The 56,355-nt window shown below is 65.6% G+C and carries 55 protein-coding genes and 1 pseudogene (1 of these 56 only partly in view); 40 read left to right on the forward strand and 16 right to left on the reverse strand.

Translation table 11 applies throughout. The features are described from left to right. The first annotated feature begins 446 nt into the window (after nt 1-446). From ACQR13_RS31430 to ACQR13_RS31445, 4 genes are all read left to right on the forward strand, one after another. Entirely contained in the window at nt 447-1,055 is a 609-nt protein-coding gene (locus tag ACQR13_RS31430) for a nuclear transport factor 2 family protein (RefSeq protein ID WP_315750349.1), read from the forward strand. 306 nt (nt 1,056-1,361) lie between these two features. Further along, nucleotides 1,362-2,405, forward strand: a complete 1,044-nt coding sequence (locus ACQR13_RS31435) for an aromatic ring-hydroxylating dioxygenase subunit alpha (protein WP_315750350.1) — start codon at nt 1,362-1,364, stop codon at nt 2,403-2,405. 6 nt (nt 2,406-2,411) lie between these two features. Next, nucleotides 2,412-3,167: a GntR family transcriptional regulator gene (locus ACQR13_RS31440; protein ID WP_315718241.1), complete on the forward strand. Its 756-nt coding sequence runs from the start codon at nt 2,412-2,414 to the stop codon at nt 3,165-3,167. Nucleotides 3,168-3,177: 10 nt separating this feature from the next. Then, nucleotides 3,178-4,158, forward strand: coding sequence for a PDR/VanB family oxidoreductase (locus ACQR13_RS31445; RefSeq protein ID WP_315718243.1), 981 nt, complete (start codon nt 3,178-3,180; stop codon nt 4,156-4,158). A gap of 12 nt (nt 4,159-4,170) precedes the next feature. Here the strand turns inward: ACQR13_RS31445 and ACQR13_RS31450 are convergent, their stop codons facing one another. Then, a complete protein-coding gene (locus ACQR13_RS31450) occupies nt 4,171-4,818 on the reverse strand; it encodes a hypothetical protein (protein ID WP_315750352.1) in 648 nt (215 codons plus the stop codon). A 139-nt stretch (nt 4,819-4,957) separates the two neighbouring features. Continuing rightward, entirely contained in the window at nt 4,958-5,992 is a 1,035-nt protein-coding gene (locus tag ACQR13_RS31455) for a cobalamin-independent methionine synthase II family protein (protein WP_316193225.1), read from the reverse strand. Nucleotides 5,993-6,140: 148 nt separating this feature from the next. On the opposite strand from ACQR13_RS31455, the gene ACQR13_RS31460 reads away from it, so the two are divergent. The 3 genes from ACQR13_RS31460 to hemC all read left to right on the forward strand — a co-directional run bounded on the left by ACQR13_RS31460 (nt 6,141) and on the right by hemC (nt 10,035). Beyond that, nucleotides 6,141-7,319 carry an acetate/propionate family kinase gene (locus ACQR13_RS31460; protein ID WP_434863556.1) on the forward strand — a complete coding sequence of 393 codons (1,179 nt, stop codon included), beginning with the start codon at nt 6,141-6,143 and terminating at the stop codon, nt 7,317-7,319. A 97-nt stretch (nt 7,320-7,416) separates the two neighbouring features. Then, complete coding sequence (locus ACQR13_RS31465) at nt 7,417-9,042, forward strand: GMC family oxidoreductase (RefSeq protein ID WP_434863557.1); 1,626 nt, start codon at nt 7,417-7,419, stop codon at nt 9,040-9,042. 15 nt (nt 9,043-9,057) lie between these two features. Beyond that, entirely contained in the window at nt 9,058-10,035 is a 978-nt protein-coding gene (gene hemC / locus ACQR13_RS31470; protein WP_315718248.1) for a hydroxymethylbilane synthase, read from the forward strand. Between the two features lie 4 nt (nt 10,036-10,039). On the opposite strand, the gene hemE is transcribed toward hemC, so the two are convergent. After that, nucleotides 10,040-11,071 carry a uroporphyrinogen decarboxylase gene (gene hemE, locus ACQR13_RS31475; RefSeq protein ID WP_434863563.1) on the reverse strand — a complete coding sequence of 344 codons (1,032 nt, stop codon included), beginning with the start codon at nt 11,069-11,071 and terminating at the stop codon, nt 10,040-10,042. Between the two features lie 197 nt (nt 11,072-11,268). Between hemE and ACQR13_RS31480 the strand changes: the two genes are divergently transcribed. Then, nucleotides 11,269-11,505, forward strand: coding sequence for a hypothetical protein (locus tag ACQR13_RS31480; protein ID WP_315718250.1), 237 nt, complete (start codon nt 11,269-11,271; stop codon nt 11,503-11,505). A 170-nt stretch (nt 11,506-11,675) separates the two neighbouring features. Continuing rightward, entirely contained in the window at nt 11,676-13,586 is a 1,911-nt protein-coding gene (locus tag ACQR13_RS31485; RefSeq protein WP_434863558.1) for a diguanylate cyclase, read from the forward strand. Nucleotides 13,587-13,599: 13 nt separating this feature from the next. Here the strand turns inward: ACQR13_RS31485 and ACQR13_RS31490 are convergent, their stop codons facing one another. Further along, nucleotides 13,600-13,827: a SlyX family protein gene (locus tag ACQR13_RS31490; protein WP_315718252.1), complete on the reverse strand. Its 228-nt coding sequence runs from the start codon at nt 13,825-13,827 to the stop codon at nt 13,600-13,602. Beyond that, entirely contained in the window at nt 13,814-14,593 is a 780-nt protein-coding gene (locus tag ACQR13_RS31495; protein WP_316194372.1) for a rhodanese-related sulfurtransferase, read from the reverse strand. Before ACQR13_RS31495 ends, ACQR13_RS31490 begins: the two co-directional genes overlap by 14 nt. Before the next feature lie 132 nt (nt 14,594-14,725). Here ACQR13_RS31495 and ggt point away from each other — a divergent pair, with 132 nt between their 5' ends. Continuing rightward, entirely contained in the window at nt 14,726-16,312 is a 1,587-nt protein-coding gene (gene ggt, locus ACQR13_RS31500) for a gamma-glutamyltransferase (RefSeq protein ID WP_315718254.1), read from the forward strand. Between the two features lie 888 nt (nt 16,313-17,200). Then, entirely contained in the window at nt 17,201-17,659 is a 459-nt protein-coding gene (locus tag ACQR13_RS31505) for an FKBP-type peptidyl-prolyl cis-trans isomerase (protein WP_409998083.1), read from the forward strand. 264 nt (nt 17,660-17,923) lie between these two features. Here ACQR13_RS31505 and ACQR13_RS31510 read toward each other — a convergent pair whose 3' ends face one another. Then, a complete protein-coding gene (locus tag ACQR13_RS31510; protein ID WP_315750360.1) occupies nt 17,924-18,139 on the reverse strand; it encodes a CsbD family protein in 216 nt (71 codons plus the stop codon). A 148-nt stretch (nt 18,140-18,287) separates the two neighbouring features. Between ACQR13_RS31510 and ACQR13_RS31515 the strand changes: the two genes are divergently transcribed. Further along, on the forward strand, nt 18,288-18,806 hold the full coding sequence (locus ACQR13_RS31515; protein WP_315717363.1) for a cupin domain-containing protein: 519 nt from the start codon (nt 18,288-18,290) through the stop codon (nt 18,804-18,806). A gap of 173 nt (nt 18,807-18,979) precedes the next feature. Here the strand turns inward: ACQR13_RS31515 and ACQR13_RS31520 are convergent. From ACQR13_RS31520 to ACQR13_RS31540, 5 genes and pseudogenes are all read right to left on the reverse strand, one after another. Further along, a pseudogene (locus ACQR13_RS31520) lies at nt 18,980-19,081 on the reverse strand (GTP-binding protein); the annotation flags it as partial. A 434-nt stretch (nt 19,082-19,515) separates the two neighbouring features. Continuing rightward, nucleotides 19,516-20,745, reverse strand: a complete 1,230-nt coding sequence (locus ACQR13_RS31525) for a TadE/TadG family type IV pilus assembly protein (RefSeq protein WP_315827018.1) — start codon at nt 20,743-20,745, stop codon at nt 19,516-19,518. A 285-nt stretch (nt 20,746-21,030) separates the two neighbouring features. After that, nucleotides 21,031-21,189, reverse strand: coding sequence for a hypothetical protein (locus ACQR13_RS31530; RefSeq protein WP_315750456.1), 159 nt, complete (start codon nt 21,187-21,189; stop codon nt 21,031-21,033). Nucleotides 21,190-21,212: 23 nt separating this feature from the next. After that, nucleotides 21,213-22,379 (reverse strand): hypothetical protein, encoded by a 1,167-nt coding sequence (locus tag ACQR13_RS31535; protein ID WP_316187210.1) that lies wholly within the window; start codon nt 22,377-22,379, stop codon nt 21,213-21,215. Next, on the reverse strand, nt 22,376-23,077 hold the full coding sequence (locus ACQR13_RS31540; RefSeq protein WP_434863559.1) for a FecR family protein: 702 nt from the start codon (nt 23,075-23,077) through the stop codon (nt 22,376-22,378). The genes ACQR13_RS31535 and ACQR13_RS31540 overlap by 4 nt, the downstream gene beginning before the upstream one ends. A 139-nt stretch (nt 23,078-23,216) precedes the next feature. Here ACQR13_RS31540 and ACQR13_RS31545 point away from each other — a divergent pair, with 139 nt between their 5' ends. Then, entirely contained in the window at nt 23,217-24,545 is a 1,329-nt protein-coding gene (locus tag ACQR13_RS31545) for a phospholipid carrier-dependent glycosyltransferase (RefSeq protein WP_315827015.1), read from the forward strand. Nucleotides 24,546-24,611: 66 nt separating this feature from the next. On the opposite strand, the gene ACQR13_RS31550 is transcribed toward ACQR13_RS31545, so the two are convergent. Then, nucleotides 24,612-25,262, reverse strand: coding sequence for an OmpA family protein (locus tag ACQR13_RS31550; protein ID WP_315717358.1), 651 nt, complete (start codon nt 25,260-25,262; stop codon nt 24,612-24,614). 75 nt (nt 25,263-25,337) lie between these two features. Between ACQR13_RS31550 and ACQR13_RS31555 the strand changes: the two genes are divergently transcribed. The 5 genes from ACQR13_RS31555 (at nt 25,338) to ACQR13_RS31575 (ending at nt 28,817) form a co-directional block, all read left to right on the forward strand. Further along, nucleotides 25,338-25,511: a hypothetical protein gene (locus ACQR13_RS31555; protein ID WP_315717356.1), complete on the forward strand. Its 174-nt coding sequence runs from the start codon at nt 25,338-25,340 to the stop codon at nt 25,509-25,511. 136 nt (nt 25,512-25,647) lie between these two features. Then, nucleotides 25,648-25,878, forward strand: a complete 231-nt coding sequence (locus ACQR13_RS31560) for a hypothetical protein (protein WP_315717355.1) — start codon at nt 25,648-25,650, stop codon at nt 25,876-25,878. Nucleotides 25,879-25,952: 74 nt separating this feature from the next. Next, nucleotides 25,953-27,125: a winged helix-turn-helix domain-containing protein gene (locus ACQR13_RS31565; RefSeq protein ID WP_434841249.1), complete on the forward strand. Its 1,173-nt coding sequence runs from the start codon at nt 25,953-25,955 to the stop codon at nt 27,123-27,125. Nucleotides 27,126-27,250: 125 nt separating this feature from the next. Beyond that, the gene (locus ACQR13_RS31570) at nt 27,251-27,808 is read left to right on the forward strand and encodes a TetR/AcrR family transcriptional regulator (RefSeq protein WP_315750366.1); all 558 of its coding nucleotides are present in this window, start codon (nt 27,251-27,253) and stop codon (nt 27,806-27,808) included. A gap of 46 nt (nt 27,809-27,854) precedes the next feature. Further along, nucleotides 27,855-28,817, forward strand: coding sequence for an alpha/beta fold hydrolase (locus ACQR13_RS31575; RefSeq protein WP_315750367.1), 963 nt, complete (start codon nt 27,855-27,857; stop codon nt 28,815-28,817). Between the two features lie 66 nt (nt 28,818-28,883). Here the strand turns inward: ACQR13_RS31575 and ACQR13_RS31580 are convergent, their stop codons facing one another. After that, nucleotides 28,884-29,318 carry a DUF2809 domain-containing protein gene (locus ACQR13_RS31580; RefSeq protein ID WP_315750368.1) on the reverse strand — a complete coding sequence of 145 codons (435 nt, stop codon included), beginning with the start codon at nt 29,316-29,318 and terminating at the stop codon, nt 28,884-28,886. 128 nt (nt 29,319-29,446) lie between these two features. On the opposite strand from ACQR13_RS31580, the gene ACQR13_RS31585 reads away from it, so the two are divergent. The 19 genes from ACQR13_RS31585 (at nt 29,447) to ACQR13_RS31675 (ending at nt 49,745) form a co-directional block, all read left to right on the forward strand. Continuing rightward, the gene (locus tag ACQR13_RS31585; RefSeq protein WP_434863560.1) at nt 29,447-30,778 is read left to right on the forward strand and encodes an MFS transporter; all 1,332 of its coding nucleotides are present in this window, start codon (nt 29,447-29,449) and stop codon (nt 30,776-30,778) included. Nucleotides 30,779-31,003: 225 nt separating this feature from the next. Next, the gene (locus tag ACQR13_RS31590; protein WP_315750370.1) at nt 31,004-32,110 is read left to right on the forward strand and encodes an efflux RND transporter periplasmic adaptor subunit; all 1,107 of its coding nucleotides are present in this window, start codon (nt 31,004-31,006) and stop codon (nt 32,108-32,110) included. Between the two features lie 266 nt (nt 32,111-32,376). Beyond that, a complete protein-coding gene (locus tag ACQR13_RS31595) occupies nt 32,377-35,517 on the forward strand; it encodes an efflux RND transporter permease subunit (RefSeq protein ID WP_315750371.1) in 3,141 nt (1,046 codons plus the stop codon). A gap of 21 nt (nt 35,518-35,538) precedes the next feature. Continuing rightward, nucleotides 35,539-36,150 (forward strand): TetR/AcrR family transcriptional regulator, encoded by a 612-nt coding sequence (locus ACQR13_RS31600; RefSeq protein ID WP_315717347.1) that lies wholly within the window; start codon nt 35,539-35,541, stop codon nt 36,148-36,150. Nucleotides 36,151-36,215: 65 nt separating this feature from the next. Continuing rightward, a complete protein-coding gene (locus ACQR13_RS31605) occupies nt 36,216-36,839 on the forward strand; it encodes a flavin reductase family protein (RefSeq protein WP_315717346.1) in 624 nt (207 codons plus the stop codon). Nucleotides 36,840-36,885: 46 nt separating this feature from the next. Continuing rightward, on the forward strand, nt 36,886-37,314 hold the full coding sequence (locus tag ACQR13_RS31610; protein WP_315717345.1) for an acyl-CoA thioesterase: 429 nt from the start codon (nt 36,886-36,888) through the stop codon (nt 37,312-37,314). A 373-nt stretch (nt 37,315-37,687) separates the two neighbouring features. Further along, nucleotides 37,688-37,960 (forward strand): hypothetical protein, encoded by a 273-nt coding sequence (locus ACQR13_RS31615; RefSeq protein ID WP_315750373.1) that lies wholly within the window; start codon nt 37,688-37,690, stop codon nt 37,958-37,960. 160 nt (nt 37,961-38,120) lie between these two features. After that, complete coding sequence (locus tag ACQR13_RS31620) at nt 38,121-38,312, forward strand: hypothetical protein (RefSeq protein WP_315717343.1); 192 nt, start codon at nt 38,121-38,123, stop codon at nt 38,310-38,312. 144 nt (nt 38,313-38,456) lie between these two features. Further along, entirely contained in the window at nt 38,457-39,290 is an 834-nt protein-coding gene (locus ACQR13_RS31625; protein ID WP_316201133.1) for a DeoR/GlpR family DNA-binding transcription regulator, read from the forward strand. Between the two features lie 153 nt (nt 39,291-39,443). After that, nucleotides 39,444-40,997 (forward strand): glycerol-3-phosphate dehydrogenase, encoded by a 1,554-nt coding sequence (gene glpD, locus ACQR13_RS31630; protein ID WP_315750375.1) that lies wholly within the window; start codon nt 39,444-39,446, stop codon nt 40,995-40,997. Then, entirely contained in the window at nt 40,994-42,076 is a 1,083-nt protein-coding gene (locus ACQR13_RS31635) for an ABC transporter ATP-binding protein (RefSeq protein WP_315717340.1), read from the forward strand. Before glpD ends, ACQR13_RS31635 begins: the two co-directional genes overlap by 4 nt. Nucleotides 42,077-42,088: 12 nt before the next feature. Next, nucleotides 42,089-43,171, forward strand: coding sequence for an ABC transporter ATP-binding protein (locus ACQR13_RS31640; RefSeq protein WP_315717339.1), 1,083 nt, complete (start codon nt 42,089-42,091; stop codon nt 43,169-43,171). A 3-nt stretch (nt 43,172-43,174) separates the two neighbouring features. Then, nucleotides 43,175-44,077 carry a carbohydrate ABC transporter permease gene (locus ACQR13_RS31645; RefSeq protein ID WP_315717338.1) on the forward strand — a complete coding sequence of 301 codons (903 nt, stop codon included), beginning with the start codon at nt 43,175-43,177 and terminating at the stop codon, nt 44,075-44,077. Next, nucleotides 44,077-44,883 carry a carbohydrate ABC transporter permease gene (locus ACQR13_RS31650; RefSeq protein WP_315717337.1) on the forward strand — a complete coding sequence of 269 codons (807 nt, stop codon included), beginning with the start codon at nt 44,077-44,079 and terminating at the stop codon, nt 44,881-44,883. The genes ACQR13_RS31645 and ACQR13_RS31650 overlap by 1 nt, the downstream gene beginning before the upstream one ends. Before the next feature lie 187 nt (nt 44,884-45,070). Next, nucleotides 45,071-45,400: a DUF2160 domain-containing protein gene (locus tag ACQR13_RS31655; RefSeq protein ID WP_315717336.1), complete on the forward strand. Its 330-nt coding sequence runs from the start codon at nt 45,071-45,073 to the stop codon at nt 45,398-45,400. Between the two features lie 123 nt (nt 45,401-45,523). Then, nucleotides 45,524-47,266, forward strand: coding sequence for an ABC transporter substrate-binding protein (locus ACQR13_RS31660; RefSeq protein ID WP_315717375.1), 1,743 nt, complete (start codon nt 45,524-45,526; stop codon nt 47,264-47,266). Nucleotides 47,267-47,601: 335 nt separating this feature from the next. Next, on the forward strand, nt 47,602-48,378 hold the full coding sequence (gene exbB / locus ACQR13_RS31665) for a tonB-system energizer ExbB (protein ID WP_316187208.1): 777 nt from the start codon (nt 47,602-47,604) through the stop codon (nt 48,376-48,378). A gap of 3 nt (nt 48,379-48,381) precedes the next feature. Next, the gene (gene exbD / locus ACQR13_RS31670; RefSeq protein ID WP_316187207.1) at nt 48,382-48,807 is read left to right on the forward strand and encodes a TonB system transport protein ExbD; all 426 of its coding nucleotides are present in this window, start codon (nt 48,382-48,384) and stop codon (nt 48,805-48,807) included. Then, on the forward strand, nt 48,804-49,745 hold the full coding sequence (locus ACQR13_RS31675; protein ID WP_316201132.1) for a TonB family protein: 942 nt from the start codon (nt 48,804-48,806) through the stop codon (nt 49,743-49,745). Before exbD ends, ACQR13_RS31675 begins: the two co-directional genes overlap by 4 nt. A 23-nt stretch (nt 49,746-49,768) precedes the next feature. Here ACQR13_RS31675 and ACQR13_RS31680 read toward each other — a convergent pair whose 3' ends face one another. Further along, the gene (locus tag ACQR13_RS31680) at nt 49,769-50,110 is read right to left on the reverse strand and encodes a hypothetical protein (protein ID WP_316187205.1); all 342 of its coding nucleotides are present in this window, start codon (nt 50,108-50,110) and stop codon (nt 49,769-49,771) included. 50 nt (nt 50,111-50,160) lie between these two features. After that, nucleotides 50,161-51,003 (reverse strand): hypothetical protein, encoded by an 843-nt coding sequence (locus tag ACQR13_RS31685; RefSeq protein WP_315827005.1) that lies wholly within the window; start codon nt 51,001-51,003, stop codon nt 50,161-50,163. Nucleotides 51,004-51,960: 957 nt separating this feature from the next. On the opposite strand from ACQR13_RS31685, the gene ACQR13_RS31690 reads away from it, so the two are divergent. Further along, nucleotides 51,961-52,317 carry an EF-hand domain-containing protein gene (locus ACQR13_RS31690; RefSeq protein WP_315827135.1) on the forward strand — a complete coding sequence of 119 codons (357 nt, stop codon included), beginning with the start codon at nt 51,961-51,963 and terminating at the stop codon, nt 52,315-52,317. A gap of 126 nt (nt 52,318-52,443) precedes the next feature. On the opposite strand, the gene ACQR13_RS31695 is transcribed toward ACQR13_RS31690, so the two are convergent. Continuing rightward, a complete protein-coding gene (locus ACQR13_RS31695) occupies nt 52,444-53,079 on the reverse strand; it encodes a response regulator transcription factor (protein ID WP_434863561.1) in 636 nt (211 codons plus the stop codon). 312 nt (nt 53,080-53,391) lie between these two features. Between ACQR13_RS31695 and ACQR13_RS31700 the strand changes: the two genes are divergently transcribed. Together ACQR13_RS31700 and ACQR13_RS31705 are read left to right on the forward strand one after the other, a co-directional pair. Further along, nucleotides 53,392-55,785, forward strand: a complete 2,394-nt coding sequence (locus tag ACQR13_RS31700; protein ID WP_316175829.1) for a TonB-dependent receptor — start codon at nt 53,392-53,394, stop codon at nt 55,783-55,785. 516 nt (nt 55,786-56,301) lie between these two features. After that, a protein-coding gene (locus ACQR13_RS31705) for a hypothetical protein (RefSeq protein WP_316171622.1) crosses the window boundary here: on the forward strand, nt 56,302-56,355 show its 5' end (the start). The gene runs 363 nt beyond the window's last position; the window shows 54 of its 417 coding nt (coding positions 1-54); the start codon lies at nt 56,302-56,304; its stop codon lies off the right edge, out of view.

Consider the following 56,355-nt stretch of genomic DNA (forward strand, 5'->3'; position numbering starts at 1 on the left):
CTTTTGAGCAGGCGGGCCACGGGCCTCAGCCGAGGTCCGGCCTTCCTCGCGCCCTCTCGTTGTTCAGAGGGACACGAATGCTGCATCACCCGGGCACGACGTGCCGCGGGATGAAAGATGCTTATCAGTTCGCCTCCGTGATGAGGTCGAAGGTGTCGACATCTACTCAACTGTCGTCCCGGACAAGCGCGCGACGCGCGCGCCGATCCGGGATCCATAACCCCAGGGAGATGTGCGAGGCACGATGGTCGACCATTCTCGCCCAGCCACATCCGCCGCGGCGTATGGATCCCGGGTCGGCGTCCGCCAACGCTCCGCGTTGTCGGACTTGCCCGGGACGACATCGAATGCTTGGCGCGTTTTGGACTTCATCACCAGCAATGTGAGTTTTGCAGCGCTGCTCCGATCCATGTATTCAGCAGCCGCGCAACACGGAGGAAATGCACATGACCAAGACCGCCACCGAGATCGAGGACGACCGTCAGATCCGCGAACTGTTGCAGAACTGGGCGATCTGGCGCGATGCCGGTGATTGGGAGCGTTTCCGCACGGTGTGGCATCCGGATGGGCGGATGATGGCGACGTGGACGCAGGGCACCGGTGACGAGTTCATCGAGATCAGCAAGGCGGCCTGGGCCAAGGGTGTCAACATCCTGCACTTTCTCGGCGGCATCTCGGTCGATCTCGCCGGCCATCGCGCGATCTCCCAGACCAAGATGACGATCTCACAGCGGGCCGAGGTCGAAGGCGTCGTGTGCGACGTGCTCTGCACCGGCCGCTTCTACGACTTCCTCGAGAAGCGCGCGGGCAAATGGGGCATCGTGCTGCGCCAGCCGATCTACGAGAAGGATCGCATGGACCCGGTGACGCCGGGCGCGGTGCCGGCGCTGGATCGCGCGCTGCTGGAGCAATTTCCCGTGGGGTATCGGCATCTCGCCTATCTGCAGACGCGCATCGGCTACACGGTGAAGCGCGACATGCCCGGGCTGAAGGGGCCGGAGGTCGAAGCGCTCTATGCGCGCGGCGCCGCGTGGCTGCGGGGCGAGGGGCTGTGATCATCGGCCCCTGCGTCGCCGGTGCCGCGCTCCGAACGGAACAGCTCTCGCCGAGGGGGCTGATCCGGCGGATCTCTGGGGCCGTTACCGAGCGGGTGAGTCTTTTCGGAGTGCCTAGCGGAATCAGCGCAAGTGCTTGAATCAGAAGGGATTGTCTGTCAGCCTTGTTCCTTGGAGCGGAACCGTCGTGCGGCTATTGTATACAGGATTGGCGGTTTTCCGCCGGGAGAAGGCGGAACTTGCGCCTCCTCCCTCGTTTGATGTATACAATGACCAGCTAGAAGTATACCGCCACGAGGACACGCCATGGCCGCTTCTTTTCCGATGAATGCCTGGTACGCCGCGGCCTGGGACGCCGAGGTCAAGCAGGCCCTGCTGCCGCGGACGATCTGCGGCAAGCACGTCGTGATGTTCCGCAAGGCCGACGGCACCATCGCCGCGCTCGAAGATGCCTGCTGGCACCGGCTGGTGCCGCTGTCCAAGGGCCGGCTGGAAGGCGACACCGTCGTTTGCGGCTATCACGGCTTGAAATTCAGCCCGCAGGGCCGCTGCACCTTCATGCCGTCGCAGGAGACCATCAACCCCTCGGCCTGCGTACGTGCCTATCCGGCGGTCGAGCGGCATCGGTTCATCTGGCTGTGGATGGGCGATCCGGCGCTGGCCGATCCGGCTGCCATTCCCGACATGCACTGGAATCACGATCCGGCCTGGGCCGGCGATGGCAAGACCATCCACGTCAAATGCGACTACCGGCTGGTGGTCGACAATCTGATGGACCTCACGCACGAGACCTTCGTGCACGGCTCGTCGATCGGCAACGACGCGGTGGCGGAAGCGCCGTTCGACGTCACCCATGGCGAGCGCACCGCGACCGTGACGCGCTGGATGCGCGGCATCGAGCCGCCGCCGTTCTGGGCGAAGCAGCTCGGCAAGCCCGGTCTGGTGGACCGCTGGCAGATCATCCGCTTCGAAGCGCCGTGCACGGTGACGATCGACGTCGGCGTCGCACCGGCCGGCACGGGCGCGCCGGAGGGCGACCGCTCGCAGGGCGTCAACGGCATGGTGCTCAACACCATCACGCCGGAGACCGACAAGACCTGCCACTATTTCTGGGCGTTCGCCCGCAACTACCAGCTCCCCGAGCAGCGGCTGACGACGGAGATCCGCGAGGGCGTGTCGGGCATCTTCCGCGAAGACGAGCTGATCCTGGAAGCGCAGCAGCGCGCGATGGACGAGAATCCGGGACGCGTGTTCTACAACCTCAACATCGATGCAGGCGCAATGTGGGCACGGCGGATCATCGATCGGATGATCGCGCGCGAAACGCCGCTGCGTGAAGCCGCGGAGTAGAATGGAATGGCCGAGCGTGACAGCGAGCGTTCGATCTCGCAGACCGTACGTGCGCAGCTCACCTTGCGCGACCTGATCCTCACCGGCGGCTTGCGCCCCGGCGAGCGCATCTCCGAGCTGCAGGCGGTGGAGGCCGCCGGCGTCTCGCGCACGCCGGTGCGCATGGCGTTGGTGCGGCTCGAGGAGGAGGGGCTGCTGGAGGCCATTCCGTCCGGCGGCTTCATGGTGAAATCGTTCTCCGAGCGCGACGTGCTCGACTCCATCGAGGTGCGCGGCACGATGGAAGGACTGGCGGCGCGGCTCGCCGCCGAGCGCGGCGTGTCCGTGCGCGACACCGAGCCGATGCGCGAGTGCCTCGCCCAGATCGACGAGCTGATCGCGCCGGCCGAGCTCTCGTTCGACGCGTTCTCGGCCTATGTGGCGCTGAACGCGCGCTTTCATGCCCTGCTGGCCGAACTGTCGCGCAGCCCGCCGGTGATCCGCCAGGTCGACCGCGCCAGCGCGCTGCCGTTCGCCTCGCCGAGCGGCTTCGTGATGGCGCAATCGGCGCTGCCGGAGGCGCGTCACATCCTGGTGGTCGCGCAGGAGCATCACCGCATCGTCATCGATGCGATCGAGAACCGCGAGGGCGCCCGCGCCGAGAGCATCATGCGCGAGCATGCCCGGCTGGCGGCCCGCAACCTGCGGCTCGCCGTGAAGGCGCGTGGTCCGATGGACCTGGTGCCTGCGGCGGTGCTGATCAAGACGCAGATCAACGGCTGAGGAGGCGATCATGCGTTTCCAGGACAATTGGTCGCCTGCGACCCTGGTCTCGACACGCGACCTTGCGCCGGGCATCCGCGAATTCATCCTGCGGCCCGACGGCTATGTCTGCGCGCCCTATCCGGTCGGCAGCCACATCAAGGTCGGCGTCCTCGCCGCCGGCCAGCCCGATGTCCGCTCCTATTCGCTGGTCGGCGAGGCGGACCCGCGTGGCTACCGGATCGCCGTGCGCTTCGCCGAGGATTCCCGCGGCGGGTCGCGCTATCTGTGGTCGCTGCAGCCCGGCGCCCGGCTGGATGTGGCGAGCCCGACCTCGCTGCTGCAGGTCGATTGGCAGCGTCCGCATTATTGTCTGGTCGCCGGCGGCATCGGCATCACGCCGCTGGTCGGAGCAGCGCACGCGTTGCTGCGCAAGACGCCGAACGTCTCGCTGCACTATGCGGTGCGATCGCGCGGTGATGCGGCCTATGTCGATGAGCTCGCGGCGCTGCTCGGCGACCGTCTCACGGTGTATGCCGCGGACCAGTCGCAGCGGCTGGACCTGTCCGATCTTTTTTCGAGTCTGCCGTCCGGAGCAGCCGTGCTGTTCTGCGGACCGATGCGGATGCTGGATGCCGCGCGCAGCGCGTGGGCGGCGTGCGGCCGCGTGCCGGCCGATCTCAGCTATGAAACGTTCGGATCGAGCGGCCGGCTGTCGACCGAGCCGTTCAAGGTCCGGCTGCGCGACAGCGGCGAGGAGATCGTTGTGCCGCGCGACCGCTCGATGCTCGACGTGCTGAATGCCGCCGGCCACGAGGTCATGGCGGATTGCCGGCGCGGCGAGTGCGGCGTCTGCGCGGTCGACGTGGTCGAAGTCGAGGGCGAGATCGATCATCGCGACGTGTTCTTCAGCGCCGAGCAGAAGCACGACAGCCGCAAGCTCTGCGCCTGCGTTTCCCGCGCCCACGGCGTGGTCACGATCGACACGCTGGAACGGGCCGACGCGCTGTGAGTGCGCTGCCGGCTACTTGTCGGCGAGGCTGACCGGCGTCGCCGACGGCGGCTTGCCTGAGGACTTCCGGCCGCTCTGCTGCGCTGCGACGGCGGCGCGTGCGGCCTTCAGACGTGCATCGGTCTCCTTGTCGGCCAACAGCGCGTCGGTGAGGTTCGCTTCGGCGGTGTACGCCGCCTCGGCCGCGGCCTTGGCCGCCGCGATGTTGGCTGCGGTGGGATTGGCCTTCGCCAGCGCCTCCGCCACGTCGCGGTCGGAAATGGCCTTCTCGTTGGCCGCCAGCGCCGCATCGAGATTGGCGTCGGCGACCGTCTCGGCAGCATCGGCAGCCGCCAACGTCGCCGCGGCGGGACTGAGCGGCGGTCGGGGGCGCAATGGTTTCGCTACCGCCTGCGGCTTGACGGCCTGAGCCTGGGGCGGGAGCGCGGGCCGAGAGGATGGTGGCAGTGCCGTTGGCTGCTGGATGGGAGGCGGCTGGAGCGATGGCATGGTCGGTACGAGCCCGATCGGCACCATCCGCGCAAACGAGCTGCGCGCGTCGCGCATCAGGCCGCCCATGATGTCGTCGAGCGGGTCGGCCATCGCGGTCCCGCTCGCCGCTGCGCCAGCAAGCATGCCGATCGCGGCGGCGACGTTCCTCGACGTGATGCAGACGGCCATCGGAGCCTCCCTCGCGACGAAATCGGGCCAGCCGACCCCCGGCGCTCACCGCCTGCCTTATTCCGGAAATGGGTTTGCAGGGTGGCGCCATCGTGGAGCGGTCGCGCCTGACATGCGCCGCATCTGCCACATTGGGCTTTCAGGCGAGCTCCTCGCGCACCCGCGCCGCCGCCGCGCACATCGCCTTCAATTTCCCGAAAGCGGTCGCACGCGGCAGATATTTCATGCCACAGTCCGGCGCCACGACCAGCCGCTCCGGCGCCACCACTTTGAGGCCGTTGCGGATGCGCTCGGCGACGACCGCGACCGGCTCGACCTCGGGATTGCCGAGATCGAGGACGCCTAGCACGATGGTCTTGGTCGAGAGATCCCTGAGAACGCCGAGGTCGAGCCGCGGCTGCGCCGCCTCGATAGCGATCTGCGCGGCGTGGCAATCGGCAAGCTCGGCCAGGAACGCATATCCGCTCGGTTTGCTGGAGCCCGGCACGATGGCGGCATAACCGAAGCAGACGTGAACGATGGTGGGCACCGTAATATGATCCAGAGCCCGGTTGATCGCTTTGACGGCATAGCGCCGCGCCGCCTGCGGATTGTTGCGGACCCAGGGCTCGTCGAGCTGGATGACGTCGGCGCCGGCGCGTTGCAGGTCGCGGGCCTCGGCATTGACGACCTCGGCGAAAGCCATGGCGAGTGCCTCGTCGTCGCCGTAGAAATCGTCCTGGGCCTGCTGGCTCAATGTGAACGGCCCGGGCAGCGTGATCTTGGCGGCACGCTTGGTGTTACGGCGGAGGAACTCCATGTCGCGCAGCTCGACCGGGTGCGTCCGCGTGATCGGACCGGCGACGCGCGGCACTGGCGTCTTGATCCCGGACGGCGAGATGATGATGGCGGGATTGTCGGCATCGACGCCGTCGAGCGCGGTCGCGAACCGATTGGAGTAGCTTTCGCGCCGGATCTCGCCATCCGATACGATGTCGATCCCCGCCTGTTCCATGTCGTGGATCGCGACGATGGTCGCATCGTCCTGAGCGTCGTCGAGCAGCGGCCGGGGAATGCGCCACATGCCCTGCATGCGAATGCGGGGAACGGACTTCGAGAGCATTGCGCGATCAACCAGCCAATCCGGCTGCGGGTAGCTTCCGACCACGGTGGTCGGCAGGAGATGTCGAGGCATATTCACGCAGTGGCCCTCCCGCGGGTCCGACGGTCATCTCGGCGCCAGAATACAACCTAGCGTTTTGTTCGTCTTCGGATCGTCATGGAAATAATTCGTATTTTCTGCAGTTTATCAGTTCATCATTCGTCACGAGGCGGCATCACCGATGCAACACATCCTGATCCTCAACTCCGGCTCATCCTCGATCAAGTTCGCCTTGTTCGAGGAAGATGCCGACCTTGTGGAGACCGTGTATGGCCAGATCGAAGGGCTTGGCAGTGCCGCGCCGCATCTCGAAGCGAAGCTGAGGGGCGCTCCGCTGGCCGATGAACGCCTCGATGCAGCGAGCGCCACCGATCACGAGGCGGCTCTCGGCGTCGTGCTCGAGGTACTGCAGCGCGCCATCGGGCGCACCGAAGTCGACGCCGTCGGTCATCGCGTCGTTCATGGCGGGCTCGCTTTCACGCAGCCGATCGTCGTCAATGACGATGTTCTGAATGACCTGCAGAAGCTCATTCCGCTGGCGCCGTTGCACCAGCCTCACAATCTCTCCGGTGTCCGCGCCGCCCATCGCGCCTTTCCTGGCGCCGTGCAGGTCGCATGTTTCGACACGGCGTTCCATCGTTCGCACCCCTGGGTCAATGATACCTATGCCTTGCCGCGTGAGTTCTACGACCAAGGCATCCGCCGCTACGGCTTTCACGGCCTATCCTATGAATACGTCGTTTCGCGATTGAAGGAGATCGCTCCGCTCGACGAGAAGGGCCGGGTGGTCGTGATGCATCTCGGCAACGGCGCCTCGATGTGTGCGATCCGGGATGGACAAAGCATCGGTTCGTCGATGGGCTTCACGGCACTCGACGGCCTGCCGATGGGCACGCGCTGCGGTCAGCTCGATCCTGGCGTCGTTCTCTATCTGCTTCAGGAGAAGCGCATGACGGCTGAGGCGGTCACCGATCTCCTCTACAATCATTCGGGCCTCAAAGGATTGTCGGGATTGTCGCAGGACATGCGCGAATTGGAGGCCGCCGGCACGCCGGAGGCGCGGCAGGCGATCGACTACTTCGTCGACCGCATCAGGCGCGAGCTCGGCGCCATGGCCGCGGTCCTCTCGGGCATCGACGCGGTCGTGTTCTGCGGCGGTATCGGCGAGCATGCATGGCACATTCGCCAGCGCGTCTGCCAAGGCTTCGAATGGCTCGGGATCGCGCTGGACGAGGACCGCAATCGCGCGAACCATTCCTTGATATCTTCGGATCGATCGCGGGTGCGCGTGCGCGTGGTCCACACCAATGAGGAAATGATGATCGCGCGGCACGCCGCGCGCCTGTTGAGGCCGCAATGACTGAGATGGCCGACCAGACCTGCTGATTTGCCGCTTGCATGTCCTTGCTTTTTGGTATCATCGAGGATGAAAGAACAACAAGGCCGGTGGGGAAGCGATGGAAGGCAGCGTGGTGTTGCGTGAGGCGGACAGTGAGTTCGACTACGTCGTGGTCGGTGCCGGCTCGGCCGGCTGCGTTCTCGCCAACAGGCTCAGCAGCGACGGCAAGCACACGGTGCTGCTGCTCGAGGCGGGTCCAAAGGACACCAACATCTGGATCCACGTCCCGCTCGGCTACGGCAAGCTATTCAAGGAAAAGACCGTCAACTGGATGTACCAGACCGAGCCGGAGCCCGGACTCGACGGCCGCTCCGTGTTCCAGCCGCGCGGCAAGGTGCTCGGTGGCTCCAGCTCGATCAACGGCCTGCTCTACGTGCGCGGCCAGCACGAGGATTACGACCGCTGGCGCCAGCGCGGCAATGTCGGCTGGGGCTATGACGACGTGCTGCCCTATTTCAAGCGGGCGGAAAATCAGTCCCGCGGCGCCAATGACTACCACGGCGTCGACGGCCCGCTGCCGGTGTCCGACTGGCGGCACGAGGACCCGTTGTCTGAAGCCTTCGTGAAAGCGGCGGTCGAGGCCGGGTTGCCCTTCAATGGCGACTTCAATGGTGCGAGCCAGGAGGGGGCGGGGTTCTTCCAGACGACGACCCGTCGCGGCCGCCGCGCCAGCAGCGCGGCCTCCTACCTGCGGCCGGCGCTCGGCCGCAGCAACCTCCACGTCGAGACCGACGCGCTGGCCCAGCGGATTTTGTTCGAGGGGCGCCGGGCCCGCGGCGTCACGTTCAGCCAGCGCGGCCGAATGCGGACGGCCCGCGCCCGCAAGGAGATCCTGGTGTCGAGCGGCGCCTACAACTCGCCGCAACTGCTGCAGCTGTCCGGGGTCGGTCCGGCCGAGCTGCTGAAGCAGCACGGCCTCGACGTGGTTCTTGATGCGCCCGGTGTCGGGAGTGACCTGCAGGACCATCTGCAGGTCCGCATCGTGATGCGCTGCAGCCAGCGCATCACACTCAACGACATCGTCAACAATCCGGTGCGCAAGGTGCTGGCTGGCGTACGCTATGCGGCCTTCCGCAACGGTCCGCTCACGATCGCTGCGGGTACGGCCGGCGCGTTCTTCAAGACCGATCCGCGGCTCGTGAGTCCGGACATCCAGATCCACTTCATCCCGTTCTCGACCGACAAGATGGGCGAGAAGTTGCACACCTTCTCCGGCTTCACCGCCTCGGTCTGCCAGCTCAGGCCCGAAAGTCGCGGTTCGCTGCGGATCAGGAGCGCGGATCCAACGGTGCCGCCGGAAATCCGCATCAATTATCTCGCCAGTGAAACCGACCGGCGGGCCAACATCGAGGGCCTCCGGATCCTGCGGAAAATCCTGGCGGCACCGGCGCTGAAGCCGTATGTCTCGGATGAAGCCTATCCCGGGTCCAAGATCGTGAGCGATGACGACATCCTGGCCTATTGCCGGCAGACCGGCAGCACGATCTACCATCCGACCTCGACCTGCCGGATGGGGACCGATGCTGCCGCCGTGGTCGATCAACGCCTGCGGGTGCGCGGCGTCGACGGCCTGCGCGTGGTCGATGCCTCGATCATGCCGGATCTGGTTTCGGGCAACACCAACGCGCCGGTCATCATGATCGCGGAGAAGGCCTCCGACATGATCTTGCAGGACGCGCGCTGACGCAGGAATGAGTTCGTGACACGTTTCCGGATCGGCACCCGCAAGAGCACGATGGCCTTGGCGCAGACGGAGGAGATCGCCCGTCGGCTGCAGGCGGCGATTCCGTCGCTCGACATCGAGATCGTCAAGTTCGAGACGACGGGCGATTCCGACCAGACCAGCAAGCTGCTCACCCACGGCGGCAAGGGTGGCGCGTTCGTGGCCGAGATCCGCCGTGCCATGCTGGACGGCCGGCTGCATGCAGCGATGCACTCGCTGAAGGACATGCCGGGCAATGAGGAAACCCCCGGCCTGGTGGTTGCCGCGCTGCTGTCGCGCGATCCGCCGGGCGACGTGCTGGTGCTGCGGCGCGGGCTGTCGCTGGACCAATTCCGCAACGATGGCGGCCGGGGCTTCAAGATCGGCACCAATGCCGTGCGCCGGGCCGCCTATGCGCGGCGGCTGTTTCCGCACGCCGAGCTGATCCATTTCCGCGGCGCGGCCGACACCCGCATCCGCAAGCTCGACAATGGCGAGCTGCAGCGGCTGCCGGATGGCGGCGCCGTGGGACCGGCCGATGCGCTGATCATGGCGCGCTCCGGGCTGGAGCGGGTCGGTCTTTCTGATCGCGCCTCGTACGACTTCCCCGTCGCCGACATGCTGCCGGCGGTCGGGCAGGGCATCGTCGCCGTCGAGTGCCCTGCCTCCGATTGGGAGACGCGGCGCATCCTGGCGACGATCGACGATGCAGCGGCGCGGACCTGCGCCGACGCAGAGCGCGAGGTGCTGTGGGTGCTCAACGGCCACTGCAACTCGCCGATCGCAGGATTTTCGACCATCGACGGCGGACAGCTGACGCTGACCGCCTCGGTGCTCGACGAGGACGGCGGCCGCTTCATTGAAGCACAGCGCTCTGCGCCGGCGGATCGTCCGCGCGAGCTCGGCCGCGCGGTCGGGCTCGAGCTTCTCGCCAACGGCGCGGCCGAGCTGATCGAGCGCAGTCGGCCGCGCTAGCAAGTCATCCCTTGTAGGCGCGCACCCGCGCCAGCATCTGCTCCACATGGGCGATCGGCGTCTCCGGCAGGATGCCGTGGCCGAGGTTGAAGATGTGCCTTCCACCGGAATAGCTCGCCAGCACGTCATCGACCGCCTGGTCGAGCGCCGCGCCCCCAGTGAGCAGCGCCAGCGGATCGAGATTGCCCTGCACCGCGACCTTGCTCTGCACCCGCTCGCGCACGAGGCCCGGCTCCGCCGTCCAGTCGATGCTGACGGCATCGATTCCGGTCTCGGCGACGTAGCCCGGCAGCAATGCACCGGCGCCGCGCGGAAAGCCGATGATCTTCGCATCCGGCCGCGCCTTGCGCACGCCCTCGACGATGCGTCGCGTCGGCGCGACGGACCAGCGCGCGAACTCGCGCGGCGACAGCACCCCGGCCCAGGTGTCGAAGATCTGCAGCGCGTCGGCTCCTGCCTCCAGCTGCTTCAAGAGATAGCCGATCGAGCTGTCGACCAGCGCGTCGATGATCGTGCCGAACGCCTCGGGATGGCGATAGGCCAGCAGCCGCGCCGGTGCTTGGTCGGGCGTGCCTTGGCCCGCGACCATGTAGGTCGCGACCGTCCACGGGGCGCCGCAAAAGCCGATCAGGGCGGTGCTCGGTGGCAGCTCGGCCCGCACCCGGCGCAGCGCCTCGAACACCGCTTGCAGCTTCGACAAATCTGCCTTCGCCGACAGCGTCGCGATCTTGTCCGGCGTATCGAGCGGGTCGAGCCGCGGGCCCTCGCCGACCTCGAAGCGGACGCCGCGGCCGAGCGCATGCGGGATCACCAGAATGTCGGAAAAGATGATCGCCGCATCGAAGCCGAAGCGCCGGATCGGCTGCAGCGTCACTTCAGCCGCGAGCTCGGGATTGAAGCAGAGGTCGAGAAAGCCGCCGGCCTTGGCGCGGACCTCGCGGTACTCCGGCAAATAGCGGCCGGCCTGCCGCATCATCCACACCGGAGGCACGCTCTGGCGCCGACCGGCCAGCACGTCGATGAAAGGCTTGTTCACGGCAGTCTCACTCACGCTCGGGCTCCGCAACCTTCGGGAACAGTTTACCGTCCGTGATACATGCCCACGCGGTTCCGGCCAAGGTCATATCGGCTCGGGAGTCGCCGGAGATGCGATCGTCCCCACAGTTGCGGGACGTCACATCGAGGGGAACACGTCCGTCGCCCCTGCGTTGTCGTTCCACAGGGAGATCGATCATGGCTGAGAAATTCAATCCCGCGCCGCACGACAAGCACGCGGTTGATCCGCGCGAAGCTGCGCGTCTCGACCGTGCGACTGCAACGCAGCTCGACAAGGGACTGATGGACACGTTTCCGGCATCGGATCCGGTGAGCCTGCAGCAGCCCTCGACGACCCGCGTGAAGGGCGATGACGTCGACCTGGACCATTCGCCATCGCTTTGGGAAAAGGTGCGATCGGTGTTCGTTCGCTGAACTAACAGGCTAAACGCCCGCCTCGAGCGTGGCGCCGCCGTTGTTTGTCCGTAGTAGTACGGGAGCGGCCGTAGTCTTACGGGTCGGTGCGGACGCCCTCGGACCAATCGCATTTCAGAGTTAAATAAGATGTCCATGGGACTCTCGCGGCGTCCGGAGAGTCCCGCGGAATGGACATTGGTGCGACCAGAGTTGATCGAAGCCGCCTGCCAATGTGGGCGGCTGGCGTGCTTGCGCTCGTGTCGGTCACGATTCTCGCTTACAGCGTATGGGGCGAATGGACTTCCCGACAGGCGGAGGTACGCAATGCCGAAACCGATCTCGGCAACCTCGCTCACTCGCTCACCCAGCACGTCGAGGATACCTTCGAGCTTGCGGATTCGCTGTTGCGCGGCGTCGTCGCCGCGCTCGAGACCGATGACGGCAAGCCCGGTGCGATCGCCCGACTGCAGACGATTCTGAAGACGAGGAAGGCCAATCTCGGCCGCATCCGGGGCATCTTCGCCTATGGCGAAAACGGCGACTGGCTTGCCACCACCGAGGACGTCACGCTCACCAACTACAACAATGCCGATCGCGACTACTTCGCACACCACAGGATTTCGGCCGATCGCTCGCTGCTGATCGGTCGTCCGGTGCAGAGCAGGGCCGGCGGTCAATGGGTCATCACCCTGTCGCGGCGCTGGAATCACGCGGATGGCCGGTTCGGCGGCGTCGTGCTGGCAACCATCGACGTTGCCTATTTTGCTCAGTTCTACCGTCAGTTTGCCGTCGGTCGTCAGGGCACGATCAGCCTGATGAGCCGTGACGGAGCCGTCCTCGCCGACAATGCGGAACCGGACCCGCAGACGCTTGGGCGCCCCATACCTGAAGCGATACCCTATCATCCGGCGTCGGGGCCGTTGCATTTCCGGCGGCTCGGCGAACCGTCCGAACGCATCGGGTTCTATCAGCACGCGCAGCGCTATCCGTTCCTCATTCTCGTGACGCGCACCGAGGCGGAGGTCCTGGCGGAATGGACGCGTGACGCGCTGGTCCGGCTGACGGTGCTGGTCTGTCTGGTTGCGCTGGTCATAGCGATCGGCATCTTCCTCGCGAAGCAGTTGCTGCAGCGGCAGCAGCTCGCCGCGGCGCTGGCGGCAAAGGAGGAGAACTTCAGGTTGCTCGCCGAAGGCTCCAGCGACATCGTGACGCGGATCGAGCTGGACGACTGCATCGGCTACGTTTCGCCGTCGACCATGCGCGTGCTGGGCTGGCACCCGTCGCAGCTCCTGGGCAAGCGCGCGCTGTCCGGTGTGCATCCGCTCGATCGCCCGCAACTGCAGGAGATCCTCGATCAGCTCAGGAGGGGCGCCGTCGACGAGGCGCGCGCCACCTATCGCATGCGTCGCCGCGACAAATCTGAGATCTGGGTCGAGACCACGATCCGCGCCACCCGTCAGCCGGATGGCGCGCTCGACGGCTTCGTCGCCGTCACCCGCGACGTGACGCAGCAGAAGACGCTGCAGGGCCGGCTCGAGACGCTGGCCATCGAGGACGGCCTCACCGGGCTCGCCAACCGCCGCCGGTTCGACGAGCGGCTGCTGGAGGAGTGGGGCAGGGCCTACCGCGACAAGGCTTCGCTGGCGCTGCTGATGATCGACATCGACCACTTCAAGGCCTTCAACGACGCCTATGGCCACCCGGCCGGCGACGAATGCCTGCACACCGTGGCCGGCATTCTGGCCGACGAGGCGCAGCGCAGCTCGGATCTGGCGGCCCGCTACGGCGGCGAGGAGTTCGCCGTCCTGCTGCCGAACACCGATGCCGGGGGCTGCGCCAGGCTCGGCGAGCGGATCAGGCGGGCACTGCACGAGGCCCGCATCGTCCACGATCACAACCCGGTGGGCATCGTCACCGCCAGCATCGGCGGCGCGGTGTGCCGGCCGGGCTTCGAGCGCTCCGCCGGCCCGGCCTCGCTGATCGAGGCGGCCGACCGCGCGCTCTATGCCGCCAAGGACGCCGGCCGCGACCGTCTGATCATGGCCGGCGAGGTGATCGATCTGCCCGCCGGCAAGGCGCCGGCGACCGTCCCGGCCTGAGATCGCCGCCCGCTCAGTAGTGCGGCGGAGGCTCATTGCGCGGCCCCTCGGCGTTGCCTTGCGCGTCCTCGAGCCGCTCGACCAGCAGGGCGATCCGCCGCTTCAGCGCGTCGATCTCGCGCCACTGCGCAGTGATGGTCTGGTTCAGCGTCTCGATCGTGTCGTCCTGGAAGGTGAGGCGCATCTCCAGCGTGTCGATCCGCTCGCCGAGCTCCGCGTTGGATGGCTCAGAACTGCTCATCGCGTGCGCCCTCCGGAACGGCCTTGATGGTGGCCTTGCTGTGCTCCCGCAGCCCGTGACCGAGCGCCACCCGGTCGTCGAACACGAAACAGCCGCCGCGCCAGCGGCTCTCGGATTCCGGGATCTCCTCGAGATACTTCAGGATGCCCCCCTTGAGGTGGTAGACCTCGGAAAAGCCGCGCGCCAGCAGCAGCGCGCTCGCCTTCTCGCAGCGGATGCCGCCGGTGCAGAACATCGCGATCCGCTTGTGCCTGGCAGGATCGAGTGCGCGTTCTGCAAAATCCTTGAACTGCCCGAAGCTCTGCAGGCCTGGATCGACCGCGCCTTCGAACGTCCCCATCGCCACCTCGAACGCATTCCGGGTGTCGAGCACGACGGTATCCGGCGCGGCGATCAGCGCGTTCCAATCGGCGGGACTGACATAGGTCCCGACCTGCCGGGTCGGATCGGCGGCGGGATCGCCGAGCGTCACGATCTCCCGCTTCAGCCGCACCTTGAGGCGCCGGAACGGCATGGCCGTGGCGCGCGAGTATTTCAGCTCCAGATTGTCCAGCCGGCCGGCGAACAGCGTTCCGTCGCGAAATGCGCCTACCAGGGCGGCAATTGCCGGCTCGGTCCCGGCCACGGTGCCGTTGATGCCCTCCTCGGCCAGCAGGACGCTGCCCCTGATGCCGCGCTCGGCGCAAAAGGCGTGGAGCGGCGCGCGCAGGTCGCGAAAATCCGGCAGGGTGACGAACTGATAGAAGGCGGCGACGGCGAGGGGCATGCGGCCGTTTACCAGCAGAGCTGACCATAGAAAAGCTGGTATCCCCGGGCATTGCCGAGCCTGGAAGGAATGTGCGATGTAGCCGGCCAGCACTGGTATTCCAACCACCACACGATCACGCAGCGAGCAACGATGAGAAGCTTCCACTTCCCAGGCAGGTCGACGGTCCACGCCCAGAACGGAATGATCGCGACATCGCACCCGCAGGCGGCGCTGGCCGGGATCGAGGTGCTGCGGGCCGGGGGCACCGCGGCCGACGCCGCGGTGGCAGCCTGCGCCCTGCTCGGCGTGATCGAGCCGCAATCGACCGGCATCGGCGGCGACTGCTTCGCCTTGGTACAGCCCAGGGGCGAAAGCCGGATCATGGCCTATAACGGCTCGGGTCGGGCGCCCGCCGCCGCGACCGTGGACTGGTACCTCGAGCGCAAGATCCATTCGGTCCCCCTGACCTCGGCCCATGCGGTGTCCGTCCCCGGCGCGATCGATGCCTGGGACCGCATCCTGCGCGACCACGGCCGGCTCGGGCTCGACCGGCTGCTGCAGCCCGCGATCCGCGCCGCGGAGGACGGCTATGTGGTGGCGCCGCGTGTCGCGTTCGACTGGAACAACCAGTTCGAGAAGCTCAAGAACGGCACCAACACCGCGCGCTACTTTCTGCCGCATGGCAAGGCGGCAGCGGTCGGTGACGTGATCCGCCAGCCGGAGCTGGCGCAGACCCTGCGCGTCATCGCCAAGGAGGGGGCGAAGGGCTTCTACACCGGTGCCGTCGCCGAGGACATGGTGCAGACCCTGCGCGGCATCGGCGGCCTGCACACCTTGGAGGATTTCGCCAACCACCAGACCGAGGTGACCTCGCCGATCGGCACCACCTACAAGGATTACGACGTCTGGCAGTGCCCGCCCAACGGTCCGGGCATCACCATGCTGGTGATGCTCAACATCCTCTCGCGCTTCGACCTCACGCGCATCGATCCGCTCAGCGTCGAGCGCTTCCACCTCGAGGCCGAGGCCGCCCGTATCGCCTACATGATGCGCGAGCAGCACATCGGCGATCCCGCGCACATGACGACCGAGGTCGCGAGCATCCTCGCCAAGGAGTTCGCCGACGAGTACATCTCGCAGATCAGCCTCGACAAGCTGCTCGACCTGCCGAACGTCGCGCCGCCGATGAATCCGGAGACCGTCTACATCACGGTCGTCGACCGCGACCGCAACGTCTGCTCCTTCATCAACTCGATCGCGCATTCGTTCGGCTCGGCGATCGTCTCCAACGAGACCGGCGTGCTGCTGCAGAACCGCGCCGGCGGCTTCCGCATCCAGCCGGGCCATCCGAACTGCATCGGCCCGGGCAAGCGTCCGCTGCACACGATCATTCCGGCGCTCGCCACCAAGGCGGGCCGCGCCCAGATGTCGTTCGGCGTCATGGGCGGCCAGTATCAGCCGGTCGGCCAGACCCACGTTCTGACCAACATCCTCGACTACGGCTGCGACGTGCAGGAAGCGATCGATATGGCCAGGGGTCTGCATTACGAGGGCGTCTATCAGCTCGAGGACGGCGTGCCGGCCGAGGTGGTCGAGGGCTTGCAGAAGATCGGCCACAAGACCACCAAGGTGGTGTCGCCGCTCGGCGGCGGTCAGGCGATCTGGATCGACTGGGACAAGGGCACGCTCACCGGCGGCTCCGACCCGCGCAAGGACGGCTGCGCGCTGGGGTATTGAGGCGGCGCCATTCGTCATCGCGAGCGCAGCGACGCGATCCAGAGCCGTGGCTGTCACTCTGGATTGCTTCGTCGCTTCGCTCCTCGCAATGACGATGGTGGCTACGCAAGCTGCATCCACACACACCACTGTCGTCCCGGCCTTGCGCCGGGACCCATGACCCCAGGCAGTGGTTTGAGGCAGGCCAGCCGTTAGTTCTTCGCACGTCACGTCCGCCGCGGCGTATGGGTCCGGATCGGCGCCGCGACACGCGGCGCGCGTCACGGCTTGTCCGGGACGACGGCGGTGGACGGGGGCGGATACACGGCTCAAACAACGATCGACACATGGTCTCGTTCTCGCGGCACGGACGCCCGAGGTCTGCGATCAGTTCGTCCCTCTCGAAAGGCAGAGGGCGCAGGGAATGCCGGGTGAAGGCCTCACCCATGGCCCGCCTGCGAAAAAAATGCAGGCGGCAGGTACCACAGGCAAAGCCGATTCAACCGGCATTCCCTGCGCGACGGTCTTCACGCTTATACGCAGTCTCCCTGGTGCGCCGGGCTTGTTGGCCACCATTGCGACAATGCGCTTGCGCGCACTGCGCGTGATACCAGCATCGGGGTATCAGGACGCTGCGACTTCACGTCCGCGAGCTGCCGTTCGTCCGCGCATCCGAAAATGCGCTGCGGCTTCATCGCGGCCATCGCTCCCCGCCTCGCGTGTCGTGACGATCGCGCGCAACGCCCCTCCGCAATGAGGCGGGATGCGCGGAGATAATCATGATTTCCGATTATTGGCAAGAGGATTATTTTTTTCGGAAACAGGTGCCGGGCTGGTCAGCCGCTCCCGCATGAGCTAAACCGCGGCTCCCGTGAACGAGCAGAGGCGGTCTGGAGCATGCGGCGTCCGATGAACAGAAGAGTTGCGCTGATGGCGGCGGCATCGGCCGCGGCCGGTGTCTTGCTGGGCTCCCGCGCGGTCTCGGCACAGACCAGTTCCGCCAAACCCACAGGAAAGACCATGACCACTCCCTCCGGACTGCAGATCATCGACACCAAGGAAGGCACCGGCGCCACGCCGACGCGCGGTCAGACCTGCGTGATGCATTATACGGGCTGGCTCTATGAGAACGGCCAGAAGGGCAAGAAATTCGACTCGTCGGTGGATCGCAACGAGCCGTTCGAATTCCCGATCGGCATGAAGCGCGTGATCGCCGGCTGGGACGAGGGCGTCGCCACCATGAAGGTCGGCGGCAAGCGTACCCTGATCATTCCGCCCGAGCTGGGCTACGGCGCCCGCGGCGCCGGCGGCGTGATTCCGCCGAACGCGACGCTGATGTTCGACGTCGAACTGCTCGGCGTGAAGTAGAGACGCTGCCTTCGCCCGCTCTCATCACGAGCCGAGTTGATGCAAAGGCTCTCACCGCCGTCATTGCGAGGAGCCGCAGGCGACGAAGCAATCCAGTGTCCGGTCGGGGACTCTGGATCGCGTCGCTTCGCTTGCGATGACGGACGTAAGCATGAGCTATTTCTCGGACGTGATATAAAACGAAAGGATCGGCCCACGAGGAGCCGATCCTTTTAGTTTCTATTGAGCTTCATCGCGCTACCTCAGCGGTCGCGCCGATCCTGCTCAGAGGTTCTTGTTGGCGGCGCCGGCGGCAGTGTTCACCGCGTCCTTGGTCGCCTGCTTGGCATCGCCCAGCGCCTGCTGGCCCTTGCCCTTGATCTCCTGCACGGCACCCTCGCCCTGCAGGCGCTCGGAGCCGGTGGCTTCGCCGATGCCCTGCTTGGCCTTGCCGATGGTCTCGTTGGCGACGCCCTTGATCTTGTCGGTGGTGGCACCCATGATTTCGTCCTCCGTTGTTCGTGTGAACTCCACCGATCCAACGCACGCAATGCAGAAAGGTTCGCGCGGAACTGCGAATAGCTTCGCTGCGGCATTTCGGCTAAGAACGGTTGGTTCCCTCGAACCGACGAAATCCCGAGAAGAAATCATGTCAGGCTCTCACGATCACGCGCACGGCCATTCCCACGATCACGGCGACGAGCGCTGGAAGCACGACGGCGTCCGCGTCATTCCGGGCAATCAGCTCGATTCCAACGTGCCGTCGACGCCGGGCATGGACCGCAAGGCGGCGATCAACTTCGCGCGCGTCGGAGCGCAGAAATTGTGGGCGGGCACGGTCACGATCAGGCCTGACGCCAAGACCGGGGCGCATCATCACGGCCATCTCGAGAGCGTGATCTACGTCGTGAAAGGCAAGGCGCGGATGCGCTGGGGCGATCGGCTGCAGTTCACCGCGGAGGCCGGTCCCGGCGATTTCATCTTCGTGCCGCCCTATGTGCCGCACCAGGAGATCAATGCGAGCCCGGACGAAGTGCTCGAATGCGTGCTGGTGCGCAGCGACGGCGAGGCGGTCGCGATCAACATCGACATCGAGCCGGTCGAGAAGCCCGAGACGGTGCTGTGGATCGACCCGGTGCACCGCGATCCTGCCGAATCGAAGTCGTAGCCATCAAGGAAATGGCGGAGCCGTCTCGCGACGGCTCCGCCGGGCAGGGAGCGGCTATACCGCCTTCCCTCTCACACGCGAAGCAGGGGCGACTGTCGCGCGTGTGTCTCGCTGGTCGTTGCACCCGAGCCGTTGTTCGGATGAATGCTGATCAGGCCGCCTCGTTGGCGCGGCGCCAGCTTCCGAGCCTGGCGGTTGTTCAGGATGTGGCTGACCAAAGTGGTCTTCCCAGCCCCGAGGAAGCCGGACAAGACCGTGACGGGGAGTTTGCGCATCGAGATCGAACAGCCTCTTCAGGGGAAAGGGTCGGTGCCGGCGGGCGGGCATGCGGCCTCTTTATGCAATGTTATAACGTAACATCATCTGAAACGGGAGAGGGTGTCAAGGGGAGAGAGTGGCGACGAAGGCGTGAGTGGGCGGGCTCGCGGCCGCTTGGGGAGTCGGCAGAGGCGGCGGCCGAGACGCAGGGCTCGAGCGGCTCTGGTGAGCTGGTGAAGCCCTTGCAGTGCTGAAACGACGCTGCAGCCGCCAGCGACACCGCGTTCCCTCTGCCGTGAAGAACGCGGAGAGGGAAGCAGTATCGGTGGCGGGATGCAGCTCCGTTTCATCTCCTAAAAGAGGAGCTGATATCTTTTCGTGTAGCCGGGTCGTCAGTCCCTGCGACAAGCTACTGAAACAGCACTCACGAGAATTGGCTCAGCTATGGCACCTACCTCGACAGGAACGCCGTGCCGGCCGGACCACTGGCCGCCGACATCGACAGTGCGCCGGGCGCGATCGCCCAGTTGGTCTGGTTCAGGATCAGCGTGTTGAACACCATCGTGACGCTGTTGCTGCTCATGGTCGAGACCGAGTTGATGGTGACGTTGCGGCTCGGCAGATACATCAGGCCGGTGTAGGACGAGCTGCTGGTGCCGTTGATCGGCAGGTTCGTCGTCGACAGGCCGCTCGGCTCGTACATCAGGATATTGGCGTAGGTGCCGCTGGTCGGCGCCGACAGCGTCGCATTGACGTTGCCGTTGAAGGTGAGCGTCGCGTTCTGGTCGACGAGGTAGAAGGTGACGCCGCTGCCGGTGACCGTCCACCCCGAGTTGAAGGTCATCGCGCCGCCCTTGATGATGTAGAGGCCCGGATTGAGCGTCAGCGTGCCGGAGCCGTTGAAATTGGTCGCGCCGCAATAGACGCCGGGATTGAGGGTGACCGAGCCGGGATCATAGACTTTGTTGTTGGTGGTGCACGCGCCCACCGTGACGGCGGGCAGCTTGCCGGCAAATGGGTCGGAGATCGCCGCGCAGCCAGTCTCGGCCGGCGGAGTGACGCCGCCGTTCTTGGTGATGTTGGTGCCCTTGATGCAGATGCGCTTGACGTTGAGCGTGGCGTTGAACATCGCGGCCGGGCTCTGCGTCGACAGCACGTGGATCTCGCAGCTCGGCGCATTGAGCTGGGCCCCGGAATTCACCAGCAATGATTGCGCGTTGATGGTGCTGACCAGCAGGATGCAGACGGGCGACGTGGTCTGCGCGCCGGCCTTGGCCGTTGCGGACGCCGTCACGCCGAGCGACGTCGTGCCCATCACGTTGAGGAACGAGGTCTTCACCGAGGTCGTCGCAGTGCCCGACAGCGAGCCGTCGCTGTTGGGCGTGAAGGTCGCCGTTGTGCCGGTGCCGAACCGGCCTCTGAAGCTGCCCGAGAACACCGCGCTCGCGGTCGACACCTGCTGCGCGCTCGCCTGGGTCACGCCGGCGAGGACCGCGGCGTCGACCGACTTCTGCAACTGCGCCCTGGTGTCGCTCGACTTGGCGAAATCGACCGCGGCGCCGACCGACACCAGGATCGGGATGATGGTGATGGCGAAGATCATGCTGATCTGGCCGTCCTTCGCGCGGCCAAATCTCCATGCCAGATCGCGAAGAGTCTTCGACGAAATCGATGCGGTCATGTGCGACGCTTCCTGCTGATGGCTGTCCGAGGCTCGATGCCGGCGGATGCGAGCCCCTGCTGCAAAGGAAGTGGCGGTCAGACGTTACCGCATGCTGAATCCGGTTCCGTAAAGGAAACCGGCAGCGGAGTAGCGGAAGCGGAAGGTTATCAGGCCGTTTGCCGGATCATCGACAGGTGCCCGTTCGCACCACTCATTGGTAGCAGTCGCGCGAATTGCCTGTATTTGGCGGTGACGGCTTGTGAGTTGCAAGCGGTCGGATTGCGCCCGCCGGTGGATGTCGCGCTAACGAGGCGAACGCCAGATCCGGGGCGAGAGAACGCGGCTGCACACCAATGCGTAGAGCGCGGTCACCAGGATGACGGTGAGATTGACCATGACCGCGTTGAGCGCGCTCGGCAGCCCGACTCGCAGGATGTCGGCGAACAGCCGGCCCTGGTGCACCCGCCAGGGGCCAGCGCCAGCCGCTAATAATGGACGCGCAGGCCGATGCCGCCGTGGATGGTGTTGCCGACCGGCTGCGGGCCGAGCGTGCCGTTGACGAACAGATCGGCGATCCAGCCCTGCGGCAGGCGGAAGCCGAGCCGGCCGCCATATTCGAACCAGCCCTGGTTGCCCATGGTCGGCGTCACCGTGCCGTTGCCGGTGACGGTGGCGACGATGCCGGAGCTGGTCGCGAACGACTGGACGTAGCCGCCATTGATGTTGGCCTCGATGCTCGTGCCGAACAGGTGGGTCCACTGGCCACCGACCTTGACCAGGCTGGTGCGGTCGGTGCCGCCGGCGATCGTCGCATCGAACGGGTTGAAGGCCACCGCGGGATCGCGATAGCCGGCGACGTGCTGCCACAACTGCCACAGCTCGACCGATGCCGCGAGCTCGTCGCGCGGCGAGAGCCGGCTGATCCAGCCGGCGCGGCCGTAGACCGCGTAGTTCGATGCCGTGGTGGTGCCGTCCACCGTGACGTTGCCGAGGCTCGTTGCATAGCTCCGGCCGTAGCGCACGCGCTCATAGGGCGTCAGGATCGTGCCGACGTCGAAGAACGGCCGCGACGAGCCCCAGTCGACGAAGTCGTAGCGCAGTGCGAAGGCGCCGATCGGCGCCGACGTCACGTGGTAGCCGTTCTCGTCGTAGTGCGTGTAGGCGAGGCCCGCGAGCAGCGCCAGATTGTTTGTGAGCTGCTTGCGGCCATGGATGCCGGCCGAGAACGAGCCGGCCGAGCCGAATGCGCTAATGCAGTCGTTGCAGTTGACCTGCTCGTTGACGCCGAGCAGCACCAGCCCGAGCACGCGGTTGGTGATCATCTGGTTGAAGCGCTGGTCGGCGAGGCCGTTGATCGCGTTCGCGCTGTTTCCCGCGCCGGTGGGCGACGGCGACGGGGTCGGCGAGATCGAGGGAGAGGGCGTCGGTGTCGGACTTGAGGTCGATGTCGGCGTGGCCGACGGCGTCGGCGTCGCGGTGGGCGAGGAGGTCGGCGACGGCGACGGGCTGGGGCACGGCGCCGCCGCGAAATTGTCCACCCCGCAACTGCTCTGCGCGGCGGCCGGCGCGGCTTGCAGCGCAAGCGCGAGCAGCCCGCCGGCGATGGCGGTCATCAGGAGAGCAAGCTGACCGCGGTGCGTTCTCATCGTCATCGCCCGCACAGGATGCCGGTGAAGTCCCGCGGCGGCGCATTGCTGGCGAGATCGGTGACCGTGCAAAGGCCGGATGTCGACGCGCAGGTCGCGGCAAAACTCCAGGACGGATTGCTGGTCTTCTTGATCGCGCTTCGGCCGTTGCCGGTCGCGGTGATGATCGCGGTGTCGCCCGGCTGCGTCAGCTCGAGGCATTGGAAGGTGAGGGTGCAGACCCGCGAAGCGCCTTCCTGCAGCACGACCATGGTCTGGCCGCGCTGCGAGCGGATGTCGAGGATGGTGCCGCGCACGCCGATGGTCGCGAGCGGCGTGTTGATCTTGTAGGCGGTTTTCTCGGAATGGCCGGTGACGAAGCGGAACGCGCCGGTGCCGAGCCGGATCGCGATATCGCGATAGCTGGTCTCGTCGTTGAAGACGGTGCGGTCGAGCGTCAGGGTGGCGTTGGCGCCGAGCGAGAGATTGGTGCTGTCGATCATGACGAGCCGCGCGGCGCTGTCATTGCCGGTGCGCACCGTCTCGTTGCGCACGACGCCGTCGCCGACATTGATCGGACTGCTCGACGCGCCTGCCACGCGCAGCACGTCCTTCTGCACCAGCACGGCCTCGCCGATGCGGCCGTCGGCGCTTGCCCCGCCCGCCAAGCCCAGCAGGGCGGCGGCCGAGATTGCAGCGACACAGGCTCGGCGACGCTGATTCATATCCACACCGAAGATTGTTCCTTGCCCAATCTAGCCGAAGACGGCGCGCGGGGTTGTTGTAAAATAGGCACAAGTTTGCCTCGATGACCGTTCGGTGGTTAGTTGCCGCCACCGTGAGATCAGTTCAACGCGGAGGCCCATGAAGGTATCTGCTGCTCGCCGCGATGACGACGAAGAGGACGGCGAGGTTGCGCAGGATGGCGCTCTGTCGGTCCGCCGCTGTGTGATGACGGCATTGCTGATCTTCGCGATCGCGCACGTCGTGCTGATGATCGGGCTCGCCTCGCCGCCGAAATTCGTCTTCGACGAGGTGCATTACGTGCCGGCGGCGCGGCAGATGCTGGGACTGGCGCCGGCGACGCCGCAGCTCAACCCGATGCATCCGCCGCTCGCCAAGGAGCTGATTGCGCTGTCGATCAGGACGTTCGGCGATAACGCCTTCGCATGGCGCTATCCCGGTACCGTGCTCGGCGGGCTCGCCGTGGCCGCGATCTATCTATGCGGCCTGGCGCTGTTCGCGGCGCAATGGCCTGCCATTGCGGCGGCGCTGCTCGCGGCCTTCAACCAGATGCTGTTCGTGCAGGCGCGCATCGCGATGCTCGACATCGGCGCGCTCGCCTTCAGCCTGCTCGGGATCGCGGCCTTTCTGTTTTCGTTCCGGCAGCGCCGGCCGCAGGTCGTGTTCGCGCTGGCGGGCGCGCTGTTCGGCCTTGCGATCGCCTGCAAATGGAGCGGGCTGTTTCCGCTGCTGACGGCGCTTCTCATCGTCGGTCTCATCAAGCTGTTGCAGCATTGGCAGACCTCGTTCGGTGATGGCGAGCCGACCGACTGGTATCGGCCCGAGCAATGGCCGCAACTGAGCTGGCCGCAGATCGTGCTGTGCCTCGTCGCGATGCCCACCGTCTGCTATCTCGCGACCTTCGTCCCGCTGCACGGCCTGTCCGTCGTGGGCATCTTCGAGGCGCAGCGGCGCATCTTTGACGACAGCGTCACCACGGCGATCGCCGGCCACACCTATATGAGCGCGTGGCCGACCTGGCCGCTGCTGGTCCGTCCGGTCTGGTTCCTGTTCGACAAGACGAGCGACACCGACATCGCCGCGGTGGTGCTGCTCGGCAATCCGCTGGTGCTGTGGCCGGCGCTTGCGGCGATCGCGATCTGCGTCCGGGATTTCATCGCGACGCGCAGCGCGACGGCGTTCCTGATCCTGGCGTTCTATCTCGGCTGCTATCTGCCATGGGCGCTGCTGCCGCGCGCGCTGAGCTTCATCTACTACTACCTGCCGTCGGCGACGCTGGCGAGCCTCGCGCTCGTCCATGTGCTGACCCGCTGGCCGCGCTGGGTGCTGTTGAGCTATGTCGCCGTCGCGATCCTGGGCTTCGTCGCGATGCTGCCGGTCAGCGCCGCCTTCATCGGCACGACGATGCAGACCTTCACCCGGTTGATGCTGTTCCAGAGCTGGATCTGAAGCCGGACAAAAAGCGCCCCGCCCGCCAGGGACCGTGGGCAGGCGGGGCGATGCGCGGCGGAGCGCTCACTTCGCCGCGGTTTTGGTGTCCATGTTGACGACCTGGACCCGCCGGTTGAGCGGATCGGCCGGGTTGGCCGCGTCCTTGAGCTTGGTCTTGCCATAGCCGACCGTGACGAGGTCCTGGCCGGGGAGGGCGAACTTCTCGACCAGATAGCGCTTGATGGTGTCGGCACGGCGCTCGGAGAGATCCTGGTTGAAGCCGTCGCTGCCGATGCCGTCGGTATGGCCGGCGACCACGAAGGTCGAGCCCTTCAGGTTCGGATCGGACAGCGCCTTGCCGAGCTCCTGCACGGCCGGCATCGAGGCCTTGCTGATCTCGGCCGAGTTGTAGTCGAACTGGATCTCGAGATCGATCTTGGGCTTGGTGGCCGCGATCTCGGCAATCTGCTCGCGCTCGCCGAGCGACAGCGAGCGGGTCTTGCGGTTGCGCATGCTGTCGATGAAGGCCGCTTGCTTCGCCTGCGCTGCCGCGTCGGCCTGCGGAGTCGCCTGCGGTCCGACCGAAATGCCGCGCGTCACGGCCTTCGGCTTCAGCGCGTTGAGGATCTTGTCGGCCGATACGGCCTCGCCGGCGAGCGCGGTGCCTGCACCGATCGCCAGCATGGCGGAGAACGCCGCCGCCTGAACTGCAAAGCGTCCAAAATATGGGGTCATCGTCGTTATCCTCGGGTCGTCATGCCCTATGGCCATTGGATGCGTGAACGATAGAACGGGTTCAAAGCATCAAATGTGATCGACGTCACGTTGCCGGACCGGGCGGCGCTTGAGGGGCGAAGCGAGTGGTCCGCGGGATGCGCCGCGCGCTGCCGCAAAGCGATCGGCAGGTGGCCGGTCCGCGAACAACAAATCGGCCAGATGCGGTTCTACCGGATAGCGCTCGCCGGGAAAAAATCGCAAACCTGAGGGACGCGAACGGCGAGTGGATTCGTAGTCAAAGAAACGCGAACAGAAAAGCAAAGCCGTGTTCAACCCATCGCACAGGCGCGACTATCAGCCCCATCGGGCAAGCAGTCAGGATCAGACGGGATCAGTGGGTTCCATGTCGACGCTGATCGGAGCTGGCATCATAGCGGCATCGATCCTGCTGTCGACGCTGATCACTGCGGTCGGCAACCGCTATGTCGGCCTGGAAAGTCCCTCCGAGGATACGGCCTGGCTGGTCGACCGCCTGACCGGCCGCATCTACAAGTGCCGTGCGCCGGATCCCGGCCGCGCCAGCTGCAAGGCCGAGATCGCCACCGGCAGCATTCCGGACAAGTCCAAGCCTTGAGGTTCCGCTAGGGGATCTCGCCGGCCTGATTTGCCGTTGCGGGAGCGGGCGCGAATCTCGCACCATTGCGCGGCATGCCCGCCGTTTCCACGCCCATCCCGCTCCCCAAGCCGCAGGCGCGCCGCATCTGGCTGCGCGCGCAGCGGCTCGATGCCGAGGCGCCGTTCGGCGCGGGCCCCGAGGCGGTCGCCGCCGCCATAGCCCATCTCGGCTATGTGCAGATCGACACCATCAACGTCATCGAGCGCTGCCATCACCACATCCTGTTCAGCCGCATTCCCGCCTATCGCCGCGCCGATCTCAGGCAGGCGCAGAGCACCGACAAGACCGTCTTCGAATATTGGGCCCACGCGCTGTCCTATATTCCGGTGCAGGACTTCCGCTACTTCGTCCCGGCGATGCGCCGCCACCGCCGCGAGGGCCATCGCTGGCTCACGACCGTGAAGCCTGAGGATACGCGCAAGGTCATGCGGCTGATCCGCCAAGGCGGCGCGCTGACGATCCGCGACATCGACGACGACGTTCTGCGCGAGAAGGACCACGCCTGGGCCAGCCGCAAGCCGTCGAAGCGCGCGCTGCAGCTCGGCTTCTACGAGGGCGTGCTGACGGTGTCGGGCCGCGACGGCATGCTCAAGACCTACGACCTCACCACCCGGCATTTCGGCTGGGAACGGCTGCCGAAGGGCGCCAATGATCGCGAGATCGCAACCTATCTGCTCGACCGCGGCCTGCGCGCCCAAGGCGTCGTCAGCCTCGATTCGCTCTGCCATCTCAATGCGCCAAGCAAGGCCGCGGTGCGCCGGGTCATCGATGCCAGGGTCCGGCGCGGCGAGCTGCTGCCGGTGACGGCGGAGGGCGCCGGCAAGCAGGAGCACTGGATCACGCCTGCTGCATTGGCAGCGCCGATCGAGATCGATCCGGCGCGCGTGCACATTCTGTCGCCGTTCGATCCGCTGATCATCCAGCGCAAGCGGACGCAGGCGATCTTCGACTACGATCATCGCTTCGAGGCCTATGTCCCGAAGGACAAGCGCCTGTTCGGCTATTTCGCGCTGCCCGTCCTGGTCGGCGACGAGATCGTCGCCGCGCTCGACCTCAAGACCGACCGCCAGAACGGCAAGCTCCTGATGCAGAAATGGAGCTGGGTCGGCCAGGGCAAGGCCGCGCGTGGCGAGCGGCGCAAGGCGCTGAAGCGGGTGATCGAGGATGAGCTGCACCGGTTCCAGAAGTTTCAGCTTGGAGATTGAGGCCGGGAGCAACGGGTCCGTTTTCGCTTGAATTGGGAATGATTGTTTCCTATTATCCGGCCATGATGAAGTCTCCGAAGGATGCCGTCGAGCGCCGTGGGCCTGGCCGGCCGCGCGAGTTTGACATGGATACCGCCTTGAGCAGGGCGCTGGTGGTCTTCAGCGAGCGCGGCTACCACGCGGCATCGCTGGCCGAGCTACGCGTCGCGATGAAGCTCGCGACGGGAAGTCTCTACAAGGCGTTCCAGGACAAGCGCGCGATCTTCCTCGCGACACTCGATTACTACATCGCGCGGCGTGACCGACAGGTGCGCGAACGTCTCGATGCGCAGCACAGCGGCCGCGACAAGCTGCGGGCCTTGCTGCAGTTCTATGCCGAGTCCGCCAGTGACGGCGAGGGCCGGCGCGGTTGCATGGTCGTCACCAGCGCGGCGGAGCTCGCCAGCCTCGACGCCGAGTCCGTGGCGAAGGTCCGGGGCGCACTGCGCCGCGTCGAGGCGCTGTTGCGCGACTTGATCAGGCTCGGGCAAGCCGATGGATCCATCCGGCCGGGGCTCGATGCCGACGTCGTCGCCGGCGCTCTGTTCTGCATGATCCAGGGCTTGCGCGTGGTCGGCAAGACCGGGCGCGGCAAGAGCGAGATGATGGCTGTCGCGAGCCAGGCCGATGCCCTGCTCGGTTGAGCTTTCGTTTAAATAGGAAACAATCGTTCTATAAAGGAGAAACATCATGCGTCATCAGTCGAACGTGACAGCCGAAGCCGACGCCTCGCGGGTCGTCGCGGCGGAGCCGCTGTCTCGGGCGGAAGCGTCGCTGCCCGGCTTCGAGCATCGGTTCGAGACCATCGACGGCACCCGGCTGCACTATGTCAGCGGTGGCCGGCCTGATGGCGAGATCGTCGTGCTGCTCGCCGGCTTTCCCGAGAGCTGGTTCGCCTGGCGCAGGGTCATGCCGCTGCTCGCGCCGCGCTATCGGGTGATCGCGGTGGACCTCCCGGGGCAGGGCGACTCGGACCGGCCGGCGGACGGCTATGATACGCAGACCCTGGCCACGGCGGTGCATCGACTGCTGCAACGGCTCGGCGCCACGCGCTATCATCTCGCGGCCCACGACATCGGCGCATGGGTGGCCTATCCCTATGCGCTGCTGTTCGAGGCTGAACTGCGCAGCCTGGCCCTGCTCGATGCCGGCATTCCCGGCGTTACCTTGCCCGACGCACTGCCATTCGCGCCGGAACGCGCGTGGCGGACTTGGCACTTTGCGTTTCATGGTCTCGCTGAGCTTCCGGAGTTTCTGATCCAAGGGCGCGAACGCGACTATCTCAGTTGGTTCCTGCGTCGAAAGGCGGCCAATCCCCAGACGTTCCTGGAGAGCGACCTCGATGAGTATGGCCGCGTGCTGACCAAGGCCGGCGGCCTGCGCGCCGGGCTGGCCTATTATCGTTCTGCTGCGCTGTCGGCGCGCCAGAACCGGGAGCTGAATGCCAGGGGCAGGCTGAAGCCGCCGCTGCTGGCCATCGGCTCCGACCAGGGCTCGATCGTGGACATGGCGGCGCCGCTCAGGGAGTTTGCCCACCATGTCGAAGGCATCACCATCGCCTGCTGCGGCCACTACATTCCGGAAGAACAGCCGGCCGTTCTGGCCGAGGAGCTCGACGCCTTCTTCAGCCGCGTTGCGGCCGGGCCGAATTGAGCGTCTCGACGCTGCGGGTCGACCTGCCGTTCAAGTGATGCGCATCGTCCTTTCCTGCCGGCGCACCTACGGCAATGCGCGGCGCATCGCCGCGCGATCGACGGCGATGCCGAGCAGTATGCCGGCGGCATAGACGACGATGTTCCAGAGCGAGAAGATGCGGCCGAGCAGCAGCGCACCTGCAAGCGTCAGGCGGAAGCCGTCGAGCCACGGCGTGTGGACCAGACGGCTGGCCTCGACGATCACGGTGACGGCGAGCGCCAGCCCGCCGATCTGCCACGGTGACATCCGCGGCAGCAGCGCGACGAGCAGCATGTAAACCATCGTCGCCCAGAGGAGGGAGCCGCCATACTTGACGATGAAGGCGGGCGCTCCGAGGCCGAGACCGGCGAAGCGCAGTGCGAGCCCGAGCGCGATCATGATCAGTGCCGTCGCAAACGCCATCGCGGCGCGGCGGCGCTTGCCGGCGCGCGGCGGCCACCAGGAGGATAGCGGCGTCATGCGCGCGCCGCGCCCCCGCGATGCGCCGACGGGCTGTGGGATGTCAGGTTTTCCGATTGACTTGCCACGACCGATGCTCAACACCGCCTTCAACTATCAATGTCCAGAAAGCTCCCGGGAGGAGATCGATGAGTCCGTCCGCCACCACTCCGGCCGCACCTGGCCGCTCCGACATCGAGGCCGCGACCATCCGCGCGATCTCCTGGCGGCTGATTCCCTTTCTGGTGCTGGCCTATTTCTTCTCCTATCTGGATCGCGTCAATCTCGGCTTCGCCGCGCTGACCATGAACGCGGAGCTGAAATTCTCGCCGCTGGTGTTCGCCTGGGGCGCGGGCATCTTCTTCATCGGCTATTTCATCTTCGAGGTGCCGAGCAATCTCGCGCTGGAGAAGTTCGGCGCCAGCCGCTGGATCGCCCGCATCATGGTGACCTGGGGGATCATCTCGGCGCTGATGGCCGTGGTCTCGGGCCCCTGGAGCTTCTACACGCTGCGCTTCCTGCTCGGCGTCGCCGAGGCCGGATTCTTTCCCGGCATCATCCTCTATCTCACTCACTGGTATCCCGCGCAGTATCGTGCGCGCTTCCTCGCCGCCTTCGCGGTTGCCGTGCCGATTTCGACCGTGATCGGCGCGCCCGTCTCCGGCCTGCTGCTCGGCATGCACGGCCTGATGGGGCTGCAGGGCTGGCAGTGGCTGTTCATCATCGAGGGAATTCCGTCCATCATCCTCGGCGTCGTCACCTGGTTCTATTTGACCGACCGGCCGGAGCACGCGGCCTGGCTGTCGGCGGAGCAGAAGGCCTGGCTCGCGGCAAGGCTCGAGGCCGAAACGGCGGCGAAGCAGGCCGCCGGACACATGACGCTCGGTGAGGCGCTGTCGTCGCCCAAGGTGATCGTGCTCAGCCTGATCTATTTCGGCTTCGTCGGCGCGCTCTACGGCATGCAGTTCTGGCTGCCGCAGATCGTCAAGGCGTTCGGACTGAGCAATGTGCAGACCGGCTTCGTCACCGCGATCCCCTATGCGTTCGGCACCGTCGCGATGATCCTGTGGGCGCGGCATTCCGATGCGACGCGCGAGCGCGTGATCCATGTCGGCGCGCCGCTGATCCTGATCGCTGTCGCGCTGGCCGCCTCGAGCGTGATCGGCGATCCCACGCTCACCATGGTCGCGCTGACGGTCGCCGCGATCGGCGTGTTCTGCGTCTTCGGCGTGTTCTGGACCTTGCCCACGGCGTGGCTGTCGGGCACGGCCGCGGCCGGCGCCATCGCGCTGATCAACTCGATCGGCAATCTCGCCGGCTTCGGCGGTCCCTATCTGGTCGGCTGGATCAAGGACACCACCGGCTCCACCACCCACGGCCTGCTCGCGCTGTCGGTGTTGCCGCTGATCGCCGGGCTGCTCGTGTTCTTCGGCGGCCATGAGAGCAGGGTCGAATTCGCGGACCAGGCGCCGGCGGAGTGAGTCCCACGTGCATGCTGTGATCGGCATTCGGCTTTCGACCGTTGTCCGGCACGGCCCCGAAAGGACGGCGGGGATGGGCATTGACGCAGTTCAGAGCCTGCCTGCCGCGCCAATGAGCACCTGCGGCAACATGTCCAGATGTTCACGAAGTCATGATCACTGACGAATATTGACAATCGTCACTCAACATTCGACACTTCCTCGCAACTGCAGCGAGGGTGCCCCATGTTGATCCGCCTGATTTTCGCGAGCTATACCAAGCTGTTGACTGGTCTTGCGCTGGCCACCATGGCCGTCGCCCTGGCCGGGTGCAATGAAACCGTCGCCCAGAAAGCCGAGCCGATCCGGCCGGTGCTGGTCGCCCCCGTGCATTACGAGGCCGAGACGCCTGAACGCAGCTTCGTCGGCACCATCAGGCCGCGCATCGAGGCCGATATCGGCTTCCGCGTCGCCGGCAAGGTCGCCAAGCGCCTGGTCGAGGTCGGCCAGACCGTCGATGTCGGCCAGCCGCTCGCCACGCTCGACGAGGTCGACCTGAAGCTCCAGGCCGAGCAGGCCGAAGCCGAATTCCGCGCCGCCACCGGCGTGCTTGCGCAGGCGTCCGCCGCCGAGACCCGAGCCAAGGAGCTGCGGGCCAAGGGCTGGACCACCGATGCTCAGATGGACCAGGCCAGGGCGTCCGCCGACGAGGCGAGGGCACGGCTCAACCGTGCCGAACGCTCGGTCGAACTGACCCGCAACTCGCTGTCCTACGCGACGCTGGTTGCGGACGCGCGCGGTGTCGTCACCGCGAGCATGATCGAGCCAGGCGTGGTCGTTGCCGCCGGCCAGGCGGCGATCCGTGTCGCGCGTTTCGCAGAGAAGGAGGCGGTGGTCGCGATCCCGGAGACCCTGCTCGAACGCGCCAAGACCGGTAGCGCCTACGTCACGCTGTGGTCGGAAGCCGACAAGAAATATGCGGCGAAGCTGCGCGAGATCGCGCCCACCGCCGATTCCGCGACGCGCACCTATCTCGCCAAGTTCTCGCTGCCGGACGCCGGCGAAGCCGTCTCGCTCGGTATGACCGCGACCTTGACGCTCGCCGATCCCGCCACCACGCGCGTCGCGCGGCTGCCGCTGTCGGCGCTGTTCAGCGAGGGCCGCGATCCGTCGCTCTATGTCGTCAACGACAAGGGCGAGGTGACGCTGAAGCCGGTGAAGGTGAAGGCCTATGACAGCAAGGATGTGCTCGTCACGTCAGGCGTCGACGAGGGCGACAAGGTCGTGGCGCTCGGCGTGCAGAAGATCGATCCCGCCCAGAAGGTGCGGGTCGTGTCAGCGCTGACGTTCTAGTTCTCCTGTCGTTCCGGGCGCACGCAGTGCGAACCCGGAACCTCGAGATTCCGGGTTCGATGCTTCGCATCGCCCCGGAATGACGAAAGTAATGGTTGTCATTGCGAGGAGCGAAGCGACGAAGCAATCCAGACTGTTTCCACGGAAGGATTCCTGGATTGCTTCCACCGTCGCCCTTCGGGCTATGGCGGACAAGTCGCTTCGCTCGCAATGACGATCACTGAGAATGGCCTGGAATAGCGATATCGGATCATCGGAGAGCACCCATGAAGCGGTTCAACCTGTCGGCCTGGGCGGTCAATCATCCGCCGCTGGTGCTGTTCCTGATCATCGCGCTCGGCGTCGCCGGCTTCTTCTCCTATCAGAAGCTCGGCCGTGCCGAAGATCCGTTCTTCACCGTCAAGGTCGTCAACGTCTCGGTGATGTGGCCGGGCGCGACGGCGGCCGAGATGCAGAGCCAGGTCGCCGACCCCATCGAGAAGAAGCTGCAGGAGCTGCCTTACTTCGAGAAGGTGCAGACCTATTCGAAGCCGGCCTTCACCGCGATGCAGGTGACCTTCCGCGATTCGACGCCGCCGGCAGAGGTGCCGCATCTGTTCTACCTGATCCGCAAGAAGCTCGACGACGTGCAGTCGTCGCTGCCGTCGGGCATCGTCGGGCCGTTCGTCAATGACGAGTTCTCCGACGTCGATTCCATCTTGTTCATGATGACCGGCGACGGCGCCGATTATGCGCAATTGAAGAAGACCGCCGAAGGCCTGCGCCAGCGCCTGCTCAAGGTCACCGGCGTCACCAAGGTCAATCTCTACGGCACCCAGGACGAGCGCATCTATGTCGAGTTCAGCCATGCCAAGCTCGCCACGCTCGGCGTCACACCGCAGGCCCTGTTCGATTCGTTGGCCAAGCAGAACAATGTGACCCCGGCCGGCACGGTCGAGACCTCGTCGCAGCGCGTGCCGCTGCGCGTCACCGGCGCGCTCGACGGCGCCAAGGCGGTGGCGGAGACGCCGGTCGAAAGCAACGGACGCGTGTTCCGGCTCGGCGACATCGCGACCGTCACCCACGGCTACGTCGATCCGCCGAGCTTCAAGGTGCGGCAGGAGGGCAAGCCCGCGCTCGGCATCGGCGTGGTCACGGCCAAGGAGGCCAACATCCTGGAGCTCGGCAAGGAGGTGCACGCCGCCGCCGACGATTTCATGAAGGCGGTGCCGCAGGGCATCGAGATCGAGCAGATCGCAGACCAGCCCAAGGTGGTCGAGCACGCCGTCAGCGAGTTCGTGCACTCGTTCGTCGAGGCGCTGGTGATCGTGCTGTTCGTGTCGTTCCTGGCGCTGGGATGGCGCACCGGCATCGTGGTGGCGCTGTCGGTGCCGCTGGTGCTCGGACTCGTCTTCATCGTCATGAACATCATGGGGCTCAACCTGCACCGCATCTCGCTCGGCGCCCTCATCATCGCGCTCGGCCTGCTGGTCGACGATGCCATCATCGCGGTCGAGATGATGGTGGTGAAGATGGAGCAGGGCTGGGACCGGATGCGCGCCGCGTCGTTTGCCTGGGAATCCACCGCGTTCCCGATGCTGACCGGCACCCTGGTCACGGCCGCCGGCTTCCTGCCGATCGGCTTTGCCAATTCGGCGGTCGGCGAATATGCCGGCAGCATCTTCTGGATCGTCGCCATCGCGCTGGTCGCGTCGTGGTTCGTCGCGGTGATCTTCACGCCCTATATCGGCGTCAAGCTGCTGCCCGACATCAAGGTTCATCACGACCATGATGAGCACGCGATCTACGATACGCGCATGTATCGCGGCCTGCGCCGCGTGATCCGCTGGTGCGTCGATCACCGCATCACCACAGTCGCTGCGACGGTCGGCGTGTTCGCGGCATCGATCGTGGCCTTCGGCCACGTCCAGCAGCAGTTCTTCCCGCTGTCGGAACGCCCCGAGCTGTTCCTGCAGTTGCGGCTGCCGGAGGGCACCGCATTCGGTGTCACCGAGAAGGCTGCCAAATCAGCAGAGAAGCTGCTCAAGGACGACAAGGACATCGAGACCTACACCGCCTATGTCGGGCAGGGCTCGCCGCGGTTCTGGCTCGGCCTCAACCCGCAACTTCCGAACGAGGCCTTCGCCGAGATCGTGATCGTCGCCAAGGACGTCGCCGCGCGCGAGCGCATCAAGGCCAAGATCGAGACCGCGGCTGCGAATGGCGAGCTGAACGAAGCGCGCGTCCGCGTCGATCGCTTCAATTTCGGTCCGCCGGTCGGCTTCCCGGTCCAGTTCCGCGTCATTGGCCCGGATGCGGCGAAGGTACGCGAGATCGCCCATCAGGTGCGCGACGTCATGCGCCAGAACCCGAATGTCAGGGATCCGCAGCTCGACTGGAACGAGCAGTCGCCCTACCTCAAGCTGGTCGTCGACCAGGATCGTGCCCGCGCGCTCGGCCTGACCCCGCAGGACGTGTCGCAGTCGCTGGCGATGCTGATCTCCGGCGTGCAGGTCACGACCATCCGTGACGGCATCGAGAAGGTCGGCGTCGTCGCCCGTGCGGCGCCGTCCGAACGGCTGGATCTCGCCCATGTCGGCGACCTCACCATCACCTCGAAGAACGGCGTGGCCGTGCCGCTGCAGCAGATCGCCAAGATCGAGTATTCCCACGAGGAGCCGATCCTGTGGCGTCGCAACCGCGACATGGCGATCACGGTGCGCGCCGACGTGGCGGATGGCGTCCAGGCGCCGGATGTCACCAACCAGATCTCGCCGAAGCTGCAGGATATCCGCAACCACCTCGCGCCCGCCTACCGGATCGAGGCCGGCGGTGCGTTCGAGGAATCCGCCAAGGGCAATGCCTCGATCTTCGTGCTGTTTCCGCTGATGGTCATCGTGATGCTGACCCTGCTGATGATCCAGCTGCAGAGCTTCTCACGGCTGATCCTGGTGTTCCTGACCGCGCCGCTCGGCATCGTCGGCGCCTCGCTCGGGCTCAATGTCGCCAACGCGCCGTTCGGCTTCGTGGCGCTGCTCGGCCTGATCGCGCTCGCCGGCATGATCATGCGCAACGCGGTGATCCTGGTCGATCAGATCGAGACCGACGTTGCCCATGGCCTGACCCGCAAGGAGGCGATCATCGAGGCCACGGTGCGCCGTGCCCGCCCTGTGGTGCTGACCGCGCTCGCCGCGATCCTCGCCATGATCCCGCTGTCGCGCTCGGCGTTCTGGGGCCCGATGGCGATCACCATCATGGGCGGGTTGTTCGTTGCAACCTTCCTGACGCTGCTGTACTTGCCTGGATTGTATGCCCTATGGTTCCGCAAGAGTCTCGACGAGCGCGGAGCGAAAGACGCGGATCATTCCGCAGCGCAGCACACTGACGTGCCGAGGCCCGCGCTTCCTCTGGCCGAGGCCGCCGAATGAAGGACCAACAAGATCGCAGGCATGATGACCCTGGTTTCCGACCATATCGAATCCGATACGCACGAGCGCATTCTCGTCGTTGCTGAGCGCCTGTTTCGACAGATCGGCTACCAGAAGACGACCGTCGCCGACATCGCCAAGGAGCTCCGTATGAGCCCGGCGAATGTCTACCGGTTCTTCGACTCCAAGAAGGCGATCCACCGGGGGGTCGCCCACACGCTGATGGCCCAGGTCGAGGCGGCCGCCATCATGATCGCGGAGCGGCCCGGCCCGGCGGCGCCGCGGCTGCGCGAGCTGCTCGGCACGATCCATCGCATGAACACCGAGCGCTATGTCGGCGACAGCAAGCTGCACGAGATGGTCGCGGTGGCGATGGAGGAGAGCTGGGACGTCTGCGAGGCGCACATGCTGCTGATCACCGAAATCATCGGCCGGGTGATCGGGCAGGGCGCGGCGTCCGGCGAATTCGCGGTCACCGATCTGCCGCTGGCGGCAAAATGTGCGACGACCGCGATGATGCGCTTCTTCCATCCGCAGATGATCGCGCAATGCGCGACCAAGCCGGGCCCGACGATCGACGAGATGATCGATTTCGTGCTGTCAGGCCTTGGTTCCAGGCGCGCTGCAAGCTAAGTTCGCCGTCATTCGAGCGAAGCTTCGTCGCTTGCGCTCCCCGCAATGACGGAAGGGACGACGGCGTGACCGAACGGGATCTGCATTTCTACGAACCGAAGAACGGCCACGGCCTGCGCCACGATCCCTTCAACGCCATCGTCGCGCCGCGTCCGATCGGCTGGATCTCGTCGCGTGATCCGGACGGTCACGTCAACCTTGCGCCGTACAGCTTTTTCAACGCCTTCAACTACACGCCGCCGATCATCGGCTTCTCCTCGACGCAGTGGAAGGACTCGGTCGCCAACATCCAGGACACCGGCGAGTTCGTCTGGAACCTGGTGACGCGCGGCCTGGCGACGCAGATGAATGCGACCGCCGCGCATGTCGCGCGCGAGGTCGACGAGTTCAAGCTTGCGGGCGTGACGCCGGTAGCTTGCAAGTTCGTCAACGTGCCGCGCGTCGGCGAAAGCCCTGTCGCGTTCGAGTGCAAGGTGACGCAGATCATCCAGCTGCAGGGCGCCGACGGTGCCAAGGCGCAGGCCTGGCTGACGCTCGGCGAGGTGGTCGGCGTGCATATCGACAAGACGCTGATCAAGGATGGCGTCTACCAGACGGCGCTGGCGCATCCGATCGTCCGTGCCGGGCGTCGCGGCGACTATTTCGAGATCATGCAGGAGGCGATGTTCGAAATGGCGAGGCCGGACTGACGGACTTGCGCCTCTTGAACGCTGCTGCAATTGGAGACCACCCGACGTGACCGAAGCGACCGTCCATGCCGCGCTGTCCGCGCCGACCGAGCCCCGCGGCGATCTCTGCATCCGCACCCTGGCGATGCCGGCCGACACCAATGCCAATGGCGACATCTTCGGCGGCTGGCTGCTCAGCCAGATGGACGTCGGCGGCGGCGTGTACGCCGCCAAGGTCGCGAAGTCGCGCACGGTGACGGTCGCGATCGAGGCGATGAACTTCCGCAAGGCGGTGTATGTCGGCGATCTCGTTTCGGTCTATGCGCATCTCGTCCGCGTCGGCCGCACCTCGATGACGGTGCGTCTCGAAGCCTGGGTGCTGCGCCGGAAGGAGGAGCAGCCGATCCTCGTCACCGACGGCAACTTCACCTACGTGTCGATCGACGACGATGGCCGGCCGCAGCCGATCCGGCGCGACGGCTCCGTCACAGCCTGATCACATTCGCGGTCTGTCGGCGCAAGTAACCTCTGTTAATCCGCCGCATATGTCGCTCGCTCGGCATAAGGAACCGCGATCCGGCGATACGCGTTTGTTTGGGCCGGGCGGGACGGAGACGCGAAGGCCGAGCATGCGCGCTCGGCGTCTGCCGCGATCACTCTCGCGCGAGATGCGCCTTGTCCACAGGGCGAGCGTCTTTACGATAATTGCAAGTTCTGGTTGCTTGGCTGCGCGTTGCCGCGTCTCTGCCGTATTGCGTGCTTCGAGTGACACATTCGGACGAGCAGCGCTGACGGCAGTTCGTTTTCGATCCACAAGGCAAAAAATGCCAGCCGGAAAAAATTGCCGGCACAGAGGAAACGGCGGGGGCGTGTTGCGCGAACAGGGTGGGAGGAAGTCCATGTCGGACGTTGACGAGAAACTGACCTTGCAGGTCCTGAAGAAGCTGCAGCAGCGGCTTCTCCACGCCGAGCGCAGGATTTGCGTCTACGAGAATCAGCTCAGCGCGTTTCGTGAACATCACGTCGAGGTGTTGAGGGATCTGCGCACGATCTATCAGTTGCTTGGTCAGCATCAACACCGTCTCGGCGGAGCCGATGCGTCGCTGCGCAAGGTGACGCTCGTGCCGGATGATCCGCACTGATTCGGCAAGGGGTCACGGCGTGAGTGCGTGCAGCGCAGCCAACATAACATCCACACAATTTCCTGTTGGCATTCACATCGGAATGGCCGGTGGCTCCCTGCACGGAACATTCGTCATGGAGCTCGGTTATACGCCCCGGAATGAACGACGGGATTGCGCAATGTCCGACACCTACATCATCGAGGTCAGCTCCCAGGCGGCGGGGATCGTCGTCCGCGACCGCGGCGGCTTCCGCTTCTTCGCGGCGTCCCATCGCTTCAATGCCCTCGAGGGCCAGGTGTTTCGCAATGCCCGCGAAGCCGAACGCGCCGCGATTCGGCTCGTGACCGGCGAGCTGAGCGCAGCCGCCTGAGCAGACGGGCGCACGCGGTGGACGTCGGCCGGACCAGACCGCGCGCGACGTTTCAGGCGATTGCTGCGATGCGCCCAGTGCTTGCCGATTGACGCTTGACTCGATCAGCATCACCATGGTGCAGCTTGTCCCTGAAAGCTTGCCATGGCCGTCCTCTCTCAACGTCAGACCGACATCCTCAACATCGCGCGCGCCTCCGGCCGCGTCATGGTGGAGGATCTCGCGCGCCGCTTCGAAGTCTCGGCCCAGACCATCCGCAAGGACCTCAACGATCTGTGCGAGCAGCGCGCGCTGACGCGCATCCATGGCGGGGCCATCATCGCCTCCGGCGTCGAGAATCTCGCCTACGAGGCGCGGCGCTTCGTCGCTGCCGACGAGAAGAAGGCGATCGGTGCGGTCGCAGCCGCGCGGATTCCGAACGGCTCCTCGCTGTTCATCAATATCGGCACCACGACGGAGGAGGTGGCGAGCGCGCTGTCGTCGCACCAGGACCTGCTCGTCATCACCAACAATCTCAACGTCGCGATGCTGCTTTATCCGCATCCGCGCATCGAGGTGATCGTGGCCGGCGGCACGGTGCGGCGCTCAGACGGCGGCGTGATCGGATCGACCGCGACGCAGCTGATCGGCCAGTTCAAGGTCGACTATGCGATCATCGGCGCATCCGCGATCGACGAGGAGGGCGCGCTGCTCGACTTCGACTATCGCGAAGTCCAGGTGGCGCAGGCGATCATCGCCAATGCCCGCAGCGTGATGCTGGTGGCCGATTCCACCAAGCTCCACCGCAGCGCGCCGGTGCGCATCGCCCATCTCAGCCAGATCCAGACCTTCGTCACCGACCGGCCGCTGCCGGACGGACTGGCCAGCCTCTGCCATAGCCGCGGCATCGAGGTGGTCTCGGCGATGTCCGCCGACGAGGTCGACGACGCCGCAGAGGCAACCGAAACGGCGGGGTCCGCCGTGCTCCGCCGCGCCTGACTTTCCGCCACTCTCGCAGGCTCCTTGATCCCGGTTTGGGCAGGTTTTGCCCAACCGCGGCCCAACATGCGAATTTCGATTTGCTTTCACTTTCGTTTGTGTTTAACTCGAAACCGAAAGTGAAATCGCCGCAGTCAAGGCGATTGCCGGGGGATGCGTCTGTTGGAGCGGATCTACGACCTCGCCATTATCGGAGGCGGCGTGAACGGTTGCGGCATCGCGCGCGATGCGGCCGGACGCGGAAATTCCGTTTTCCTTTGTGAAATGAATGATCTGGCGAGCGGAACCTCGTCCTGGTCGACCAAGCTCGTGCATGGCGGCCTGCGCTATCTCGAATATTACGAGTTCCGGCTGGTCCGCGAGGCGCTGATCGAGCGCGAAGTCCTGTGGCAGATCGCGCCCCACATCATCCGTCCGCTGCGCTTCGTGCTGCCGCATCATTCGGGGCTGCGCCCGGCCTGGCTGCTGCGCCTCGGCCTGTTCCTCTATGACCATCTCGGCGGCCGCAAGCTGCTGCCGCCGACGCGGTCGGTGAACCTGCGCAGCGACGAGGTCGGCCGCCCCTTGATCCCCGGGCGCTACAGCAAGGGCTTCGAATATTCCGACTGCTTCGTCGACGATGCGCGTCTGGTCGTGCTGACCGCGCGGGATGCTGCCGATCGCGGCGCCGTCATCCGCACCCGCGCGCGCGCGACCGAGATCCGTCAGGATGGCGGCCATTGGCTGGTCACGACCGATAACACGCAGACCGGCGAGCGCGAGACCATCAAGGCGCGCGCGCTGGTCAATGCCGCCGGTCCCTGGGTCGAGCAGGTGCTGGCGACCGGCGCCGGCGTCAATGCCAAGGCCAAGGTGCGGCTGGTGCAGGGCTCGCACATCGTGGTGCGCAAGCTCTACGATCACGATCGCGCCTACATCTTCCAGAACGCCGACGGCCGTATCATCTTCGCCATTCCCTATCAGCAGGATTTCACGCTGATCGGCACCACCGATCGCGACTATCAGGGTGATCCGGCCAAGGTGAAGGCGACCGACGAGGAGATCGCCTATCTCTGCGCCGCGCTCGGGGAATATCTCGCCAAGCCGGTGACGCCGGCCGACGTTGTGTGGAGCTATTCCGGCGTGCGGCCGCTCTATGACGACGGCGCCTCCGAGGCCAAGGCGGCGACCCGCGACTACGTGTTCGAGCTCGATACGCCCGGCGGCTTGCCGCTGCTGTCGATCTATGGCGGCAAGATCACCACCTACCGGCGCCTGTCGGAAGAGGCGCTGGAGCGTCTCGCGCCCTATGTGAAAGGGGGCAAGGCGGAGGAGGGATGGACCGGCAAGGCGTCGCTGCCCGGCGGCGACATGAAGGTTTCGGCCGTCGGGCCGTTGATTGCGGATCTCCGCAAGACCTATCCGTTCCTGTCGGATGCACATGCGAAGCGGATCGCCCATGCCTATGGCACGCGGGCTGCGGCCATGCTCGCCGGTGCGACATCTTTGGCCGATCTCGGCCAGGATTTCGGTGGCACCTTGACGGAGCGTGAAGTCAGGTACCTGATGACGAACGAGTGGGCGTTGACGGCCGAGGACATCGTGTGGCGGCGATCGAAGCTGGGGTTGCGGATGTCGGCGGCTGAGATCGCCGCGCTCGATGCGTGGATCACAGCCAATCGCGAGCGCTCCGCCGTGCCGGCGCGTGAGGCGGGAGGGCGCGCATGAGCGTGACGCTCGATCACGTCTCCCGAATTGTCGACGGCGTGACCACCATTCGCGACGTCTCGCTGACGTTGCAGCGCGGTACGCTGAGCGTGCTGCTCGGGCCGACGCTGTCCGGCAAGACCTCGATCATGCGGCTGCTCGCCGGCCTCGACCGGCCGACCACGGGGCGGGTGCTGGTCGACGGCAAGGACGTCACCGGCGCCGACGTGCGGCAGCGCTCGGTCGCGATGGTCTATCAGCAGTTCATCAACTATCCCTCGCTCTCGGTCTATGAGAACATCGCTTCGCCGTTGCGCGTGCAAGGCAAGTCGCGCCAGGAGATCGAGAAGCGCGTGGCGGAAGCAGCCCGGCTGCTCCGGCTCGAGCCCTATCTGAAGCGTACGCCGCTGCAGCTCTCCGGCGGCCAGCAGCAGCGCACCGCGATCGCGCGCGCCCTGGTGAAGGGTGCGGACCTCGTGCTGCTGGACGAGCCGCTCGCCAATCTCGACTACAAGCTGCGCGAGGAGCTGCGCACCGAGCTGCCGCGCATCTTCGAGGCATCCGGCGCAATCTTCGTCTACGCCACCACCGAGCCGTCGGAGGCGCTGCTGCTCGGCGGCCGCACCATCTGCATGTGGGAAGGGCAGGCGCTGCAGGCCGGCGATACTGCGGCCGTGTATCGCCGACCCGACACCTTGCGTGTCGGCCAGGTGTTCTCGGACCCGCCGATGAATACGGTCGAGATCCAGAAGCGCGGCGAGAGCGTGGAGTACGCCGGCGGGGTCAAGGCGCCGGCGGTAGGCCTCTATGCTGATCTGCCCGATGGCGCCTATCGCGTGGGCTTCCGCCCGCATCAGCTCGGGCTTGGCAAAGGCGATGGCAGCCACGGCCGCCATGCCTTTCCTGCGATCGTCTCGGTCACCGAGATCACGGGATCGGAGAGCTTCGTGCATCTGACGCGCGACGGCATGAACTGGGTCTCCGTGCTGCACGGCGTCCATGAATACGAGCCCGGCGAGATCCTCGACGCGGTGCTCGATCCGTCCAATGTGTTCGTGTTCGACGCTGGCGACCGCCTGGTCGCCGCGCCGGCGATCTGAGGGAGATGCCGCATGGCCCGCATTGACCTCGTCGATCTCGCCCACGCCTACAACGGCAACAGCGGCGATATCGAGAGCTACGCGCTGAAGCCGGTGACGATGACCTGGCGCCAGGGCGGCGCCTATGCGCTGCTCGGCCCGTCCGGCTGCGGCAAGACCACGCTGCTCAACTTGATCTCCGGCATTCTGACGCCTTCGCACGGCAAGATCCTGTTCGACGGCACCGACATCACCAAAGCCTCGACCCGCGAGCGCAACATCGCGCAGGTGTTCCAGTTTCCGGTGATCTACGACACGATGACGGTCGGCGAGAACCTCGCCTTTCCGCTCAAGAACCGCGGCGTGCCGAAAGCGGAGATCGACAAGCGCGTCGCCGAGATCGCGCGGCTCTTGGACCTGACGCCGGACCTCCATCGCAAGGCGACGCGGCTCACCGCCGACGCCAAGCAGAAGATCTCGCTCGGCCGCGGCCTGGTGCGCTCCGACGTCGCCGCCGTGTTGTTCGACGAGCCGCTGACCGTGATCGATCCCGAGCTGAAATGGCAGCTGCGCTCCAAGCTGAAGGCGCTGCATCGCGAGCTCGACCTGACGATGATCTACGTCACCCACGACCAGACCGAGGCGCTGACCTTCGCCGACACCGTCGTCGTCATGCATGACGGCCGCGTGGTGCAGAGCGGCACGCCCGCGGAATTGTTCGACAAGCCGGCGCATACCTTCGTCGGCTACTTCATCGGCTCGCCCGGCATGAACATCCTCTCCGCCGAGGTGAAGGGACGCGAGGCCCGCATCGATGGCCACACCCTGACGCTGTCGCGCAGCTACGACGCGCTGCCGGCCGGCGCCAAGATCGAGATCGGCGTCCGCCCGGAATTCGTCGATGTCGCTCAACCCGGACCGGGCCTGCTCGACGCCAATATCGAACGCGTCGACGATCTCGGCCGCATCCGTTTCGCCCGCGTTCGCGTCGGCGACGTCAAGTTCGCCGCGCGCCTGCCGGCCGGCTTCTCGCCGCAGGGCTCGGCGATCGGGCTGAAGTTCGATCCAGCCTATGTCCACGTCTATGCCGACAGCCGTCTCGTCGAGGGAGCCTGAGTGATGGACAAGACCATCAACAACAAGGCCTGGTTCCTGGTGCTGCCGGTGTTCCTGCTGGTGGCGTTCTCCGCTGTCCTGCCGCTGATGACGGTGGTGAACTATTCGATGCAGGACACGTTCGGCAACAACCAGTTCTTCTGGAATGGCGTCGGCTGGTTCAAGGAGCTGCTCGATCCCTCGACCGATCTCGGCGGGCGCTTTCTCGCCTCGCTCGGGCGTAACCTGATCTTCTCGCTCGCGATCCTGGCCATCGAGGTTCCGCTCGGAATCGTCGTGGCGCTGTCGATGCCGCGGGGCGGATGGACCGTGGCGTTCTGCCTCGTCGTGCTGGCGCTGCCACTTCTGATTCCGTGGAACGTGGTCGGCACGATCTGGCAGATCTTCGGCCGCTCCGACATCGGCCTGCTCGGCTACACGCTCAACGCCATCGGCCTGGACTACAATTACGTCTCGAACGACGCCGACGCCTGGTTTACGGTCATCTTGATGGACGTCTGGCACTGGACCAGCCTGGTAGCGCTGCTGTGCTATGCCGGCCTGAAGTCGATCCCCGACGCCTATTACCAGGCTGCGCAGATCGACGGCGCCTCGCGCTGGGCGGTGTTCACCGCGATCCAGCTGCCCAAGATGCATCGCGTGCTGCTGATCGCCGTGCTGCTGCGCTTCATGGACAGCTTCATGATCTACACCGAGCCGTTCGTCGTCACAGGCGGCGGGCCGGGCAATTCGACGACCTTCATCTCGATCGAGCTCGTCAAGATCGCGCTCGGCCAGTTCGATCTCGGCAAGGCGGCTGCCCTGTCGCTGGTCTACAATCTGATCATCCTGATCGTCTGCTGGGTGTTCTACACCATCATGACCAATGCCGGCGCCGAGCGGCGGCCGGTGAAAGGGGGCGCGTGATGAACACCATTCCGGGCCGTCGGATCATCATCTCGCTATTCCTGGTCTTCCTGCTGTTGCCGATCTACTGGCTCGTCAACATGAGCTTCAAGACCAACAACGAGATCGTCACCACGATGAACTTGTGGCCGCATCAGCCGACGCTGGCCAACTACATGCGCATCTTCACCGACGAGAGCTGGTATTCCGGCTACATCAACTCGCTGAAATACGTGATCATCAACACGGTGATCTCGATCCTCGTGGCGCTGCCGGCGGCCTATGCATTCTCGCGGTACCGCTTCCTTGGCGACAAGCACCTGTTCTTCTGGCTGCTGTCGAACCGCATGGCGCCGGCTGCGGTCTACGCGCTGCCGTTCTTCAATCTGTATTCGGCGATCGGCCTGTTCGATACGCCCTGGGCGGTGGCGCTGGCGCATTGCATCTTCAATATCCCGCTCGCGGTCTGGATCCTCGAAGGCTTCGTGTCGTCGGTGCCGCGCGAGATCGACGAGACGGCGTTCCTCGACGGCTACTCGTTTCCGCGCTTCTTCGTGAAGATCCTGGTGCCGCTGATCGCGAGCGGCATCGGCGTCGCCGCCTTCTTCTGCTTCATGTTCTCCTGGGTCGAACTGCTGCTCGCGCGCACGCTGACCTCCGTCGACGCCAAGCCGATCTCGGCGGTGATGACGCGCACCGTCTCGGCGTCCGGCATGGATTGGGGTCTGCTCGCGGCTGCCGGCGTGCTCACGATCATCCCCGGGGCGCTCGTCATCTGGTTCGTCCGCAACTACATCGCGCGCGGCTTCGCGCTGGGACGGGTGTGATGACGCACGCTTGTTGCCACGGCCTCCGTTCCGCCTCCCCCGCTTGCGGGGGAGGCCGTATCGCATCGTCAGATGCGATACGGGTGGGGGCATCTCTCCTCTCGGGCGCTCCGACGCGCGGCGCCCCCACCCCAACCCTCCCCCGCAAGCGGGGGAGGGGGCCCATTACCGCCTGGAGCCGATAGCCATGAACAGCATCGCATGGATGGCATGGACCTTGCCGACCGCGATCTTCTTTGCTGCGCTCGCATGCACGCTCGGCGTCATGATCGTGCTCGCCGCGCGCTACCCGGAGGCCGAGCGGGTCGGCGTGCTGCGCATCCCGACCACGCGCGGCGACCGGCTGTTCATCTCGCTGATCTCGGCCGCCGTCATTCATCTCGTATGGATCGGTCTGGTCGGCACCGACACGATTGCGACCTTGCCGATCGGCGAGGAAGGGTTTGAGGTTTCGAGCCTGTGGCTCGCGACCGCAATTTCGCTTGCATCAGCCGTTGCGATCTTCCGCACCGTCTGACGCAGGTGAAAAGGGGCAGATCCGGGGGCAACCCGGACCTGGATACGTCTGTCGCTCAAGGAGGAAAGCATGCGACACTTGAAACCTAGGAAGCATCACCTGACCAAGGCGAGCTATCTCGCGATGACCAGCGCTGCTGCGCTGTTCGCCGCCACTATGACGCTGTCCGTGCCGGCACGTGCGGACGACGCCACGATCCAGAAGTGGATCGACAGCGAATTCCAGCCTTCGACGCTGTCGAAGGAAGAGCAGAAGAAGGAGCTCGAGTGGTTCGCGAAGGCCGCCGAGCCCTTCAAGGGCATGGAGATCAACGTCGTCTCCGAGACCATCACGACTCACGAATACGAGTCGAAGACTCTCGCCAAGGCGTTCAGCGAAATCACCGGCATCAAGCTCAAGCACGACATTATCCAGGAAGGTGACGTCGTCGAGAAGCTGCAGACCCAGATGCAGTCCGGCAAGAACGTCTATGACGGCTGGATCAACGACTCCGACCTGATCGGCACCCACTTCCGTTACGGCCAGACGATCGCGCTGTCGGACTACATGAAGGGCGAAGGCAAGGACGTCACCGATCCGATGCTCGACGTCAACGACTTCATCGGCAAGTCGTTCACGACCGCGCCGGACGGCAAGCTCTATCAGCTGCCCGACCAGCAGTTCGCGAACCTGTATTGGTTCCGCTACGACTGGTTCACCAATCCGGACTACAAGGCCAAGTTCAAGGCCAAGTATGGCTACGACCTCGGCGTGCCCGTGAACTGGTCGGCCTATGAGGACATCGCCGAGTTCTTCACCAACGACATCAAGGAGATCAACGGCGTCAAGGTCTATGGCCACATGGACTATGGCAAGAAGGATCCCTCGCTCGGCTGGCGCTTCACCGACGCCTGGCTGTCGATGGCCGGCAACGGCGACAAGGGCATCCCGAACGGCCTGCCGGTCGACGAATGGGGCATCCGCATGGAAGGCTGCCGTCCGGTCGGCTCGTCGATCGAGCGCGGCGGTGACACCAACGGCCCGGCGGCCGTCTACTCGATCGCGAAGTATCTCGACTGGATGAAGAAGTATGCGCCGCCGCAGGCGCAGGGCATGACCTTCTCCGAGGCCGGTCCGGTCCCGGCGCAGGGCAACGTCGCTCAGCAGATCTTCTGGTACACCGCCTTCACCGCCGACATGGTGAAGCCCGGCCTGCCGGTCGTGAATGCGGACGGCACGCCGAAGTGGCGCATGGCCCCGTCGCCGCATGGCGCGTACTGGAAGGAGGGCATGAAGCTCGGCTACCAGGATGCCGGTTCTGCGACGCTCTTGAAGTCGACCCCGCCGGATCGCCGCAAGGCCGCCTGGCTGTACCTGCAGTTCATCGTCTCCAAGACGGTGTCGCTGAAGAAGAGCCATGTCGGCCTCACCTTCATCCGTGAATCCGACATCTGGGACAAGTCGTTCACCGAGCGTGCGCCGAAGCTCGGCGGCCTGATCGAGTTCTACCGCTCGCCCGCGCGCGTGCAGTGGACCCCGACCGGCAACAACGTGCCCGACTATCCGAAGCTGGCGCAGTTGTGGTGGCAGAACATCGGCGATGCGTCGTCCGGTGCGAAGACCCCGCAGCAGGCGATGGACGCGCTCGCGGCCGCTCAGGACTCCGTCCTCGAGCGTCTGGAGAAGTCCAAGGTCCAGGGCGAGTGCGGTCCGAAACTGAACAAGAAGGAATCGGCCGAGTTCTGGTTCAACAAGTCGGCCAAGGACGGCAACATCGCTCCGCAGCGCAAGCTCGCGAACGAGAAGCCGAAGGGCGAGACGATCGACTACGACACCCTGATCAAGTCGTGGCCGGCCACCCCGCCGAAGCGCGCCGAGGCGAAGTGAGCCAACGCTCTGAAGTCATCGCCCGGCTCGACCGGGCGATCCCATCACGAAGGCCGGGAGCAATCCCGGCCTTTTCTTTTGGCCCAGAGGTGAGGGGCTTCCCGTTCCATTCGGGAATTATTCCCGGTCCGCATGGGACAACTTCCACGCAGCAAGTGCCTTGAAGCCGGTGGGGACAGGCGGCACTCTTTGACGATCGGGATTGTCGCGATCTTCGCCGTGACTTTGCCCCAACGACACGAAACAACAAGGCCTCGACACGATCCGGCATGGCCCCATGCGATCCACGCCGGGATCGTGATCACCAACCACGGGGCCACCGAGGGAGTACGGCCATGGATCAGGCGCACATCGCCAATATCGCGAGCACGCTGCCGGAGGCGTTGTCGCCCTGGACCATGTTCATGCAGGCCGACATCGTCGTGAAGTCGGTGATGATCGGGCTGGCGCTGGCTTCGGTCGCAACCTGGACCGTTCTGGTGGTGAAGACGATCCAGCTCCGCGCGGCACTGCGCACCTCGCGCAGCGCGCTCGGCATCGCGCTGGCCGCGCGCGCGCTGTCGGATGCGACGGGACGCATTTCCGCCGACGACGGTGTGGTCGGACGGCTGCTGGCCGTCGCCGATGACGAAATTGACAAGTCGCGTGGCCTCCCCGCCGATGGCATCAAGGAGCGCGTCTCCTGGCAGTTCGAGCGGATCGAGGCCGCGGCGGTGGCGCGGATCGGCCGCGGCATCGGCATTCTCGCCACCGTCGGCGCCGTCGGGCCGTTCGTCGGCCTGTTCGGCACGGTCTGGGGCATCATGAACAGCTTCATCGGCATCTCGCATGCCCACACCACCAACCTCGCGGTGGTCGCGCCGGGCATTGCCGAGGCGCTGCTCGCCACCGCGTTCGGCCTCGCAGCCGCGATTCCCGCGGTCGTGATCTACAACCTGTTCGCGCGCGCCACCGGCGGCTATCGCGCCGTCATCGCCGATGCGTCGGTCGCGGTGATGCGGCTGCTCAGCCGTGATCTCGATCGTCAGCACGCCGGGCCCACGGAGGCGCGGCGCAGCGCCATCCGCGCGGTCGACGCGCCGCTGCTGTCGATCGCCAATCCGGCGGAGTGAGCCATGGCCGTCAAGCTAGCCCGGCGCACCGACGAGTTCGAGGAGACGCACGACATCAACGTGACGCCGTTCATCGATGTCATGCTGGTGCTGCTGATCATCTTCATGGTGGCGGCGCCGCTCGCCACCGTCGACATCCCGGTCAACCTGCCGGCGATATCGGCGGAGCCACAGCCGCGCGCGGAGACGCCGGTCTTCGTGACCTTCAAGGCCGACCGCTCGCTCGCCGTCGGCGACCAGAGCGTCGCCCAGTCCGACATCGCCGCCTCGCTCGATGCCGCCACCAAGTCCGATCGTGGCCAGCGCGTGCTGCTGCGCGCCGACCAGACGCTGCCCTATGGCGAGGTGATGGCGCTGATGAACACCCTGCGCCGCGCCGGCTACACCAAGGTGGCGCTTGTCGCGCTCGAAGACCGGAGTGCGCCGTGAGCGTGCTGACGCTCGAGCCGTTCGACAATGACGAGGCTCGCCGCGAGCGGACGCTGTGGACGATCGCTGCGATCGTGGTCGCGGCGCTGCATGTCGGGTTTGCCGCCGGCTATTGGCTGCTGCGCCCGGCGCCGCAGGGCCGCGCGCAGGCAGAAGCGTTCGACGTCGTGTTCACGCCGGCGGTCGTGAGCGAGCCTGCGCCGGCGATCCAGGAGGCGCCGCCGGCCGATCCGACGCCGCCCGCGGAGCCGCCAAAGCCGGAGCCGGCCAAGGAGGAGGCCGTCGCGCGCGAAGCCGTGGCCGAGCCGGTGCCGCAGCCGCCCGAGCCGCAGGTGTTGGCGCAGCCCGAGCCGGTGCCCGAGGTGATCGCGAGTCCGGAGCCATTGCCGCAGGTCGCGCTGGCGCCCGAGCCGCCGCGCGCCGACGACATCGTGCTGCCGCCGCCGCCAGCGCCGAAGCCGATCGAGGCGAAGCCGCCGGAGGCGAAGCCAGCTCCCATTCCCGAGCGCGTCGAACGCAAGCCGGCCGAGAAGAAAGAGGCCAAGGAGATGGCCGAGCGGAAGCCCGCGCCGCCGAAGCCAGCGGCACCGGCCAGCCGACCGTCGCGCGTCGCGTTGGCGCCCAATGCAGGGGAGGACAGCCAAGGCGCGCGCGAGGGCCAGGCCGACTGGAACAGCCAGGTGCGCGCGAGCATCGCCCGCGCCGCGAGCTATCCATCCGACGGCAACGGCGCCAGTGGCACGGCGACCGTGACGGTCGTGATCGACCGTAACGGTCGACTTCTGTCACGGCGCCTTGTCGGCAGCTCCGGCTCGCCCGCGCTCGATCGCGCGGCGCTGTCGAGTGTGGAACGCGCCGCGCCGTTCCCGCGCTTTCCCCCCGTGATGCGGCAGGCGCAGGAAGCGCTCAACGTTCCGCTGCGTCTGCGACAGCGTTGAGCGCCGCGTCCTGCGCGCGTCGCCTATTTCGAGCACCCGGTCAGATCGGTATCGCGCACGACGAACTGCGCGCCTTCCTTGAGCTCGACGTTCTTGGCGATGCAGGTGCGGCCGCCTTGCTCGGACAGCTTGATGTCGTAGCGGCCTGACTTCACGCCGACCAAGGTCATGCGCTCGTTGTGGTCGACCATGCCCTCGTCGTCGTTCTTGCACTGGTCGGTGCCCCAGTTCTTGGTGCCGGCAGCGGCAAGATACATCTTCACGATCGTCTGGCCGGTGCGGTTGAGAAAGCGCGGGCCGTCGTCGGCGGATGCGGCAGAGCCGGCCAGCATGAGCAGCGTACAGGCAGAGACGAGGCGACGCATGACGAGTGTCCTTTTCTTATCATTGAGCATGGGATGGCGGGGGCTGCGGCTCAGAAATCCTTGCCGATGCTGGTCTTGATCGCGAGGCCGCGCGAGGCGTTGGTCAGGCCATAGCCGACGCCGAAGCTGAACTCGAAGCCCTTGAAGCGGGTGTCGGCGACGGCATAGAGCGTCTGCATCTGCTGATTCCAGGGCAGGACGTAGCCGAACGGTCCGAGATTGGAGAAATGCTCGATGCCGACGGTCCAGCGGTCGCTCAATCGCTTGACGAAGCGCACCGAGGGCTCGAAGGCCGAGCCGGCGCCGTCGATGCCGAAGGTCATGTTGGCGTTGAAGATGAGCTGATAGTCGTTGGGCAGGTTGACGCCGATGATTGGCGTGAACATCTGCGCCACCCGCGGCGTCGCCTCCTGCACGAAGCGCGGCGCGCCGGGCTGGCCGGCGCCGGCCTTGTTGGCGACCCACAGGTCCGGCGTCAGGCCGCCCTGCGGCGCCAGGATGGTGCGTGACACCAGGCCGAGGAAGACGGTGCGCTCGAGCCGGTCGCCCTGGATGAAGGTCTGGCGAATGGTGACGCCGCCGGACTGGAATGAATAGCCGGGCACGCCATTGTCCATCACGTTGCCCAGCGCCATCGGCACATTGGTGCGGGCAAAGGCGTAGGGCGAGGTCAACGCGATCTCGTACCATTCGGTCGGCGAGTAGCCGATCTCGGTCTCGCCGGTGACCGCACGCTGCGGCACGCGGCGTCCGCCGTTCTGTTGCGGATTGAAGGTTGTCAGATAGCCGAAGCGCTGTTCGACCTGGAAATGTCCGGGCGAGGCGGGGTCATTGCCCTGGATCTCCTCTGCCGCTGCACCGAACGGCGCGAGCACGAGAGCACCGGCAGCCATGTACAATCGCGATCGTCTTTTTGTACTCCTGGCGATGCCGTTCGGCTGCATGTCCCCGCGCTCCCTTCAACTGATGAGCTAACGAGTCGGCGGGGCGAAAACATGCGGGCCTGTCGGCTGAAAGATGACGCGATCGGGAAACGATCAGTCGTCGAATGCCGCAATTGCTCCGGCCCTTGCTGTTTCGACGAGGAATAGGGATGTTTTGGCAAGTCGAACGGGACATTTTGACCGGGACAATATGGCGGCCATTTCGCGAGTGAATCTCAACGCGGTGATGAATGTGGCGTGCTGCAAACACATTGAGGTCATAGAGCGAGGAAAACATGTGTTGCAGCATGCATTGCTGATCGCCGGATCAGCCAGAGAATGGACACGCCCGTGCTTCACACACCCGGTCATCGTCGCCGCTTGTCCGCTCGGCCGATGCGGCTCGGACTGGTGCTCACACTGCTTCTGTCCACGCTGCTGCCGGATGGACGCGCCTTCGCGGAGGAGCCGCTGCGGGACCAGCTGGAAGCCTGGTGGAATCAAACCCAGGCCGGCAAGAGAGGTCAGGTTGGGCAAGTCCGACAGGGGTCATCGGGGAGCGGTGCCAGAACCGCAAGGCATGTCGCGAAGCGCGGACGCCACGTCGCCAATGCCCAGGCCGAGGCAGGAGGAGGTGTCTTCGACCACGATAGCGGTCCGCGTCGTGACCGTCCGGGGAGATATTTTCTGCACGGACCGAGGTTCTAGTCCCGACGCTCTTGCGGGAATTTCCCGGGCGTCGCGTTCTTGCACTTGCGAAATGACAAGGCCTCCCATAGGTCAAAGCGATGTATGGCGCGTTGCCGGTGAAACCGCCGACGCTCGCATACGTTGTTTTCGTGCCCTTCATCGCCGCCCCTTGGACGGCGGAGACAAAGGATCAATTCGATGAATTGGAAACTGATGATGACGGCCGCTGCCGTCGGCATGGCCGCGATCGTCGGCACGTCGACGATCGCTGTCAGTGCACCGGCCCCTTCCAAGCTGCTGACCTCGATCGACCCCGACAAGGACGGCACCGCCGACATGAACGAGGTCCGCACCGCCGCCGGCGCTCTGTTCGATCGTCTCGATCGCGACCACGACGGCACGCTCGACGCCAAGGAGCTGCGCGGCCGCGTTTCGGCCAAGGATCTCAAGGCCGCTGATCCCGACAAGGACGGCACGCTGACCAAGGACGAGTATCTCGCGCTGGTGGAAGGCCGCTTCAAGGCGGCTGATCCGGACGGTGACGGCACGCTCGACTCGAAAGAGCTGAAGTCGGTGGCCAAGCTGCTGAAGTGAGACATCGGTCCGCACTGGACCGACGCGACATAGACATGAGCTCGAGGGCCTGTGACGGGAGACCGTCGCAGGCCCTCGTCTTTCAGGCGGATGCTCGTGGCGCGCCGGCAGGAAGGCGATTGGCCCTCACATGCTTGGGCGGGACATTTCCACTGCGAGACGAACCAGGTCGGGGAGGCTGCGGGCCCCGAGCTTCTGACGCAGCCGGTAGGTCAGGTTGATGACGGTCTTGTAGCTGATGCCGAGATGGTCGGCGATCGCCTGATAGGATTTCGCCTGGGCCAGCAGCGCAAGGGCCTGGCGCTCGCGCGGGGTCAGCGCAGGGGCCGCCATGCCGTCCGGGTTGGCGCGGAGCAGGGCGATGCGGGTGGCGAGCTGCGGATCGAGATAGGTGCCGCCGGCTCGAACCTGCTCCAACGCCTTGGGCAGCTCGTGCGGCGGCGCGTCCTTCAGCAGATAGCCGCTGGCGCCGGCGTCGATCGCCGAGCGGACGATGCGCGGATCGGCATGCATGCTGAAGACCAGGATCCGGGCGCGGGGATCGTGCGACCGCATGCGTTCGATCAGATTGATGCCGCCGAGCTCCTGCCCGTGCAGGCGCAGATCGACGATCGCGACGTCCGGCCGGTCACGAACATAGGCGTCGTACCCGCTGTCGGCATCGTGTGCCTCGGACAGCGCGCGGATACCGGCTTCGTTCAGCAGCCAGCGGCAGGCCGTGATCACGACCGGGTGGTCATCGACGAGCAGAACGCGATACATCCGATGAAGGTCTTGCCCTTATGGCGCCGACGGCGCCGATGCTTTCTCTACCATGTGAGTTCCCTTGCAAACCAGGATCGGGTGCAACAGTGCGGCCGAGGCTGGGAGATAGCTCGGCGAATCGATCGCCACTTTCCGGATCCGGGAAGATTGTCCCTAGGGGCCGAAGAATATTGCCCGTTGCGACGAACTGGAGGGCTGTTTACGAATGTTAACGTTCGTAGACGGGTAAATCGGCCAGTTCTGGTGCGGGTAAAGGCTCAGGGGCGTGGGCTGTTGCCGGAACCGGTCGACAAGAAACTGGGGGACGTCTTGACCAGACTGTCGGCGCTGAAGAGCGCGCTTCTCGCGACCTGTGCGTTGCTGCCTGCGGCTGCGTTCGCGCAGCAAACCCTGCAGACCATCGAGGTGGTCGGCGTCTCGCCCGTTCAGGGCAGCGAGATCGCGAAGGACAAGATTCCTTCCAATGTCGAAACCATCGGGGCGCGGGAGCTCGACCACAGCCGCGCGCCGACGCTGCTCGACAGCATCCTGCAATCGGTGCCCGGGGTCTCCCTCAGCGACCAGACCGGGAACGCGTTCCAGCGCGACTTGAATTATCGCGGTCAGACTGCCTCGCCGGTGCTCGGGACGCCGCAGGGCATCGCCGTCTACCAGAACGGCACCCGCATCAATGAGGCCTTCGGCGACGTCGTGAACTGGGACCTGATCCCGGAAATGGCGATCGCACGCATGACCCTGATGCCGAACAATCCGCTGTTCGGCCTCAACGCCACCGGCGGTGCGCTGTCGATCGAGATGAAGAACGGCTTCAACTACCAGGGCGGGGAAGCGCAGTTGTTCGGCGGCTCGTTCGGCCGGATCCAGTCGGGCGCTCAATACGGCTGGAACAACGGCACCTACTCGGCCTATATCGCGGCGGAAGGCGCCTATGACCGCGGCTGGCGCGACTACTCGTCGGCCTCGCAGATCCGGCGCATGTATGCCGATTTCGGCGCGCGCGGCGACAATACCGAATTCCATCTCTCCTTCACCGGTGCCGACAACAAGCTCGGCTCGGTCGCCGCGACACCGATCGAGATGCTGAACCAGCGCTGGTCCAGCGTCTATACCTGGCCGCAGTCGCTGCATCTGCAGATGCAGATGGTGCAGGCCAGCGCAAAGTGGACGCCGACCGACACGCTGTCGATCCAGGCCAACGGCTATTACCGCAACTACAAATCCGCGCGCGTCGATGGCAATAGCACCGAGGTTGCGGCCTGCGACCCCGCGGGCGCGTTCCCCGGAGAATTCTGTCTCAGCGATGCCGCCGGCACCGAGTTCCAGATGAACCGCAACGGTCCGACCGCCAATACGCTGGCGGGCGATGCGGCGCTCGGTCAGATCGACCGCAATACCGTCAAGACCGACAGCTATGGCGGCTCGCTGCAGGCGACCTCAACGACGCAGCTCTTCGGCCATGACAACCATTTCGTCGTCGGCGCCAGCGTCGATCACGGCAATACCAACTTCCAGGCCACATCCGAGCTCGGCACCATCGACAACAACCTGTTCGTCACCGGCCTCGGCGTCTACATCGACCAGCCCAACGCGGGCCTTGCTCCCGTCAATCTGAATGCCAAGAACACCTATCTCGGCATCTATGCGACCAACACCTTCGACATCACCTCGCAGCTGGCGCTGACGGCCGGCGGCCGTTTCAACTGGGCGCAGATCAACCTGCGCGACCAGACCGGCTTCGCGCCGCTGCTGAACAGCAACAACAATTTCCAGCGCTTCAACCCGGTGGTCGGCCTGACCTACAAGATCACGCCTGACATGACCGCCTACGCGGGCTATTCAGAAGCCAACCGCGCGCCGACGCCGCTCGAGCTCGGCTGCTCCGATCCGGCCAATCCCTGCCTGATCGACAACTTCCTGATCGCCGATCCGCCGCTCAAGCAGGTGGTGTCCCGCACCGTCGAAGGCGGCCTGCGCGGCGAGATTTCCGGCGGCCGCTCGGCCTACGCCGCCGACCTGCCGGCCTACCGCAAGGCCCCGATCAAATCGGTGGCGGTCGATGATGGCTGGCGGCTGCGCTGGGGCCTCAGCCTGTTTCGTACCGAGAATTCCGACGACATCATCCAAGTCGTCGACCCGGCCAACCCGGTGCGCGGCTATTTCAAGAACGCCGGCACCACGCTGCGCCAGGGTGTCGAGGCCAAGGTCGACCTGGCCTGGAACCGGTGGACCGCCTACGCCAACTACACCTTCATCGACGCCACCTTCCGCAGCGCCTTCGACGTCAACGATCCGTTCCTGCGGGTGCCGGTCGGCGTCGTCTCCGGCAACCACATTCCCGGCATTCCGGCGCACCGCCTGAAGCTCGGCGCAGAATATGCCGTGACCGACGCCTGGAAGGTCGGGGCGAGCGTCAACTATGTCGGCAGCCAGTACCTGCTGCACGACGAGACCAACGTCTACCCGAAGGTCCCGGCCTACTGGGTCGTGAACGTCAACACATCTTATCAGGTGACCAAGAACGTCGAGGTGTTCGGCCTGATCCAGAACCTGTTCAATCAGCGCTATTACTCGGCAGGTACCGTGTTCGACCCCGCCGGCTTCAACACCGCCGGTGGCGGAACCGCGTTCGCGCTTAACGATCCGCGCAGCATGGTTCCGGGGATGCCGCTCGCGGCCTATGCCGGCATCCGGGCGAAGTTCTGAGCTTCGCATCCTGACGACCATAGGCGCATCCGCGCCGCGCCACGGCAGCCCCCACCGTGGCAGGAAGGCCGGGAGAAATCCCGGCCTTTTTCTTGCTTGACTAAAAGCGTGACGTGCCTCCGCTGCCGTAGGGTGGGCAAAGGCGCGCGTGCGATACTGCATGCCGCGAGCTCAACTCCACCGCGCGCCGTGCCCACCATTCCTTCCGCTTGCGCGGATGCACGGCGGGCACGTGACCGCCCTGCGGGCGGCTGCTTTGCCCACCCTACGCAGCCGGTATGAATCGTCGATGAGTCTGCTCACGATGGATTTTGGGCAATTATCCCGCTGACCTCGTGAACGAGATCGCTGCGCGCCTGTGGAATTTGCGAAGCATCGCGATTAGTTGCTACCGGTTTCCGCCAACTACGAACTTCCGCCACAGAACCCGACCAGCTATTGCGCATCGTATCGAGCAGCGAGGTGGCGCACATGAGCCGTAGATCTTCAAGCCTTGTATCGATCATCACGTCATCGATGGATGCCGTTCACCGGCCCCACGTGCCTCCTTGGATACGAGCGACAATCTCT

Source organism: Bradyrhizobium sp. HKCCYLRH3059 (assembly GCF_051168035.1).
Classification (GTDB): domain Bacteria; phylum Pseudomonadota; class Alphaproteobacteria; order Rhizobiales; family Xanthobacteraceae; genus Bradyrhizobium.

Excerpts from the sequence above, each read along its gene's own strand:
- ACQR13_RS31535 (WP_316187210.1), bottom strand. The coding sequence starts at position 22,379 with ATGACGATGAGAACGCACCGCGGTCAGCTTGCTCTCCTGATGACCGCC.
- ACQR13_RS31650 (WP_315717337.1), top strand. The coding sequence starts at position 44,077 with ATGAACACCATTCCGGGCCGTCGGATCATCATCTCGCTATTCCTGGTC.
- ACQR13_RS31540 (WP_434863559.1), bottom strand. The coding sequence starts at position 23,077 with ATGAATCAGCGTCGCCGAGCCTGTGTCGCTGCAATCTCGGCCGCCGCC.
- ACQR13_RS31595 (WP_315750371.1), top strand. The coding sequence starts at position 32,377 with ATGAAGCGGTTCAACCTGTCGGCCTGGGCGGTCAATCATCCGCCGCTG.
- ACQR13_RS31680 (WP_316187205.1), bottom strand. The coding sequence starts at position 50,110 with ATGCGTCGCCTCGTCTCTGCCTGTACGCTGCTCATGCTGGCCGGCTCT.
- ACQR13_RS31495 (WP_316194372.1), bottom strand. The coding sequence starts at position 14,593 with ATGCCCCTCGCCGTCGCCGCCTTCTATCAGTTCGTCACCCTGCCGGAT.
- ACQR13_RS31430 (WP_315750349.1), top strand. The coding sequence starts at position 447 with ATGACCAAGACCGCCACCGAGATCGAGGACGACCGTCAGATCCGCGAA.
- ACQR13_RS31550 (WP_315717358.1), bottom strand. The coding sequence starts at position 25,262 with ATGACCCCATATTTTGGACGCTTTGCAGTTCAGGCGGCGGCGTTCTCC.
- ACQR13_RS31525 (WP_315827018.1), bottom strand. The coding sequence starts at position 20,745 with ATGACCGCATCGATTTCGTCGAAGACTCTTCGCGATCTGGCATGGAGA.
- ACQR13_RS31465 (WP_434863557.1), top strand. The coding sequence starts at position 7,417 with ATGGAAGGCAGCGTGGTGTTGCGTGAGGCGGACAGTGAGTTCGACTAC.
- ACQR13_RS31600 (WP_315717347.1), top strand. The coding sequence starts at position 35,539 with ATGATGACCCTGGTTTCCGACCATATCGAATCCGATACGCACGAGCGC.
- ACQR13_RS31645 (WP_315717338.1), top strand. The coding sequence starts at position 43,175 with ATGGACAAGACCATCAACAACAAGGCCTGGTTCCTGGTGCTGCCGGTG.
- ACQR13_RS31565 (WP_434841249.1), top strand. The coding sequence starts at position 25,953 with ATGCCCGCCGTTTCCACGCCCATCCCGCTCCCCAAGCCGCAGGCGCGC.
- ACQR13_RS31445 (WP_315718243.1), top strand. The coding sequence starts at position 3,178 with ATGCGTTTCCAGGACAATTGGTCGCCTGCGACCCTGGTCTCGACACGC.
- ACQR13_RS31570 (WP_315750366.1), top strand. The coding sequence starts at position 27,251 with ATGGATACCGCCTTGAGCAGGGCGCTGGTGGTCTTCAGCGAGCGCGGC.
- ACQR13_RS31450 (WP_315750352.1), bottom strand. The coding sequence starts at position 4,818 with ATGGCCGTCTGCATCACGTCGAGGAACGTCGCCGCCGCGATCGGCATG.
- ACQR13_RS31620 (WP_315717343.1), top strand. The coding sequence starts at position 38,121 with ATGTCCGACACCTACATCATCGAGGTCAGCTCCCAGGCGGCGGGGATC.
- glpD (WP_315750375.1), top strand. The coding sequence starts at position 39,444 with ATGCGTCTGTTGGAGCGGATCTACGACCTCGCCATTATCGGAGGCGGC.
- ACQR13_RS31455 (WP_316193225.1), bottom strand. The coding sequence starts at position 5,992 with ATGCCTCGACATCTCCTGCCGACCACCGTGGTCGGAAGCTACCCGCAG.
- ACQR13_RS31685 (WP_315827005.1), bottom strand. The coding sequence starts at position 51,003 with ATGGCTGCCGGTGCTCTCGTGCTCGCGCCGTTCGGTGCAGCGGCAGAG.
- ACQR13_RS31460 (WP_434863556.1), top strand. The coding sequence starts at position 6,141 with ATGCAACACATCCTGATCCTCAACTCCGGCTCATCCTCGATCAAGTTC.
- ACQR13_RS31485 (WP_434863558.1), top strand. The coding sequence starts at position 11,676 with ATGGACATTGGTGCGACCAGAGTTGATCGAAGCCGCCTGCCAATGTGG.
- ACQR13_RS31575 (WP_315750367.1), top strand. The coding sequence starts at position 27,855 with ATGCGTCATCAGTCGAACGTGACAGCCGAAGCCGACGCCTCGCGGGTC.
- ACQR13_RS31590 (WP_315750370.1), top strand. The coding sequence starts at position 31,004 with ATGTTGATCCGCCTGATTTTCGCGAGCTATACCAAGCTGTTGACTGGT.
- ACQR13_RS31625 (WP_316201133.1), top strand. The coding sequence starts at position 38,457 with ATGGCCGTCCTCTCTCAACGTCAGACCGACATCCTCAACATCGCGCGC.
- ACQR13_RS31480 (WP_315718250.1), top strand. The coding sequence starts at position 11,269 with ATGGCTGAGAAATTCAATCCCGCGCCGCACGACAAGCACGCGGTTGAT.
- ACQR13_RS31545 (WP_315827015.1), top strand. The coding sequence starts at position 23,217 with ATGAAGGTATCTGCTGCTCGCCGCGATGACGACGAAGAGGACGGCGAG.
- ggt (WP_315718254.1), top strand. The coding sequence starts at position 14,726 with ATGAGAAGCTTCCACTTCCCAGGCAGGTCGACGGTCCACGCCCAGAAC.
- ACQR13_RS31635 (WP_315717340.1), top strand. The coding sequence starts at position 40,994 with ATGAGCGTGACGCTCGATCACGTCTCCCGAATTGTCGACGGCGTGACC.
- ACQR13_RS31515 (WP_315717363.1), top strand. The coding sequence starts at position 18,288 with ATGTCAGGCTCTCACGATCACGCGCACGGCCATTCCCACGATCACGGC.
- ACQR13_RS31690 (WP_315827135.1), top strand. The coding sequence starts at position 51,961 with ATGGCCGCGATCGTCGGCACGTCGACGATCGCTGTCAGTGCACCGGCC.
- ACQR13_RS31435 (WP_315750350.1), top strand. The coding sequence starts at position 1,362 with ATGGCCGCTTCTTTTCCGATGAATGCCTGGTACGCCGCGGCCTGGGAC.
- ACQR13_RS31490 (WP_315718252.1), bottom strand. The coding sequence starts at position 13,827 with ATGAGCAGTTCTGAGCCATCCAACGCGGAGCTCGGCGAGCGGATCGAC.
- ACQR13_RS31560 (WP_315717355.1), top strand. The coding sequence starts at position 25,648 with ATGTCGACGCTGATCGGAGCTGGCATCATAGCGGCATCGATCCTGCTG.
- ACQR13_RS31695 (WP_434863561.1), bottom strand. The coding sequence starts at position 53,079 with ATGTATCGCGTTCTGCTCGTCGATGACCACCCGGTCGTGATCACGGCC.
- ACQR13_RS31580 (WP_315750368.1), bottom strand. The coding sequence starts at position 29,318 with ATGACGCCGCTATCCTCCTGGTGGCCGCCGCGCGCCGGCAAGCGCCGC.
- ACQR13_RS31640 (WP_315717339.1), top strand. The coding sequence starts at position 42,089 with ATGGCCCGCATTGACCTCGTCGATCTCGCCCACGCCTACAACGGCAAC.
- ACQR13_RS31585 (WP_434863560.1), top strand. The coding sequence starts at position 29,447 with ATGAGTCCGTCCGCCACCACTCCGGCCGCACCTGGCCGCTCCGACATC.
- exbD (WP_316187207.1), top strand. The coding sequence starts at position 48,382 with ATGGCCGTCAAGCTAGCCCGGCGCACCGACGAGTTCGAGGAGACGCAC.
- ACQR13_RS31660 (WP_315717375.1), top strand. The coding sequence starts at position 45,524 with ATGACCAGCGCTGCTGCGCTGTTCGCCGCCACTATGACGCTGTCCGTG.
- ACQR13_RS31440 (WP_315718241.1), top strand. The coding sequence starts at position 2,412 with ATGGCCGAGCGTGACAGCGAGCGTTCGATCTCGCAGACCGTACGTGCG.
- ACQR13_RS31510 (WP_315750360.1), bottom strand. The coding sequence starts at position 18,139 with ATGGGTGCCACCACCGACAAGATCAAGGGCGTCGCCAACGAGACCATC.
- ACQR13_RS31505 (WP_409998083.1), top strand. The coding sequence starts at position 17,201 with ATGAACAGAAGAGTTGCGCTGATGGCGGCGGCATCGGCCGCGGCCGGT.
- exbB (WP_316187208.1), top strand. The coding sequence starts at position 47,602 with ATGGATCAGGCGCACATCGCCAATATCGCGAGCACGCTGCCGGAGGCG.
- ACQR13_RS31655 (WP_315717336.1), top strand. The coding sequence starts at position 45,071 with ATGAACAGCATCGCATGGATGGCATGGACCTTGCCGACCGCGATCTTC.